This is a genomic window from Butyricicoccus sp. OF10-2, from assembly GCF_003481925.1.
Lineage (GTDB): Bacteria > Bacillota > Clostridia > Oscillospirales > Butyricicoccaceae > Agathobaculum > Agathobaculum butyriciproducens.
Genome location: NZ_QUMC01000027.1, coordinates 1 through 47837, shown reverse-complemented (window position 1 = coordinate 47837; position 47837 = coordinate 1). Strand labels below are relative to the sequence as shown.

The 47837-nt window shown below is 56.7% G+C and carries 43 protein-coding genes, 1 tRNA gene, 2 pseudogenes and 1 other annotated feature; of the genes and pseudogenes, 11 read left to right on the top strand and 35 right to left on the bottom strand.

Annotated elements, in window-relative coordinates; all coding sequences use genetic code 11:
* On the bottom strand, positions 1 to 251 hold a 251-nt coding region (locus tag DXB00_RS16785), incomplete at its 3' end, for a hypothetical protein (protein ID WP_207665893.1).
* 190 nt (positions 252 to 441) lie between these two features.
* Between DXB00_RS16785 and alaS the strand changes: the two genes are divergently transcribed.
* Together alaS and DXB00_RS12945 are read left to right on the top strand one after the other, a co-directional pair.
* Complete coding sequence (gene alaS, locus DXB00_RS12950; protein ID WP_118729593.1) at positions 442 to 3069, top strand: alanine--tRNA ligase; 2628 nt, start codon at positions 442 to 444, stop codon at positions 3067 to 3069.
* A 68-nt stretch (positions 3070 to 3137) separates the two neighbouring features.
* On the top strand, positions 3138 to 3476 hold the full coding sequence (locus tag DXB00_RS12945; protein WP_117490384.1) for a histidine triad nucleotide-binding protein: 339 nt from the start codon (positions 3138 to 3140) through the stop codon (positions 3474 to 3476).
* Between the two features lie 270 nt (positions 3477 to 3746).
* Here the strand turns inward: DXB00_RS12945 and DXB00_RS12940 are convergent, their stop codons facing one another.
* Genes DXB00_RS12940 through DXB00_RS12925 form a run of 4 tightly spaced genes read right to left on the bottom strand, consistent with a single transcriptional unit; the run spans position 3747 to position 6061 of the window.
* A complete protein-coding gene (locus DXB00_RS12940) occupies positions 3747 to 4157 on the bottom strand; it encodes a peptide deformylase (RefSeq protein WP_117490386.1) in 411 nt (136 codons plus the stop codon).
* A gap of 10 nt (positions 4158 to 4167) precedes the next feature.
* A complete protein-coding gene (locus DXB00_RS12935; RefSeq protein ID WP_117555136.1) occupies positions 4168 to 4614 on the bottom strand; it encodes an alpha/beta hydrolase in 447 nt (148 codons plus the stop codon).
* The gene (locus DXB00_RS12930) at positions 4614 to 4853 is read right to left on the bottom strand and encodes a hypothetical protein (RefSeq protein ID WP_117555135.1); all 240 of its coding nucleotides are present in this window, start codon (positions 4851 to 4853) and stop codon (positions 4614 to 4616) included. The genes DXB00_RS12935 and DXB00_RS12930 overlap by 1 nt, the downstream gene beginning before the upstream one ends.
* Complete coding sequence (locus DXB00_RS12925) at positions 4850 to 6061, bottom strand: M20 metallopeptidase family protein (RefSeq protein WP_117490390.1); 1212 nt, start codon at positions 6059 to 6061, stop codon at positions 4850 to 4852. Before DXB00_RS12925 ends, DXB00_RS12930 begins: the two co-directional genes overlap by 4 nt.
* Before the next feature lie 285 nt (positions 6062 to 6346).
* Here DXB00_RS12925 and DXB00_RS12920 point away from each other — a divergent pair, with 285 nt between their 5' ends.
* Positions 6347 to 7549, top strand: a complete 1203-nt coding sequence (locus DXB00_RS12920) for a dicarboxylate/amino acid:cation symporter (protein ID WP_118358504.1) — start codon at positions 6347 to 6349, stop codon at positions 7547 to 7549.
* 241 nt (positions 7550 to 7790) lie between these two features.
* Positions 7791 to 7866: transfer RNA gene (locus DXB00_RS12915), tRNA-Pro, on the top strand.
* Positions 7867 to 8048: 182 nt separating this feature from the next.
* On the opposite strand, the gene DXB00_RS12910 is transcribed toward DXB00_RS12915, so the two are convergent.
* From DXB00_RS12910 to DXB00_RS12895, 4 genes are read right to left on the bottom strand one after another with little or no spacing between them, the layout of a single operon-like run.
* Positions 8049 to 10349 carry an S-layer homology domain-containing protein gene (locus DXB00_RS12910; protein WP_119215023.1) on the bottom strand — a complete coding sequence of 767 codons (2301 nt, stop codon included), beginning with the start codon at positions 10347 to 10349 and terminating at the stop codon, positions 8049 to 8051.
* A gap of 21 nt (positions 10350 to 10370) precedes the next feature.
* Positions 10371 to 11627, bottom strand: coding sequence for an ABC transporter permease (locus DXB00_RS12905; RefSeq protein WP_119215022.1), 1257 nt, complete (start codon positions 11625 to 11627; stop codon positions 10371 to 10373).
* Positions 11624 to 12361 (bottom strand): ABC transporter ATP-binding protein, encoded by a 738-nt coding sequence (locus DXB00_RS12900; protein ID WP_119215021.1) that lies wholly within the window; start codon positions 12359 to 12361, stop codon positions 11624 to 11626. The genes DXB00_RS12905 and DXB00_RS12900 overlap by 4 nt, the downstream gene beginning before the upstream one ends.
* Before the next feature lie 13 nt (positions 12362 to 12374).
* Positions 12375 to 14306 carry an HlyD family efflux transporter periplasmic adaptor subunit gene (locus DXB00_RS12895; RefSeq protein WP_158581320.1) on the bottom strand — a complete coding sequence of 644 codons (1932 nt, stop codon included), beginning with the start codon at positions 14304 to 14306 and terminating at the stop codon, positions 12375 to 12377.
* 590 nt (positions 14307 to 14896) lie between these two features.
* Between DXB00_RS12895 and DXB00_RS12890 the strand changes: the two are divergent.
* Positions 14897 to 15111 (top strand): annotated as a pseudogene (locus DXB00_RS12890) (alpha/beta-type small acid-soluble spore protein).
* A gap of 312 nt (positions 15112 to 15423) precedes the next feature.
* Here DXB00_RS12890 and ptsP read toward each other — a convergent pair.
* Positions 15424 to 16563: a phosphoenolpyruvate--protein phosphotransferase gene (ptsP, locus tag DXB00_RS12880; RefSeq protein WP_199697295.1), complete on the bottom strand. Its 1140-nt coding sequence runs from the start codon at positions 16561 to 16563 to the stop codon at positions 15424 to 15426.
* Positions 16482 to 17138, bottom strand: coding sequence for a phosphoenolpyruvate-utilizing N-terminal domain-containing protein (locus tag DXB00_RS12875; protein WP_119215018.1), 657 nt, complete (start codon positions 17136 to 17138; stop codon positions 16482 to 16484). The genes ptsP and DXB00_RS12875 overlap by 82 nt, the downstream gene beginning before the upstream one ends.
* A gap of 209 nt (positions 17139 to 17347) precedes the next feature.
* Here DXB00_RS12875 and DXB00_RS17775 point away from each other — a divergent pair, with 209 nt between their 5' ends.
* Both DXB00_RS17775 and DXB00_RS17770 read left to right on the top strand, forming a co-directional pair.
* Positions 17348 to 18058 (top strand): DUF1015 domain-containing protein, encoded by a 711-nt coding sequence (locus DXB00_RS17775; protein WP_305143104.1) that lies wholly within the window; start codon positions 17348 to 17350, stop codon positions 18056 to 18058.
* A gap of 17 nt (positions 18059 to 18075) precedes the next feature.
* Positions 18076 to 18675, top strand: coding sequence for a DUF1015 family protein (locus DXB00_RS17770; RefSeq protein ID WP_305143103.1), 600 nt, complete (start codon positions 18076 to 18078; stop codon positions 18673 to 18675).
* A 147-nt stretch (positions 18676 to 18822) separates the two neighbouring features.
* Here DXB00_RS17770 and DXB00_RS12865 read toward each other — a convergent pair whose 3' ends face one another.
* From DXB00_RS12865 to DXB00_RS12840, 6 genes are all read right to left on the bottom strand, one after another.
* Positions 18823 to 19350 carry a hypothetical protein gene (locus DXB00_RS12865; protein WP_118647049.1) on the bottom strand — a complete coding sequence of 176 codons (528 nt, stop codon included), beginning with the start codon at positions 19348 to 19350 and terminating at the stop codon, positions 18823 to 18825.
* 490 nt (positions 19351 to 19840) lie between these two features.
* Positions 19841 to 20203 (bottom strand): type II toxin-antitoxin system PemK/MazF family toxin, encoded by a 363-nt coding sequence (locus DXB00_RS12860; protein ID WP_110437051.1) that lies wholly within the window; start codon positions 20201 to 20203, stop codon positions 19841 to 19843.
* A gap of 405 nt (positions 20204 to 20608) precedes the next feature.
* Positions 20609 to 21727 carry an alanine racemase gene (gene alr / locus DXB00_RS12855; protein WP_118760493.1) on the bottom strand — a complete coding sequence of 373 codons (1119 nt, stop codon included), beginning with the start codon at positions 21725 to 21727 and terminating at the stop codon, positions 20609 to 20611.
* A gap of 38 nt (positions 21728 to 21765) precedes the next feature.
* On the bottom strand, positions 21766 to 22311 hold the full coding sequence (locus tag DXB00_RS12850; protein ID WP_119215017.1) for a hypothetical protein: 546 nt from the start codon (positions 22309 to 22311) through the stop codon (positions 21766 to 21768).
* A gap of 45 nt (positions 22312 to 22356) precedes the next feature.
* Complete coding sequence (locus DXB00_RS12845) at positions 22357 to 23223, bottom strand: NAD(P)H-hydrate dehydratase (protein ID WP_119215016.1); 867 nt, start codon at positions 23221 to 23223, stop codon at positions 22357 to 22359.
* An 11-nt stretch (positions 23224 to 23234) separates the two neighbouring features.
* Positions 23235 to 23723 (bottom strand): LURP-one-related/scramblase family protein, encoded by a 489-nt coding sequence (locus tag DXB00_RS12840; protein ID WP_117487840.1) that lies wholly within the window; start codon positions 23721 to 23723, stop codon positions 23235 to 23237.
* 106 nt (positions 23724 to 23829) lie between these two features.
* Here DXB00_RS12840 and DXB00_RS12835 point away from each other — a divergent pair, with 106 nt between their 5' ends.
* Positions 23830 to 24402 (top strand): N-acetylmuramoyl-L-alanine amidase family protein, encoded by a 573-nt coding sequence (locus tag DXB00_RS12835; protein WP_119215015.1) that lies wholly within the window; start codon positions 23830 to 23832, stop codon positions 24400 to 24402.
* Between the two features lie 250 nt (positions 24403 to 24652).
* On the opposite strand, the gene DXB00_RS12830 is transcribed toward DXB00_RS12835, so the two are convergent.
* The 11 genes and pseudogenes from DXB00_RS12830 to DXB00_RS12785 all read right to left on the bottom strand — a co-directional run bounded on the left by DXB00_RS12830 (position 24653) and on the right by DXB00_RS12785 (position 37048).
* Positions 24653 to 25366: an SDR family NAD(P)-dependent oxidoreductase gene (locus DXB00_RS12830; protein ID WP_118729580.1), complete on the bottom strand. Its 714-nt coding sequence runs from the start codon at positions 25364 to 25366 to the stop codon at positions 24653 to 24655.
* A gap of 1 nt (position 25367) precedes the next feature.
* Positions 25368 to 26342: a 6-phosphofructokinase gene (pfkA, locus tag DXB00_RS12825; protein ID WP_117751128.1), complete on the bottom strand. Its 975-nt coding sequence runs from the start codon at positions 26340 to 26342 to the stop codon at positions 25368 to 25370.
* Between the two features lie 175 nt (positions 26343 to 26517).
* Positions 26518 to 27894 (bottom strand): helix-hairpin-helix domain-containing protein, encoded by a 1377-nt coding sequence (locus DXB00_RS17395; RefSeq protein ID WP_243107226.1) that lies wholly within the window; start codon positions 27892 to 27894, stop codon positions 26518 to 26520.
* Positions 27891 to 29986: pseudogene (gene dnaE, locus DXB00_RS17390) on the bottom strand (DNA polymerase III subunit alpha). The gene DXB00_RS17395 and the pseudogene dnaE overlap by 4 nt, the downstream one beginning before the upstream one ends.
* A gap of 1 nt (position 29987) precedes the next feature.
* Entirely contained in the window at positions 29988 to 30881 is an 894-nt protein-coding gene (whiA, locus tag DXB00_RS12815; protein WP_117487846.1) for a DNA-binding protein WhiA, read from the bottom strand.
* Positions 30882 to 30933: 52 nt separating this feature from the next.
* Positions 30934 to 31791: an RNase adapter RapZ gene (gene rapZ / locus DXB00_RS12810; protein WP_118479466.1), complete on the bottom strand. Its 858-nt coding sequence runs from the start codon at positions 31789 to 31791 to the stop codon at positions 30934 to 30936.
* 60 nt (positions 31792 to 31851) lie between these two features.
* Positions 31852 to 32766, bottom strand: coding sequence for a UDP-N-acetylmuramate dehydrogenase (gene murB, locus DXB00_RS12805; protein ID WP_110437063.1), 915 nt, complete (start codon positions 32764 to 32766; stop codon positions 31852 to 31854).
* A gap of 1206 nt (positions 32767 to 33972) precedes the next feature.
* A complete protein-coding gene (locus DXB00_RS12800; protein ID WP_118729576.1) occupies positions 33973 to 35325 on the bottom strand; it encodes an AI-2E family transporter in 1353 nt (450 codons plus the stop codon).
* Positions 35326 to 35379: 54 nt separating this feature from the next.
* A complete protein-coding gene (locus tag DXB00_RS12795; RefSeq protein ID WP_118729575.1) occupies positions 35380 to 35685 on the bottom strand; it encodes a hypothetical protein in 306 nt (101 codons plus the stop codon).
* Complete coding sequence (locus DXB00_RS12790) at positions 35682 to 36350, bottom strand: 3'-5' exonuclease (RefSeq protein ID WP_118285266.1); 669 nt, start codon at positions 36348 to 36350, stop codon at positions 35682 to 35684. The genes DXB00_RS12795 and DXB00_RS12790 overlap by 4 nt, the downstream gene beginning before the upstream one ends.
* Positions 36347 to 37048, bottom strand: coding sequence for a DUF2461 domain-containing protein (locus tag DXB00_RS12785; RefSeq protein ID WP_118729574.1), 702 nt, complete (start codon positions 37046 to 37048; stop codon positions 36347 to 36349). Before DXB00_RS12785 ends, DXB00_RS12790 begins: the two co-directional genes overlap by 4 nt.
* 251 nt (positions 37049 to 37299) lie before the next feature.
* On the opposite strand from DXB00_RS12785, the gene pyrE reads away from it, so the two are divergent.
* Entirely contained in the window at positions 37300 to 37962 is a 663-nt protein-coding gene (gene pyrE, locus DXB00_RS12780) for an orotate phosphoribosyltransferase (RefSeq protein WP_116705106.1), read from the top strand.
* Between the two features lie 109 nt (positions 37963 to 38071).
* On the opposite strand, the gene DXB00_RS12775 is transcribed toward pyrE, so the two are convergent.
* From DXB00_RS12775 to ilvB, 6 genes are all read right to left on the bottom strand, one after another.
* Complete coding sequence (locus DXB00_RS12775) at positions 38072 to 39253, bottom strand: pyridoxal phosphate-dependent aminotransferase (RefSeq protein WP_116705107.1); 1182 nt, start codon at positions 39251 to 39253, stop codon at positions 38072 to 38074.
* Positions 39247 to 39735 carry an Lrp/AsnC family transcriptional regulator gene (locus DXB00_RS12770; protein WP_118361494.1) on the bottom strand — a complete coding sequence of 163 codons (489 nt, stop codon included), beginning with the start codon at positions 39733 to 39735 and terminating at the stop codon, positions 39247 to 39249. The genes DXB00_RS12775 and DXB00_RS12770 overlap by 7 nt, the downstream gene beginning before the upstream one ends.
* 155 nt (positions 39736 to 39890) lie before the next feature.
* Complete coding sequence (ilvD, locus tag DXB00_RS12765) at positions 39891 to 41552, bottom strand: dihydroxy-acid dehydratase (RefSeq protein ID WP_270384433.1); 1662 nt, start codon at positions 41550 to 41552, stop codon at positions 39891 to 39893.
* A gap of 333 nt (positions 41553 to 41885) precedes the next feature.
* On the bottom strand, positions 41886 to 42881 hold the full coding sequence (ilvC, locus tag DXB00_RS12760; RefSeq protein ID WP_118361496.1) for a ketol-acid reductoisomerase: 996 nt from the start codon (positions 42879 to 42881) through the stop codon (positions 41886 to 41888).
* Positions 42882 to 43034: 153 nt separating this feature from the next.
* Complete coding sequence (ilvN, locus tag DXB00_RS12755; protein ID WP_118729573.1) at positions 43035 to 43511, bottom strand: acetolactate synthase small subunit; 477 nt, start codon at positions 43509 to 43511, stop codon at positions 43035 to 43037.
* Positions 43512 to 43524: 13 nt separating this feature from the next.
* Positions 43525 to 45189: a biosynthetic-type acetolactate synthase large subunit gene (gene ilvB / locus DXB00_RS12750; protein WP_118729572.1), complete on the bottom strand. Its 1665-nt coding sequence runs from the start codon at positions 45187 to 45189 to the stop codon at positions 43525 to 43527.
* A gap of 107 nt (positions 45190 to 45296) precedes the next feature.
* Positions 45297 to 45546, bottom strand: a binding site (T-box leader).
* Between the two features lie 185 nt (positions 45547 to 45731).
* On the opposite strand from ilvB, the gene DXB00_RS12745 reads away from it, so the two are divergent.
* On the top strand, positions 45732 to 46409 hold the full coding sequence (locus tag DXB00_RS12745) for a DUF421 domain-containing protein (RefSeq protein WP_158578321.1): 678 nt from the start codon (positions 45732 to 45734) through the stop codon (positions 46407 to 46409).
* The gene (locus DXB00_RS12740; protein ID WP_118729570.1) at positions 46406 to 46744 is read left to right on the top strand and encodes a DUF4363 family protein; all 339 of its coding nucleotides are present in this window, start codon (positions 46406 to 46408) and stop codon (positions 46742 to 46744) included. The genes DXB00_RS12745 and DXB00_RS12740 overlap by 4 nt, the downstream gene beginning before the upstream one ends.
* A gap of 195 nt (positions 46745 to 46939) precedes the next feature.
* Here DXB00_RS12740 and DXB00_RS12735 read toward each other — a convergent pair whose 3' ends face one another.
* A complete protein-coding gene (locus tag DXB00_RS12735) occupies positions 46940 to 47299 on the bottom strand; it encodes a VOC family protein (protein WP_116705112.1) in 360 nt (119 codons plus the stop codon).
* Positions 47300 to 47837 lie beyond the last annotated feature (538 nt).

The following is a 47837-nucleotide window of genomic DNA, read 5'->3' as shown; positions in this document are numbered from 1 at the left end:
TTCAAAGAGGAAGGGAAACCGCAGGTGTCCCTTCCTTTTTGCCCCGCGGCGGGCGCCGCATCACCCCAGCGGCGGGCGCCGCACACTCCGCAGAGCGCAACTTTCCGCGATTTCAGTTGACAACTGCCCGCAAAAGTGGCATAATAGATACGCAATACAGAAAATGCGATGAGGAAACGAGTTTTCCATCCGCCGTTCTTCAGAGAGAGGACATTCGCTGCAAGTCCTTGTCCGGTGCGGAAAACAGCCACTTCCGAGCAGTCTGCAACTGAAACAGACCGTCCGATCCCCGATACCGGATTACCGAGATGGATATGGCATACCCATATTCAAATCAAGGTGGTACCGTGGAAGCATGCTTTCGCCCTTGAAGTCCGGGCGGAGGCTTTTTTCATTTTCTGTTTTATTTCCGTAAATTCTTTTTTGGAGGAATCAATTTATATGCAGTACAGAGGACTCAACGAGCTGCGCGAGATGTACCTCAGTTTCTTTGAAACCAAGGGTCATCTCCGCCTGCCGAGCTTTTCGCTCATCCCGCAGAACGACCCGTCGCTTCTGCTCATCAACTCCGGCATGGCGCCGATGAAGCCGTTCTTCACCGGCGAGCAGGAGCCGCCGCGCCACCGCGTTACCACCTGCCAGAAGTGCATCCGCACCGGTGATATCGAGAACGTTGGCAAGACCGCCCGTCACGGCACCTTCTTCGAGATGCTGGGCAACTTCTCCTTCGGCGACTACTTCAAGCGCGAGGCCATTCACTGGAGCTGGGAATTCCTGACCAGTCCGGAGTGGGTCGGCATTGACCCGGATCGCCTGTATCCGTCCATCTACGTTGACGATGACGAGGCATTCGAGATCTGGAACAAGGAGGTCGGCATTGCACCGGAGCGTATCTTCCGCTTCGGCAAGGAGGACAACTTCTGGGAGCATGGCTCCGGTCCGTGCGGCCCGTGCTCTGAGATCTACTACGACCGCGGCCCCGAGTACGGCTGCGGCAAGCCCGGCTGCACCGTCGGCTGCGACTGTGACCGCTACATGGAGGTATGGAACAACGTATTCTCCCAGTTCGACAACGACGGCCACGGCAACTACTCTGAGCTGAAGCAGAAGAACATCGACACCGGCATGGGTCTGGAGCGTCTGGCGTGCGTGGTACAGGGCGTTGGCTCCCTGTTCGACGTTGACACTGTGCGCAACATCACCAACAAGGTTTCCGAGATCGCCGGCAAGCACTACGGCGATAGCGATAAGACCGATGTTTCCCTGCGCGTTATCACCGACCACATCCGCTCCACCGTTATGATGATCTGCGACGGCGTTATCCCGTCCAACGAGGGCCGCGGCTACGTTCTGCGCCGCCTGCTGCGCCGCGCCGTTCGTCACGGCAAGCTGCTCGGCATTGACAAGCCGTTTATGTCCGACGTTGCTTCCACCGTTATCAACGAGTCCGGCGGCGCATATCCGGAGCTGGTTGAGAAGCAGAAATATATCCACAAGGTTATCGAGAACGAGGAAGCCAGCTTCAACAAGACCATCGACAGCGGTCTGGCTATCCTGAATGACAAGATCGCCGCTTCCGACGGCAAGGAGCTGTCCGCTGCGGACGCATTCCAGCTGTATGACACCTACGGCTTCCCGATCGACCTGACCCTTGAGGTACTCGAGGAGCAGGGCATGACCACCAGCCGCGAGGAGTTCGATCGCCTGATGAACGAGCAGCGCGAGCGTGCCCGTGAGGACCGCAAGAAGATGGGCGACCTCGGCTGGCAGAGCGAGGATCTGGGTCTGGACAAGTCCATCAAGACCGCATTTGATGGCTACACCACCCTTGAGGAGTCCGCAAAGATTCTGGCTATCGTAAACGAGGGCGAGGTTTCCGGCGCAGCTGCCAAGGGTGAGAAGATCACCGTTGTACTCGACCGCACCCCGTTCTACGCGGAGATGGGCGGCCAGATCGGTGACCACGGCGTTATCACCGGCAAGAACGGCGCAATGACCGTTTCCGATGTTCAGAAGACCAAGGACGGCAAGTATATGCACATCGGCGTTGTCACCGAGGGCGAGCTGTCCGTTGAGGACGAGGTTACGGCTTCTGTTGATGCGGCTTACCGTCAGGCTATCTGCCGTGCACATACCTCCACCCACCTGCTCCAGAAGGCGCTCCGCAACGTGCTCGGCGACCATGTTGAGCAGGCAGGCTCCTACACTGCAAACGATCATATCCGCTTCGACTTCACCCACTTTGCAGCGCTGACCGCTGAGGAGCTGGCTAAGGTCGAGGATATGGTAAACGATGCAATTCTGGCAGGCAGCCCGGTTATCACCGAGGAAATGAGCATTGACGATGCCAAGAAGAAGGGCGCTATGGCGCTGTTCGGCGAGAAGTACGGTCAGACCGTCCGCGTGGTACAGGCCGGTGACTCCATCGAGCTTTGCGGCGGTACCCACCTCGACAACACCGCGAAGGCCGGTTCGCTCAAGATCATCGGCGAGGCCTCTGTTGCAGCAGGCGTGCGCCGTATCGAGGCCGTTACCGGCAAGGCTGTCCTCAAGCTGATGAACGACCGTCAGGCGGTTCTCAACGAGGCTGCTGCAGTACTCAAGACCAATCCGAACGAGCTGTCTGCCAAGATTGAGCAGCAGGTAAACGATATGCGTGCTCTCAACAAAAAGCTCGAAAAGATGGGCGCAAAGGTCGCTGCGATGCAGATGGTTGACCTGTTCAACGTATCCCGCAACATCAAGGGCGTAGACGTGGTTGCCACCAAGCTGGATGACGCATCTGCCGACATGCTCCGCACCATGGGCGATGACATCAAGAGCAAGAAGGAGAACATGGTTGCTGTTCTCTCCGCAGTCAACGGCGACAAGGTAAGCCTGCTTTGTGTCTGCGGCGCCGAAGCTGTCAAGAAGGGCGCACACGCCGGCAAGATCATCAAGGAAGTTGCCAAGATCGTTGGCGGCGGCGGCGGCGGCCGTCCGGACAGCGCAACCGCAGGCGGCAAGAATCCGGCAAAGCTGGAGGAAGCACTCGAGGCTGTCAACAACATCGTTGAAGCAATGCTGTAATAAACTTTAGAGGAAAGCCGCGGGAACGCTCTCGCGGCACTCCCCTTTCAGAAAGGAGCGATCATTCCATGGAAGATTGTCTGTTCTGTAAAATCATCGCGGGCGATATCCCGTCAAGCAAGGTGTACGAGGATGACCTCTGCTACGCCTTCAACGATATTGACCCGCAGGCTCCCACGCATTTTCTCGTGATCCCGAAGCAGCACATCCAGTCTGTGGCCGCCGTTGATGCATCCAACAGCGCGGTTGTGGCGCACTGCTTTGAGGTTATCGCGAAGATTGCGAAGGAGCGCGGCATGGACAGCTTCCGCGTGGTCTCCAACATCGGAGAGCAGGCGGGTCAGAGCGTGTTCCATCTGCATTTCCACGTCCTTTCCGGACGGGATATGACCTGGCCGCCGGGCTAAACCTTCTTCTAAGGGGGACGCTGTCCCCTTAGATACCCACAAAGTTCCGTAGAAACTTTGTGGGATATCCCCCTCTCGTCCGCACAACGGACGAGGCCGTGCCGCTGCGGCACGGGCAGTGGAGAAAAAGTCCGGCAGAGCCGGACTTTTTCAGGGAATTGAATCGGCGTACTGCGGTACGCCGCTGCCTGCGCTTGCGCGAACGGCAGAAAAAAGGCACACCGTTTGGTGTGCCTTTTTGTATGCGTTGGTTTACATTTTGCTTTTTCCTTAAATAATGATGCCGTTGCAATGGTCGATTTCGTGCTGGATAATCTGTGCGGTCCAGCCGGTGAAGGTTTTCAGTCTCGTCTGGAACTTTTCGTTCTGATACTGCACCTTGATGGATTGCCAGCGGCGCGTTTTGCGCGTGCCGGTCAGCGACAAACAGCCCTCCTCGGTCTCATAGCCGCCGGACTGCTTGACGATTTGCGGGTTGAACATCACCATATACGTTCCCTCGTTATCAAACGCGATAATGCGCTTGTTCACGCCGATCATGTTCGCCGCCATGCCGACACAGCCGTCCTTATGCGCTTCGAGCGTTTCCAGCAGGTCGGTTGCGGTTTGGATATCGTCCGGCGTGGCCTGCTCGGCCTTCTGCGCTAAAAATTTCTCGTCTTTGCAGATTTCCTGAATCATATTGTGCTCCTTATTTATGTTTGCGTTCCCAGTCGGCCATAACAGCCAGCTGCTCCGGTGTGCGGAACCAGTGCTCGCCTTGCGGCACGATGATCAGCTCCGCACCGGATTTTGCCGTGTAAGTGCGGATAGTCGCCAAGTCAGTCATGCTGTCATTTTCGCCGTAGAGAATGTACTGCGGGCAGTACCAGTCCTTTGCCGGATGCTCCCGCACCCAGCAAAGGTAGTCCCACGAGAGCATATCCCCTTCCCTTGCGGGATACATGCCGCGCTCGCGCAGGATTTGCTCGGTAATGCCTGCCGCGCATATTCTGTCACAGATCAAGCGCTCCATATCCACGATGGGCGACACGAACAGCGCTTTTTCCGGTGCGGCAAACGCCAGCCGCGCAAAATACGCCCCGATGCTGGTCGCGCGCACGTTTGTCGCGCGCCAGTGTGCTCTTGCGTAAGCCATCACGCGGGTGAGTTCGGGTGCGGCTGTCCATGGTGCAAATTCCTCATCCCGGTTTTGGCGTGTGCGTGATTCGGCAGGTCGATGGACAAAACCTGTGCATCCGGAGCCACTATTTCTGCAAACGGAAGGGCTTCTTCCTTGCGGCCGAATTGCCCGTGAACGAACAGCCACAGCGTGTCCGACGGCTCGCCGTACAGCACCGCCGGTGTGTTTTCGATAAAGAATTGTTCGGTTGTCACGCGTTATCCTCGTCTGCCAGCCAGTTCAGCGCACACCAGGTATGCAGCGCTGCACCGCGCGGCAGGATATCCTCGTTGAACACGACTCTTTCGTTGTGCATCGGCTCACCGAACGCAGGATTTTCCTGCTTGGTGCCTGCACCGATGAGCAGGTATGCGCACGGTAAATCGTAGGTGTAGGACGCAAAATCCTCCGAGCCCATGCCGCCCTCGTCCATCCGATAGATCAGCTTTTCACCGAACAGTGCACCGGCAAGGTCTGCCATACGATTGGTCAGCGCAACGTCATTCCTGAGCGGCGGCGCGGACGCGATCTCTTCCGTGACGGCTGTGCCGCGGAACGCCTGTGCGGTACACTGTGCGATTTCCCCGATGCGGGTGAAGATCTGCGCGGACAGGTCGCGGTCAAAGCTGCGGATGGTGCCCTCGAGCACCGCGGTCTGCGGGATGATATTGGGCGCCTCACCGCCGGTCATGCGGCCGATGGTCACGACAGCCGGCGTTTTTGCACCGATCTCGCGGCTGATGATCTCCTGCAGCGACAGGTAAATGTGGCTTGCGATATTGAGCGGGTCCACGCCCTTTTCCGGCATTGCGCCGTGGCATCCAACGCCGTTTACCGTGATGCGGAACAGCGTGCAGCCCGCCATAAACGTGCCGCGTCCGCACAGAACCAGTCCGGACGGTGTGCCCGAATTGACGTGCAGCGCAAAGCCTGCCTGCGGTGCCGGGTCTTTCAGCACGCCCGCCGAGAGCATGGCCTTTGCGCCGGTAAAGCCCTCCTCGTCCGGCTGAAACACCAGCTTGATCGTGCCTTGCAGCTGCGTCCGGTACTCCTGCAGCAGCTGTGCCGCACCGAGCAGCATCGCCGCGTGCATGTCGTGGCCGCAGGCGTGCATGCAGCCGTTCGCGGATGCGAAATCCAGTCCGGTCTGCTCGGTCACGCACAGCGCGTCCATGTCGGCGCGCAGGAGCAGACAGCGGCCGGTCTCGGTGCCGGTTATCTCTGCGACGACACCACCCGCCAGCTCGCGCGGCTGATAGCCCATCTCAAGCAGGCGTTTTTTGACGCAGGCTACAGTGTTCGGCAGGTCGGTGCCGACCTCGGGTGCAGCGTGCAGTGTCCGCCGGTCGCGGACAATATCCTCTCGGATGCGCTCTGCCGATGCAAGCACCTGCTCCGCCGTTATGGTTAAGGTTTGTGACATGGTTTTACCTCCCTTGTCGGTGTTGCCCTATATTACAGCAATACCGCATAATTGAACAGAAGCGATTGTGGTATGCCTTAAGTATACCATAAATTGCAGGAAAAAACCGCTCTGTTTTTATTTGGCGCAGCCATTTCCCGTATTTGCCTTGACGAAACGCGCTGTAAATTGTATCATATAGGTATATCATTGTGTCCACATGGCAACTTGGCGGCAGCGTGACAGGCTGAGGAGAAATCCGCCGATGTCATCCAGATGCAACGCAAACAAAGGGAGTATGTAGGTATGAAAAAAATTCTAAACAGCCTGCCGTTCAAGCTGCTGCTTGGCGTTGCGGTGGGCATCGTGCTCGGTCTGGTGGCGAACGAGGCCGTGATGAACGTGGTCGTGACAATCAAGCAGGTGCTCGGTCAGATCATCACGTTCTGTGTGCCGCTGATCGTTATCGGCTTTATTGCGCCGTCCATCACCAAACTGGGCCACAACGCATCCAGAATGCTGGGCATTGCGCTCATCATCGCGTATGTGTCGTCGGTCGGCGCGGCGCTGATGAGCACGGCAGCCGGTTACGCACTCATTCCACACCTGTCGATCGTATCGCAGGTTGACGGCCTGCGCGAACTGCCCGAGGTACTGTTCCAGCTGGAGATTCCGGCGGTCATGAACGTGATGAGCGCACTGGCGCTGTCGCTGATGGTCGGTCTGGCCATCACCTGGACCAAATCCAAGATGATGGAGTCCCTGCTTGACGAGGTGCAGAACATTGTCCTCGCCATCGTCACCAAGATCATCATCCCGATTCTGCCGTTCTTTATCGCGTCCACCTTCTGCGGTCTGGCATATGAGGGCACGATCACCAAGCAGTTTCCGGTGTTCATCAAGGTCATCATCATCGTTATGATCGGTCATTATATCTGGATGGCGCTGCTCTATGGAGTTGCGGGCGCATACTCGGGCAAGAACCCGATCGAAGTAGTGAAGCACTACGGTCCGGCGTATATCACCGCAGTCGGCACGATGTCCTCCGCGGCGACTTTGGCAGTTGCTCTGCGCTGCGCAAAGAAATCCACAGTGCTGCGCAAGGACATGGTTAATTTCGGTATTCCGCTGTTCGCCAATATCCATCTGTGCGGCTCGGTGCTGACCGAGGTTTTCTTCGTCATGACAATCTCGCAGATTCTGTACGGCAAGATTCCGTCTGTCGGAACCATGATCCTGTTCTGCGTGCTGCTCGGCATTTTCGCCATCGGCGCACCCGGCGTGCCGGGCGGTACGGTTATGGCTTCGCTCGGTCTGATCACCGGCATCCTGCTGTTTGACGGCACCGGCACCGCGCTTATGCTGACCATCTTTGCCCTGCAGGACAGCTTCGGCACCGCCTGCAACGTCACCGGCGACGGCGCGCTGACGCTTATTCTGACCGGCTACGCGAATAAGCATCATATCGCGGAGGAAAAGCGTGAGGTTGAGGCAGCAGAAGTTCAGTAATCAAATATGAGAAAAGGAGCCTGCTTTTGCGGGCTTCTTTTTTGTATCGAGAGAAAACAGGTGCTATGATGGGAAAAGCGCGGTGTATCGCATACGGTGCAGCGTATGCGATGGCTGTTTCGACTGCACCGGAAGCAAGCGCTGCAAAGCAAATTTGCTGCAAGAATTTTCACAAAACACTTGACTTTTCCCTCCGGATTTGGTATCCTATTTAGGCAAGGTTTGATAGACCGTTGCAAATCCGGGTGTAGCGCAGCTGGTAGCGTGCTTGACTGGGGGTCAAGAGGCCGCAGGTTCAAGTCCTGTCACTCGGACCATGTAAAACCGCTTATTCGTAATGAATAGGCGGTTTTTTGTTGCTTTTGTGACGTTTATGAATCTCGCAGACTGCATTAAAATCCAAGCCGAAACAAAACGGATGCCTCTCCAAGCACAGAGAAGCATCCGTTTTGCAATTTCAATTATTTAACGAAAAACTATGGCCGCAGCACACAGCAAATCACGAAGCGACAATCACACGGATTTTCCCGCCGTTTTCCGCCGTTTTATTGGCGTATACGCGGAAGCTCGTGTAGTTGGATTTCGCCGTCTGCAGCGAAATAAACCTGTTCTGCTCCGAGATATAAACGCCAATGTTCTCTGCCAGCTCGTAATAGCCGTCCTTGGTACGGACACCGGAGGAACCGTCAAATGCAGACGACTTTACCGTGTCGATCAATGTCAGCTTGAGCGTATCCAGCGAGGTATTGACGATGCTTTCATCGGTTGAGTACCCTCTGGGGACTGCAATCGGTACACCGCCCAGACCGCGCGGCAGCGTGAGTACACGGAATGTGCTTTCCTCCTGCTTTGCACCGTCCCAATGGCGAAGCACAACATATTCCGGAGAATTGCCATTTTCCTCATCCGTCTTATCTCGCTTGCCATAGCCAATACCATAAATCCAGCTTTCTCCGGTCACATCGCCCAGAACAATATTCGTAACCGTACCTGCATTATCCTGCACGGTATACTTAATCTGCGAAGCCGGAACCGAGGTCAGGTCAATATCACTGACGTTGATCGCGTTCAGCGGTGCGCCGGAGAGCACCTCCTCATACACGCGCACCTTGGAGGAAACGGCGTTACTGCCCAGTTTTCCCTCCGCAACAGACCAGTTTCCGGCGGTCTTTCCGGAGAGCGTGCGGCGAATCAGGTCTGCCCCCTCACCGGACTGGCTGACCGTAACCAGACGACCAAGTAAACTCGAAGTAATATCTTGACCAGAAATCGGATTTATTAACGGTGTAATCTTAATATCCCGCAGGGTCAGACCGTTTGTCAGCGTGACCGTGGCCTTTTCCCCGCCAATTTTGGTTACAATGCCCTGCATCTCCGCGCTGACATCCTTTTTCGGGTACGCAGCCGCAACATTGCCGTCCGCGTCAAACAGCAGCGTGATGTAATCGTTCAGCTTCATATCCTTAAACGTTGCCGCCGCCTCGGAGGAAACCTCAAAGTCCTTTCCCAGAATCTTCACCTGAGAGGGATGGCTGTACGTTGTCGAGTCGGTCTGATATTTTCCGCTCAGCTTGGTATCCGAAACAATCGCCTGACGGTTTGCGGCATCGAGCGTCACAACATCGTACTTTTTCAGCTTGCTCGCGTCGATCTTCGCACCGTTTTTGATGATCGTATACTCCGCCGGAATCCTGCGCGATGTCGCCAGACCGTAAACGAACGAGTGCGCGGCGCCTGCTGTCGTTTTCGGCAGGACTGCCATCAGCTGCAGCACGCCGTACTCGTTGTAGTACAGGGTCAGCGTGTCGCCGGACTGCAGGTTCGCCCATGCATTTTCGTACTCATTCATGACATGGTCGCGGCTGATATACAGCTTGGTCTTGCGGTCCGGACGCAGTGTTCCGTTCGTGGTAACGATACGATCTGCTGCCGCATTGACAACCTCATAGGCTTCGGTCTTGTTGCCGTTCGGAATCACACCGACCGCAACCTTGCTGCTGCCCTTGCCGACAACGATTGTGCCGTACACACCGATCATGCTGCTGTCCAGCGTACCGGCGGTCTTACGGGGAGATTTCGCATCCACAACACCGTCCTCATAGAACAATGCCTCATCTGCAGCAAGGGCGCTGTATGTCTTTCCGGTCTCGAGCAGAATGCAGTCCTTGACCGTCGAGGACGCGACCTTGTCGAGCAGTGTGCTGCCCTCTTCTCCCTTTTTATCCGTATTCAGAGCGTTCAGCAGAAGCACCGCCGCGTCTCCGCGCTTGACTGCGGCACGCGCATCCGCAATCGTGACACCGTCCGTCAGACCGATGGCCTGTGCCTGCGCGATATAGTCCGCAGGCCAGAACGGACCGACGTCCTCCTCTTTATAGCCCAGCATACGCAGCAGCATGGTGCAGACCTCACCGTAGCTGACAATCTTATCCGGGCCGAAGCTGCCGTCCGCATAGCCGCGGATAATGGCCTTTTCCTTCAGTTCCGGATGGCGTACTGCCGCGTTGATATACGGCGCTGCCCAGTGCGAATGCTTAACATCCGGAAAAATCGTGTAGCTGGCATACGGACTTACATCCGTCACACCCATAGCGGTAACCGCTAGCTTGCAGAACTGCGCCCGCGTCAGCGCCTTACCCGGCGCGAAGCTGCCGCCGCCTACGCCCTGCATGATACCCAGCGCATCCAGAACGGCGGCCGTCTGCGATACCCTGCTGTCTGAAATATCGGTAAACACCGCCGAAGCCGGTGCAACCATGATCAAGCCTGCCAGACACAGGCTGACAAATCTTTTTTTCATTTTCCTACCTGTCCTTTCCTTTTACTGCGTCCGCAGCGCATCTACCGGCTGCAGATTCGAGGCTTTATTGGCGGGATACAGTCCGAAGATGATACCCAGCAGCGCAGAAAACAGAAATGCGCCGATGACCAGTCCCGCAGAGGGCAGTACGGTGAACTGCTCCACGGTCGGCATGTAGCTGTTCTGCGTTTTCGCGAGCAGCAGATTGCCCAACACCGCCGAAAGAAAGCAGCCGAGCACAATGCCGATCACACCGCCGCAGCACGAGACCACCGAGGCCTCTACCAGAAACTGCCCGATAATATCCCGCTTGCGGGCGCCGATTGCCATACGGATACCGATCTCGCGGGTGCGCTCGGTAACAGACACCAGCATGATATTCATAATGCCGATACCGCCGACGAGCAGCGAGATTCCGGCGACACCGCCGCCGAGCAGCGCAAGCATGTTGTTGGAGGACTCGCTCTGCTCCTGCCACTGGCTGTCCGACGAAGCAGAAAAATATCCGTTTCCCGCCTCGCAGCGGCCCTGCATAAAGCCCGGCAGAAGCTCGTCTGTCAGCTCGGCAATCACGTCCTTGTCCGCCGCCTTCACGATATACTGGCGGTCTGCCATGCCGTATACACTCATCATCGTGCTCTGCAGCGTGTACGGCATCACAATCATCTGATCGTCTGTATTCAGCTTACCGTCATACTTGCCGGCATACACGCCGATAACCTCAAAGCCCTTGCCGCCGATCTGCAGCTTCTGCCCGATCGGGCTCATCGCCCCGAAGAAATACTTGCGCAATGTTTCTCCGATCACACAGACGCGGGCGCGCGTGCGGCAGTCCGTAGCGGAAATATCCCGTCCGGCGGAAATCGCATGACTTGTCACCTCGCCGTAATGCTCGTTGCCGAAGTACATATAGGTGTAGCCGCTGTTGCTGTCGTTGTTATCCAGCCTTTTGGCCCGGTACTGGATGCCGCTGTTCTGCCAGTCGTAATACTGGCTCTGCGGCGACCATGCAGCGATTTTGTCGGACAGATCATTCGTCATATAGTCCTCAAACTCCTGCCAGTCGCGGTTTTTGGCACCGTATCCGTAGATGTCGATGCGGTTGACGCCCATCGCCTCATACTGCAGGCGCTGCAGCTTGCTCGTGCCCTGAATCGACGCCACGATAGCGATAACCGATGCCACACCGATGATGATGCCCAGCATGGTCAGAATCGAGCGAACCTTGTTGTTCAGGATGGACTTGAACGCCATACGAACCGTCTGCATCCAATTCATACGGCCCCTCCTTTCGTGTCCGAAATGATCCTGCCGTCCTGTATCGTCACGATGCGTTTTGCCATCTGTGCAAGATGGTTGTCATGCGTGATGAGGATGATGGAGGTTCCCTGCTCATTGAGTGCAGTCAGCTTGCGCATAATATCCAGACCGGAGGCAGAATCCAGGTTGCCGGTCGGCTCGTCCGCCATGATGATCGGCGGCTTTGCCGCCACTGCCCGCGCGATCGCAACACGCTGCTGCTGTCCGCCGGATATCTCACCCGGACGGTGATCCATGCGCTTTTCCAGCCCGACCGAGACTAACGCCTCCTGTGCCAGACGGCGGCGCTCCTCCCGCGGCATACCGCGGTAGATGAGCGGCAGCTCGACGTTTTCGAGCGCCGTCAGCGCCGGAATCAGATTAAAGCCCTGAAAGATAAACCCGATCTCCCGGTTGCGGATACCGGACAGCACGGACGGCTTCATATCGCTGACCAGCTGCCCGTTTAGATGATAAGAGCCGTAGGTCGGAATATCCAGACAGCCGAGAATGTTCATCAGCGTGGACTTGCCCGAGCCGGACTGTCCGAGAATGCACAGGAACTCTCCCCAGGATACCTGCAGCGAGATATCATCCAGTGCACGCACTTCGTTTTCTCTTCCTTCGTTGTAAATCTTGCTCATGCGCTGAACGTCAATCAGCAATTCAGCGCGGCGCTCCGTGTCAGGAGTCTGCGCCTTTCTTTCCCACATAAGCGCGCCCTCCTCAACCGACTGACATACTGACTGACATGCCGTTATCCGACATATCGGCATACAGGTCGCTCGGTCCGGCGAGGAATACCTCTGTGCCTTCTTCCAGACCGCCGAGGATTTCCGTGTTGGTCGAATCGGCAATGCCGGTCTCGACCGGTACAAGCTGATAGTCTTCCGGAATGCCTTCGGTACCCTCGGGGATCGGCAGGGTTTCCTCAAACGGAATCTCGTTTCCGTTCTCGTCCGTCAGCGGCTTGGCGAATACAGCTGTGCCGCTGTCCGTGTTGACGATAGCCGACGACGGTACCATCAGGCAGCCGTAGGACGAGGCCGTCGTGATTTTATATTCGATAGACATGCCGCTGTAAATTTTCTGTCCCTCCAGCGGATCCACCGAAATGACCGCCTTGAAGGTCGGCATGCTGCCCTGCCCGTTACTGGAGTTCTGTGTCGGCTCCAGCGCAACCGACTGCACCTCGCCGGTCAGCGAAATCTCGGAGCCGTCCGACGCGTACATCGTCATAGTCGCCTGCTGTCCCTGCTGCACCGAGCCGATATCCATCGAGGAGACCTCGGCGTTGACGGCAATATCATTCAAATCAGCAACCACAACGAGCGTCTCCGAGCCGGTCGCCTCCTGTCCTTCAACGGCGTTCAGGCTGACAACAACGCCGTCTATCGGAGAGGTAACGGTCGAGTTCTGAATCTTCTGCTGCAGTTCGGCAATGTGTGCCCGCTTTTCGTCTGCAGCCGTCTTTGCGCTGGCAACCGTGCGGTTTGCCGCCGCAATACCATTCTGCGCGGCTGAAATCTCATCCTGAGAAGCGTCACTCGACAGGGACATGATAAGCGCACCGCCGTTGTAGGTGCTGTAGCTTGTGCCGTTCAGCTTGATGATCTCGCCGCTCATCTGTGCGGTGACGGCTTCCTCGCGGCTGTATTCCAGTGTGCCCGCGTTCGCCGGATAGATCGCACCGAGGCGCCCGGCATTGATCGTCGCGGTGGCTGTCATGCCCTTTGTCAGCGAACCGGGGTTATTCACCGTAATGCCGACGCGGATAACGCGCACACCCTCACTCGAAATCTGCTGTGCTGTCTCGACCGACGATACCGTACCGCTCACCTCGCTCATCGCAGAAGCGATGGATACCGTGGCCGTCTGTCCGGTGCGAATGCTGCGGGCATATTCGGCGCTGAACGCCAGCGTCAGCTTCATCTGGCGGTCATTTACCATGTAGCCGATGACCTGACCCTCGCTCACCTGCTCACCGACACGGAAGGACACATCCTTGTCGTCCGAATCCTTGGCCGGAATCAGTTTGCCGGTAAACGGCGCCGTGATGTGCAGACGGCTCAGTTTTCTCTGCGCCGCGCTCAAGTCGGACTGTGCCTTGGAGACCTCCAGCTGCGCGTCCGAGACACCGCGTTCCGCCTCGGTCAGCTCCTTTTGTGCATCCGCAAGCTCCTTGCGGGTTTCGGTCGGGTCGATTACCAGCAGCGGATCGCCGGTGTGCACCTCGTCGCCCTCGGCAACCAGCACCTGTGTTACCTTGCCCTTAACCTCCCGGCCAAGCTCCTCACGTTTTTTGGCAGCAGTAACACCGCTTCCCTCTATGTAGGTCTCCAGATCGCCGCAGCTGACCGCAGCCGTGGTTTGCGTCACATTCTCCGTGCCCGCATCGCGGGATTTCACCACAGCCCAGATGCCGCCGCCAAGCAGCAGCGCAATTGCCGCCGCCGTAATGCCGATACGCGCACCCTTGCTCAGTCTGCGCTTTTTGCGATTCATTTTGTCTGCGTATTTGTTGCGCTTGGGCGACGCCTCGGCTGCAGGCTCTGCCGCGATTTCATCCTGTACCGCAGGCACTGCCTGCGTCTGCTCTAAAGGCGGTTCTTCCTGTTTCTTGTGTCTGTCGAATAACCTCTTCTCGTTTTGACTCATACTATGATGTCCTTTCTGTTCTCTATCCATTATTGATAAAGCGGCATAGCCGCCTTATTCCCACGTAAATCTGTGCTTGCAAAAGGTTAAGCATCCTAATTTGAGTGAATATGACTTTTTCAGCGGCACCTCCACTGCCGCTTCCGATCGCTGTCAGACTTTCTCGGAATTCGTTCCCGTGTCCGCATATTGTACATTTGTGCATCGGACATATATCACCATCATATTAGCATATTGCACAAATCCTTGCAAGACATGTTTGCTTACAATTTAGTGAAAAACACATCCGGACGACTGGTGACGGGCGGAAACGATAAGTTAGAATAAGCTAACCCATCTGCAGTATATACCGTAACTAATAAGGCTGTATATGTCTGTGCTTTTCTTTATTATATGAGCAGAGCAGGTTTTATGCGCTGTCCAAAAGCAAATTTTCAACGCTTGTTTTCCTGCGCTGGCAAAACGCGTTTGCTTATCATATTTTCTGGCTTCCGTCACAGCATTTGCATCTCATATTTCGACCTTTGGTGCGCAACCTACTATCAGCAAAACCCAACACACCAAACCGAATCGAAAAGGAGCGAACAAACATGACTAACACGAAAAATGGTTCTAATCAGGGCATGGTACCGGAAGCGCGCGCGGCAATGGATCGCTTCAAAATGGAGGCAGCTGCGAGGTCGGCGTAAACCTCAAGCAGGGCTATAACGGCGATCTGACCAGCCGTCAGGCCGGCTCCGTAGGCGGTCAGATGGTGAAGAAGATGATCGAATCCTACGAGCAGAATATGGCAAACCAGGGCTAAACGCTTCTCTTTCCTGCGAAAAAAGGGACACAGAATCATTCCGTGTCCCTTTACTTATGCTTTCTCTGCCTGTCTGCGGAACAGCTCATCAAGTGTTCTGCCGCACTTGTCTTTCCATTTCATCCAGCCGTTCGCGCTTGCGCCCAAAACAAAACAGGCGTCGCACCGGGCGAGGAAAACGACATGGATTTGCTCAGATAATGCTTGTTATCCTGATAAGCGATATCCGTTTTCCGATACAAGTCAAGTTCTATCCATCCGAACAGTGCAAAGCCGCCGCTTCACAGGGAAACGGCGGCTTTTTACTCTTGCTCAGGACTCTCTCCAGTCCGTGAAAATACGCTCTGCGTCAGACGCGCTTGCGCACGCGAGCAGCTTGTCAGCCAGTTCCCTGCATTCGTCGTAGGAGTGCTTTGCAAGGTCTGCCTTTGCTGCCAGCATTGCGGATGCCGACATGGACAGATTGGTCACGCCGAGACCGCACAGCACCGGCGCCATGCCGGCCGTGCCTGCCATCTCGCCGCATACGCCGACTTCGATACCGTTCTCATTCGCTGCTTTGGCCGTCATGGCGATCAGGCGCAGCACGCCCGGATGCAGCGGACGGTACAGGTAGGAAATCTTCTCGTTGATGCGGTCCACCGCGCAGGAATACTGAATCAGGTCATTCGTGCCAATTGAGAAGAAGTCAACCTCCTTCGCCAGCACATCCGCGCAGACAGCCGCCACCGGAATCTCGACCATAATGCCGACCTTGACGTTCGAGTTGAAAGGTACGCCTTCCGCGGTCAGCATGTCCTTCGCCTGCTCGAGCACCTGCTTTGCATCACGCACCTCATCCACCGACGAAATCATCGGGAACATAATGCGCAGATCGCCGTACTGCGCGGCACGCAGCAGCGCGCGAAGCTGAATCAGAAACAGCTCCGGCTGATTCAAGCAAATGCGGATCGCGCGGTAGCCGAGGAACGGATTCTGTTCCTGCTCCAGCGCCAGTGCGGGCACTTCTTTGTCGCCGCCGATGTCCAGCGTGCGGATGATAACCGGCTTGCCCTGCATGATCTCACACGCCTTCTTGTAGGCGGCGAACTGCTCTTCCTCGCTCGGCAGGTCGGTACGATCCATGAACAGGAACTCCGAGCGGAACAGGCCGACGCCTTCACCGCCAAGCTCCGCTACGCGGACTGCGTCATCCGGCGTACCGATGTTGCCCTCGATAATGACACGGCGGCCGTCCGAGGTCGCGCCCTCCTTATCCTTGTACTGCGCGAGCATGGCACGATGCGCCGCATCTGCCTTCTGACGCTCGGCAAAGTCGGCAAGCGTCTGCTCATCCGGCTGCGCCACGACTTCGCCTGCCGCGCCGTCGATCAGCAGCAGGTCGCCGTCCGCGATCTCGTCCGCCTTCTCGCCGGCACCGACAATCGCCGGAATGCCCATCGAACGCGCCATGATCGCCGAATGGCTCGTGCGGCCGCCGATCTTCGTGATAAAACCGGCAACCGGCTTGCGCCGATCTTCGCCGTGTCGGACGGCGTAAGGTCGTTCGCCACAATAATGCACGGCTCAGTGATCGTGTCGATCGCGTTGTCCGCAATGCCCTTCAGATTCTTAATGACCCGCTGAGAAATATCACCGATGTCTGCTGCACGCGCCTGCATATATTCGTCGTCGAGCGCGCGGAACATCGCCTGAAAGTTCTCGCAGTTGACAAAGCACGCGTACTCCGCGCAAACCTTCTCATCCGTTACAATGTTTGTCATACCCTCGACAAAATCAGGGTCGTCGAGCATCATCAGATGCGCGTCAAAAATTTCCGCCTCAGCCGCACCGATATTCTTTTCCGCATCGTCACGCAGCACTTCGATCTGCTGCTTGGCTTTTTCCACTGCGTCGAGAACGCGCTTGCATTCGGCTTCCGCATCGGCAACGGTCTCCTTAACGACCGAAAGATCTTCTTCCTTGATAACGAGAGCCTTTGCCTTCGCCAGACCCTCCGAAACGCCGATAGCCTTGAATTTAACCATGGGGTTTTCCTCCGTTTTTACGATTGTATTTTTATACAAATTTCGCAACCAAACCTATATTATATTGTACAACATCCCTATACTTTCGTCAAGCAAATAAAGTTTTTTCTGCAAACCGACATTTATTTTTGGAAAACGAGTGCCGTACTTGAGATTTGTCTGCTATAATAGAGGCATTCCACACTACTTCTACTGGAGGAAGGATAATTATGGCTAATCGCTGCACTCGTATTCCCGAGATCATGTTTCCGCGTGAAGGCGTGGACCTGTCCAAGTGGGCAGTCATCGCCTGCGACCAGTACACTTCTCAGCCGGACTACTGGGCCGAGACTGATAAGACCGTCGGTGACGCACCCTCTACCCTGCGTCTGACCCTGCCGGAAGTTTATCTGGAGGACGCGGACGTTGCTGCCCGCACGGAGAAAATCCATCAGACCATGCAGCAGTATGTGCAGGACGGCACGCTGCGCACCCTGCCCGCCGGCGTCGTTCTGACCGAGCGCTGGTCCGGCGGCTCCTGCCCGCGCCGCGGCATCGTGCTGTCGGTCGATCTGGAAGCGTATGAATACACGCCCGGTTCCGCATCCCTCATCCGCCCGACCGAAAAGACGGTTGTCGAGCGTATTCCGCCCCGTCTCAAGGTTCGTCAGGGTGCGTGCCTGGAGCTGCCGCACATTATGATCCTGATCGACGATCCCGACCGTCAGATCATCGAGCCGCTGTTCGAGCAGACCGCCTCTTATGACAAACTGTACGATACCGACCTGATGCAGAACGGCGGCCATATCACCGGCTGGTTCCTGCCGAACGGTCCGGAGACCGAGGTCATCGAGGCCAAGCTCGAAGCACTCTGCGATCGCGAGACCTCAACAAGAAGTACGGCTGCACGGATGCACAGGCGCTGCTGCCGTATGCAGTAGGCGACGGCAACCACTCCATGGCCACCGCAAAGGCGTACTGGGAAGAGGTCAAGAAGGGCCTGACTGCCGAGGAGCAGGAGAACCATCCGGCACGTTTTGCACTCGTTGAGGTTGTCAACATCCATGACGAGAGCCTGATCATCGAGCCGATCCACCGTGCTCTGTTCGGCGTAGACGCAGATGAACTGCTCGGCGCACTGACCGACTTCTACAACGGCGAAGGCTGCAAGGCTTACGTTGCCGACGAGGCTCCCAAGAGCGAGACCGCGCACTTCTTCCCGTTCTGCTCAGCGAGCAAGTCGAGCGTGTTTGTTGTCGAGAACCCGAAGTGGGCCATTCCGGTCGCTACCATCCAGACCGGTCTGGACGCTTATCTTGAGACCCACACCTCTGCGAAGATCGACTACATCCACGGCACGGACGTTGTTGTTTCGCTGGCGGAAAAGCCGGGCAACCTCGTTCATCCTGCCGGACATCGCCAAGAACGACCTGTTCCGCGGCGTTGTTTTCGACGGCGTTCTGCCGCGCAAGACCTTCTCCATGGGCGAGGCGCACGAGAAGCGCTACTACATGGAGGCCAAGACCATCGTAAAGTAAAGGCAACACCGCACAATTAAAGCGGCGGTGCTTTGCGGAAATTTTGTGTCCTGACTTTGTTGCAGTTTCACGGTAATACATCAAGTATTACCGCAAAACTGTGCCTCATCAGTACGCAAAATTTACTCGCAAATCACTCTTGTTCAATTATGCGGTATTACCTAAAGTTACGCCTTTTCAGAGGACGCAGCCGCATCGGCTGCGTCCTTTTTCCATTCCAGAACTGCCGTGTTTCCTTCTGTGCGGCAAAGCACAAAGGCGGGTGCCAGTGCGAACGGCTTTTTCGGGTCGAACGGACATTGCAGACGCAGTCCGGTCTCGGTCGGCTGAATCTGCACGTTTTCGCTGGATAGAAGCGCGTCCAGGACCGTATCTCCGGTGACAAGCGGCTGCTCGGGCGGCGCATTGCTCTGCGGCAAAGGCTCCGGCGCAGACGCGAGATAGAACCGTTCGGGTTCGCCCTCACAGCCAGTCTCATGCAGCATTTGCCGCGAGAGATGCCGGCGCAGGCGCAGACGGCCATGCTCCGGTGCAGGCAGACCGACCCGCAGGATGTTTCCGTTCACGACCGTATAGCAGCGCAGCAGTTCGTCTCCGCAGACAGCGCAGTCGAGATTGACCTGCACGCCGCAGGCGTCCGGGGTCCAATCGATCGTACCGATCGGGTTGTCGTTACAGAATACGTCTGCGCGCATGGGCGGTTCTCCTTTCTGTGCAAATTTGAATTTTACTACTTGCTAAAGCATATAGAATGGGAGCCAACCTTTGGCTGGGAGGTCCAAAAGGATAGACACCAAGGTTTGCCCGTAGGCCACTAAACCTTGTTCCCGCGCCGTGCGCGGATTAAATGAGTACTATCCTCTTGGGACTCCAGTTTCCTTTGCTTGTTAGTCTGGCGCCAATTTCCTATATGTGACCGCTGCGAAAAGGGGAACGGCAGTCGGGTTACCACAGCGTTTCTTTCGCAAAATATGCGCAGTTCACAGACAGCGTACTGCTACACATATCGGAAAGCCTACGCAGAGGGCGGCACGGCTATGCCGCCCAAAGATTACGCCTGCGATTGCAGTGTGGCACGCGCTGTCTGGCGCAGAAAAGACGTCCGCAGATAGCAAATCCCAGTCTATACGCAAAAAGCGCATACCCTATAAAAAGGATATGCGCTTTCTCCCGCCGTTATACGGCTTACCCCTGCACCGAGCCGAGTCCGAAACTGACCGCCAGTGCTTCATCAACGTGCCGCATGGCTTTTTCGTCGAGCGATCCCATTTTCTCGCGCAGGCGGCGTTTGTCCAGCGTGCGGATCTGCTCGGTGAGGATGATAGAATCCTTGGTCAGTCCGTAGTTCGGCGCACCGACCGTGATATGCGTCGGCATTTTCGCCTTGTTGATCTGCGATGTAATAGCGGCGGCGATCACGGTCGGACTGTACCGATTGCCGACGTTGTTCTGCACGATCAGCACCGGACGGATGCCGCCCTGCTCACTGCCAACCACCGGACTGAGATCGGCATAGTAAATATCTCCGCGTTTGATGTTGCTATCCACTTTGGTTCACACTCCGATGAAATAGATTTACGGTGCTGCCTGATGGTTTTCCCGCAAACCTATTTTCCCCGTGTCACACAAAATTATAACTGTATAATGCAGAAAAGCGGAGAGAGAAAAATCTCCTCCGCTTCAAAGCTGTCGCGAAACTACAGTTTCGCCGACAAGCAGGAACGGACCGCAGGCCGTTCCAAAGTCGTCCGAAAGTTCCTGTTCAGAAACTTTCTCCCTCCAGAAGTAAGAAAACCGTGATACATGCTCCCGGTTTTCTTGCATTTGCAACGCAAATGCTGTTTTAATAGCGCTGCCGCGCGATACTATCAAACTAACAGGATACCGACTTTGAGAGACAAATGAAGCGAGGGAAAATCCCTCGCTTCATCTTATGCACGCAATGTCAGTAAATTACCGATAGAAACGCGGCACGCGACGGCTGATGGCGCACAGCACCTCGTACGAGATGGTGCCCGCCGCGTCTGCTGCGTCCTCTGCCGTCCAACCCTCCGGACCGAACACGGTCACCTCATCGCCGCGATGTACGTCCACGCCCTCCGGAATACGCACCATGCACATATCCATGCAGATACGGCCGAGCACGGGCGCTTTCACGCCGCCGAGCAGCACCTGCGCCTTGCCCGAGCCGGTACGCAGATAGCCGTCCGCGTATCCCATCGAGATAACCGCCATACGGGTCGGCTCTGCCGTCTCGAAGGTGCGGCCATAGCTGATGGTCGTATTCTCCGGAATATCGCGCACCTGCACCACACGCGCCTTGACGGTCATGGCGGGTCTCAGATCGAGCACCGGCGGCACGGAGGCATCCGGCCGATAGCCGTACAGGATAATGCCCGCGCGCGTCATCGTGCAGTGCATCTTCTCGTAGGTCTGGATAGCGCCGCTGTTCGCACAGTGGCGCAGCGGCAGGTCAAGACCGGCCGCTTGCAGACCCTCGCACACATCCGAGAAGCGCTTGTACTGCAATTCCGTGTACGCCTCGCCCGAGGGCACGTCGGCAACCGCAAAATGCGTGAAAATGCCTTCGCTGATCAGGCCCGGCAGCTTGGAGCACGCAAGGATATCCTGCACGGTCTGCTCACATTCCCACGACGGGAAGCCGAGCCGCGTCATGCCGGTATCCAGCTTGTAGTGTACGGTGACCGGCTTGCCGGTGCGCTCTGCTGCCGCGCTGATGAGTTCTGCGGTCTCGCGGTCGTACACCGGCACGGTGATGCCGTACTGTGCCGCCGTGTCCATATCCTTCTCGTCCACATAACCAAGGATGAGGATGGGCGTTTCGATGCCTGCTTCTCGCAGCTCCACACCCTCCGGAATGGTCGCTACCGCAAAATACGGTGCGTCCATCTTCTCCAGCCGCTTAGCCACCTGCACGGCACCGTGACCGTATGCGTCCGCCTTAACGACACACAGGACCGGCGCCTGCGCCTGCTCGCAGATCACGCGATAATTATGCTCGATCGCACCGAGGTCGATCTCCGCCCAAGTGCGGTGTTGATTTACTTCCATTGTTTTCGTCACTCCAACAGAACCGTTTGGCTCCTGATTTACTGACAGGATTCCACCTGTATGGTCAGCACGCGCGCACCGTCCGCATACAGCTCGGCATAGACCGGCTGCAGATTGCTCTGCCGCAGCCACACCTGCTTTTCCACGCTGTCGTCTGCATTTTCATAGCGCAGCACGAGCAGGCTCTCGCCGTTCGTGCGCTCGCTCCACACCTGCGCAGGCACAGCATACCGCAGATCGTTCAGCAGGCAGAACCACGCGTCTGCCGGTGTCAGTCCGGTATGCCGAGGAGCAATATCATCCAGCTGCAGCTCATTGTACTGCAGCGTGAACGCGCCGTTCTCCTCACCTGAGATGCGCCCGCCGATACCGGCGACCGACTCCGGTGCGGTCAGCGTGAAAGAATCGCTGTCCTCTCTATTATAGACATAGTCGCTTTCAAATTCCAGTACAGATTCGTCCAAATCCGAGATTATTTTCAAATGCGCCGTACAGCTGTCCAGCGATGCGAAATGCGCACGCACATCCTCGGCACTCATTTCCGCCGAGCGGCCGCAGCCGCAGAGCAGAACAAGCGCCGCCAAACCACACAGCAGCCTGTTCAGATTACCACTCCTTTGACCGGTTTATCACCATGTTTTCGAGTTATAGCGTTTCAGCAGAATCGGCAGCTGCGTCAGCATATCGCTCGGCGTCATGCCGTATTCGCTCAGCGCGTTCGCCGCCAAATCTCCGGCTCTGCCGTGCAGCCACGCCGCCGTACATGCCGCCCGAACCGCGTCAATGCCCTGTCCGCACAGCGAAACCAGCATGCCTGCCAGAACATCCCCGCTGCCGCCTTTCGCCATGCCGGGATTGCCCGAGGTATTGCGATAGCAGCCGCCGTCCGGCGTGAAAATGCGGGTGCGGTGTCCCTTGTAGAGCACAATGCACCGATAGTCCTGCGCGAACTGTGCCGCGTCCGCAGCGGTCGCATCCGGCTTGCCGCTGAGCCGTGCGAACTCGCCCGCGTGCGGCGTGAGCACGACCGGCTTTGCCGTTCGCCGCAATATATCCTTATGCCCGGCAATCGAATTTATGCCGTCCGCATCGAGTACAATCTGGCAGGCAGCTTTTTCAAGCAGGGTACGCACGATTTCGGTCAGCGTATCCGAACGGCCAAGTCCGCACCCGATGAGCAGCGCGTCCGCCTTTTCGGCAAGCGCAAGCAGCTTCGGCAGTGCGTCCATGGAAAACAACCCGTTTTCATCCTGCGGCATGGGCCGCACGACCGGCTCATTCAGCTTGACCGCCAGCACCGGCCACGCACCCTGCGGAACTGCCAGCGTCACAACGCCGCTTCCCATGCGGACCGCGCCCTGTGTCGAAAAATATGCCGCACCTGTATATCCTGCCGAGCCGCACACGCACAGAATGCGGCCGTAGTCGTTTTTATTTGTCTCCGGATTGCGCGAATGCAGTACGCCGTCCGCGAAGTCCTGGTTTATCTCAATCATATCGTTTCCTTTCAAGTCGAAGCCGCTGCCGCGTTCGCCTGCGCGTGCACTGCGTCGATTGCGAGGACGACCGCCAGCGCAAGTGTTTCGTCTGCGGAATCGGCAATGTCCAGCTGATAGCAGTCCCCCCAGGTGAACCACTCCTTGGAGATGGACACGATCTCGCGTCCGTTCTGCGTGATGCGGTACTCATGCGCCCAGAAATCACCCTCGATTGTCCAGTCGAGACCCTCGATCTCGTATTTTTCGTAGAAAAATGTAAGCCGCTTGACGATTTCCGCGCGTTCCACGCCGTCGATGTACACGAAGAACCGCGGCATCATACTGAACACCTTCTGCTGGATGAAGGCGGTCTCGTGTCCGGTCAAGTCGGTGACATACAGCTTCTTGCCCCACGAGAAAAACTCCCCCTCGACATGGTATTTGTCGGCGCCGGTTTCATCAAACACGGTAAACCGATCCACCCAGGAGAACACCTTTTGTTTGATATATAATTTCATATTGATCCCACCCCTCTTTTCTTACAGGATAACACGGCGTGTGCTGACCGTCAAGCACGGACGTTCTGCCGCGCTGCCGCATAGGCTGACACGAGGAGGTGATACTTTGGCGATCAAGATTTTTGTCGATCAGGGACACAATCCGTCCGGTCCGAACACCGGCGCGGAAGGCAGCGGTCTGCTCGAACAGGATGTGACCTACGCTGTCGGCGTGTATCTGGCTGATCTTCTGCGGGCAGACCCGCGGTTTGAGGTGCGGCTGAGCCGCACCTCACCCGAGGAAATCCTCGGCACAAGCAATGCCACCAGTCTGGCCGAGCGCGTGCGGCTGGCGAATGAGTGGCCTGCGGATTACTTCATCAGCATCCACTGCAACGCGAACGTAAATCCCGCCGTCAACGGCACTGAGGTGTATGTTTATCAGGAAAATACGCAGGCGTACTGGCTGGCGCAGCATGTGCTCGCCGGCATTGTTGCGCGTGTCGGCACACGCGATAACGGCGTGCGCATCCGTCCGAGCCTGTATGTCCTGCGGCGGACACAGATGCCTTCGATTCTGGTCGAGCTGGCGTATCTGACCAATGCTTCCGATGCGATGAAGCTGGAAAACGATCCGTTCGGGTTTGCACAGGGCATTTATAACGGTCTGCTCAATTATTTTGACTTTGAACCGTATTAAACAAAAAACGAGAGGTCTTTTGACCTCTCGTTCTATCTTTCTTAACGCACTTTACTAACGTCGCAGCTTTTCGCGCGTTAGCGCGCATTTAATAGAATTTGCAGTGCAAATTCCAAAAAAGCGGGAGCATGTATCTCGCTTTTTTGACTTCTGGAGGGAGAAAGTCTCCGTATGGGAACTTTCGGACGACTTTGGAACGGCCCACGGTCCGTTCCTCTTGTCGGCCAAACCGTGGTTTGGCGACAGCATCTTAAAATCCTCCGGTGACGCCTAAAACCTGTCCGGTAATGAAAGACGACTTATCCGAGCACAGATACAGAATGCTGTCCGCGACCTCGGCTGCCGCGCCGACTCTTCCGAGCGGTGTCTGATCGGCAAGCTCCTGCATGGTATCCGCACTGTGCATGGCGTTCATGTCGGTGTCGATCACGCCCGGCGCAATGCAGTTGACCCGGATATTGCTCGGGCCAAGCTCCTGCGCGAGCGACTTGCTCAGGCCGATAATCGCAGCCTTGCTCGCGGAATAATGGCTCTCGCAGGACGCGCCGCACTCCCCCCACATGGACGACACCGTGACGATGCTTCCCTTGTGGTTGTGCAGCATTTCGGGCAGCACGGCGCGAATCGTGCGCACCGTACCCATGAGATTGACATCCAGCATGCGCATCCAGTCCGCGTCGGTGATATTCTGGAACAGTTTCTGTTCGGCGATACCTGCATTGCAGACCACGGCATCGATCGTGCCGAACCGTGCCTTCCCTTCCGCGACCGCAAGTTCCACTGCCGCGGTATCCTGCTGATCGGCCAAAAGCGCCAGTGCGCCGGTCTCCCCAGCGAGCCTGTCCGCCGCTTCCCTGCTTTTGCTGTAAGTAAACGCGGTATTCCATCCGTTTTCGGCAAACGTGCGCACACAGGCGGCACCGATGCCGCGCGAGCCTCCGGTGATGAGAACAGTTTGCGCCATGTCAGATGGCAACCGTCTGCTGTGCCTCGAACAGACACTGGTTCAGATCCTTGCTCTGTGCTAGACCCTCCTCAATGTCGATATCGGTAACAATGTTGTTATCCGAAACAACAACGCGGTTGGTCTTGCCCTCCATCAGAGCGCGAACTGCAGCATAGCCCATGCGGGTCGCCATAACACGATCCATAGCAGACGGAGAGCCGCCGCGCTGGATATGGCCGAGGATGGTAACACGGGTATCGATGCCGGTAGCCTCGTGAATCTGGTCTGCAACGTCCTGTGCGGAGCCATAGCCCTCTGCTACGATGATGATATGGTGGTTGCGGCCCTTGATACGGCCGATGCGCATTCTCTCTACGATCTCGGTGTCGAAATCCAGCTGACGCTCGGGCAGGCAGATCGCGGTCGCGCCGACTGCACAGCCAACCTGCAGTGCCAGATGACCTGCACGGCGGCCCATGACCTCTACGACCGAGCAACGCTCGTGGGACTGCATGGTATCGCGCAGCTTATCGATGCACTCGATCGCAGTATTGCAGGCGGTGTCAAAACCGATGGTGTAATCCGAGCAGCCGATATCATTATCAATGGTACCCGGAACGCCGATGCACGGAACTCCCTTGCGGGAAAGCGCCTGTGCACCGCGGAATGTACCGTCACCGCCGCAGCAGATCAGGCCGTCAATACCGAGGTAACGGCAGGTGTCAGCCGCCTTCTGCAGACCTTCCTCGGTCAGCATTTCCTTGCAGCGTGCGGTGTACAGCATGGTGCCGCCCTTGCGGATAATGCCGTCTACACTGCGGGCACCCATCTCGATGATGTCACCGTTGATGAGACCGCTGTAGCCGCGGCGAATGCCAAGAACGGAAATATCGTGTGCGCTTGCGCTGCGGACTACCGAGCGAATAAGTGCGTTCATACCGGGTGCGTCGCCGCCGCTGGTAAGTACGCCGATTCTGCGAATTTGTTTATCCATGATAAAGCCTCCCTGTTGTCGGTTCTGTTTTCTTTCTTGGCGGCACAGTCGATGCCGCACTGACCTCTGTATTGCAGTTCTGTTTCCCTCTGCGGAAACCGTCTCTCTCCAAGGATAAGCACAGTCTCCTATTGTATTATAACATCTTCCTCGCGCAAGAGAAAGCGTAATTTTGTTAAAAATGCAATATCCGGTTTGCACCAGTACCGGCGGGCAGCGAGCGTCTTTTTCTTCGTGTCCATCGGGTAGAGATAGACCGGCGTATCGCCGGGCTGCGTGCGCAAAACCTCTTTAATCTGCGTCCATTCATCACCCTGCAGACTGGAAATACGCAGAAACAGCTTTTGCGGCGCCAGCTTCGCCGCCTGCGCATCGGTGTAGACCGATTTCTGCGTGCCCTTTTCGGCTGCTGCAGGCTCTCCACCGCACTCTCGGTGAGCGGCTGCGCCTCGTTCAGCAGCACCTTGGGCGCCTCGTCCTCTCGTGCGTCGATCTTACCGGTAAGCAGGACTGCGCTGTCCTCGGTGAGATATGCGCCGCACTGCTGCAGCGAACGCGGGAACACGACAAGTTCAATCGCCGCCGTGTCGTCCTCCGCGGTGACATATGCCATCATCGAGCCGTTCTTGGTCGATTTCAGACGCACCGCCGTGATAACACAGGCAAGCCGGACGGTCATGCCGTCCTTGTAGACCGGCTGGCTGCTCTCGCCCGTCAGGTCGTCGATGATCTGCTTGACAGAGGCAGCCTGCGCCTTCTGCGTCAGGCTGCGGTACTCGTCCATCGGGTGACCGGAGAGGTACAGACCGGTGGTCTCCTTCTCCATCGCCAGCAGTTCCCGCTTGGGTACTTCCGGAATGTTCGGCATCGCAATCTGCGTGTCGCGCACCTCGTCGTTGCCCATGCCGAACAGGTCCATCTGACCCTCGATGTTCTTCTTGCGGTTCTGTGCAATGGCATCTACTACGGGATTGACGATTTTCAAAAGCTGACTGCGGTAGTAATGCATGGAATCGAACGAACCCGCCTTGATGAGACTTTCGAGCGCTCTGCGGTTGAGTTCGCGGTCATACATGCGCTCGCAGAAATCCTGGAACGAGGTAAACAGGCCGTTCGCCTCTCGCTCCTCGACAAGCTGCTTCATAAACGAGCGTCCCACACCCTTGACCGCAGCAAGACCGAAACGGATATTCTCGCCCGCAACCGAAAACTCATCGTAAGACTCGTTTACGTCCGGCGGGAGCACCGCGATGCCCATATCACGCGCCGCCTGAATATACTCGGAGATCTTGTCCGAAACATCCAGAACGCTCGTCAGCAGCGCCGCCAGATATTCTCTCGGGTAGTGGCATTTGAGGTACGCCGTGCGGAACGACACGACCGCGTAGCAAACCGCGTGCGCCTTGTTGAACGCATAGTTTGCAAAATCCATGATCTCGTCAAACAGACTTGCCGCAACTGCTTCGGGCACGCCGCGCTTGATGGCGCCGTCAATGCCCAGCTCCTCGTTGCCGTAGATGAAGTTGACGCGCTCCTTTTCCAGCTCCTTCATCTTCTTTTACTCATGGCGCGGCGCACCATATCTGCCTTGCCGAGCGAATATCCCGCAAGGCTCTGGAACACCTGCATGACCTGTTCCTGATAGATCATACAGCCATAGGTGACGCTTAAAATCGGCTCGAGCAGCGGATGCTTGTACGTCACCTTTTCCGGATGGTGGCGGCACTCGATGTAGCGCGGAATGGACTGCATCGGGCCGGGTCGGTACAGCGCAACGACTGCGGTAATATCCTCGATGGACTGCGGGCGCAGACCGGTAACGACGTTGGTAATGCCCGCGCTTCCAGCTGGAATACGCCCATGGTCGAGCCCTTGCCAAGCATCTCGTAAGTCGCGGGGTCGCTCATATCCACGTTCTCGATGGAAAAATCCGGCGTGTGACGGCGAATCAGCTTTTCCGCGTCCGCGATAACGGTCAGGTTGCGCAGGCCGAGGAAGTCCATCTTGAGCAGACCGAGTTCCTCGATCGTCACCATCGTAAACTGCGTTACCATCTGGTCGCCGTTGCGCGACAGCGGAACGTAGGTGTCCACGGGGTCCTTGGTGATAACCACGCCTGCCGCATGCGTCGATGCGTTGCGCGGCATGCCCTCGAGCGCACGCGCCGTATCAATAAGCTCTTTGACCTGCGGCTGCTCGTCGTACATCTTTTTCAGCTCCGCGTTGATGGTCAGCGCCTTGTCGATCGTAATGTGCAGCTCATTCGGCACCTGCTTGGCGACAGCATCCACATCGTTGTACGGGATGTTGAGCGCACGGCCGACATCGCGGATGGCACCGCGGGCAGCCATCGTGCCGAACGTGACAATCTGCGCCACGCGGTCCTTGCCGTACTTGCGGGTAACGTACTCGATGACCTCCGGACGGCGAACATAGCAGAAGTCCACGTCGATATCCGGCATGGAGACACGCTCCGGATTCAAAAATCGCTCGAAGTACAGCGAATAGTGAATCGGGTCAAGGTCGGTGATAGCGAGGCAGTACGACACGATCGAGCCTGCTGCCGAGCCGCGTCCGGGTCCGACCGGAATGCCCTGACTTTTCGCGTAGCCGATAAAGTCGGACACGATGAGGAAGTAATCGACAAAGCCCATCTTGGCGATCATGTCGATCTCGTACTGCAGACGCTTGCGCACGGTGCCGTCGTCGTTCGGATAGCGTCTTGCGAAGCCTTCATCGCACAGCTTCTGCAGATATTCGAGCGAGGTGTAGCCGTCCGGCACATCGAATTCGGGCAGATGGTACTTTCCAAACTCGAACTCAACCTGACAGCGTTCTGCGATCTTTACCGTGTTGGCGAGTGCCTCCGGGTGCTCCGGAAACAGCGCCGCCATTTCGTCCGCATCCTTGATGTAGAACTCCTGCGTTTCAAACTTCATGCGGGTCGGGTCGTCCACGGTCTTGCCCATCTGAATGGACATCAGCACGTCCTGAATGCGCGCATCCGCCTTGGTGAGATAATGCGCGTCGTTCGTTGCCACCAGACCGATGTTCAGCTCCCTGGAAAGCTGGTACAGACCTTCATTGACTTTCTGCTGCAGCGGAATGCCGTGGTCCTGAATTTCAAGGTAGAAATGCTCCCGGTCAAAAATATCGAGGAACTGCTCGCAGAGGTCATACGCGCCGTCCATATCACCGTCCGCCAGCGCACGCGGAATCGCGCCCGCCAGACACGCAGACAGACAAATCAGACCTTCGCTGTGCGCGCGCAGCAGCTCCATGTCGATACGCGGCTTCATGTAAAAGCCCTCGGAGAAACCGCACGACACCATGTGGATGAGGTTGCGGTAGCCGGTCATGTTCTCGCACAGCAGGATGAGGTGCGTGTGCCACTCGCCGTTGATGTAGCTGCGGTCAAAGCGCGAATGCGGCGCCAGATACACCTCGCAGCCGATGACCGGATGGATCCCCTTCGCCTTGCAGGCGCGGTAAAAGTCGATCACGCCGTACATGACGCCATGGTCGGTCAGCGCGCAAGAGGTCTGCCCCAGCTCTGCCACACGGTCCACCAGCTTTTCGATACGGCAGGCGCCGTCCAGCAGGCTGTATTCGCTGTGGACATGCAGATGTGCAAATGGTACCAATTTAGTCCTCCTTTTCTGCAAGCTCAATGATCTTTTTCAGACGGTGGCTCAGTCCCGGTTTGGAGATAGGCGGGTCAAAGCGCTGCGCCAGCTCGGACAGGCTGTCCGTCGGGTATTCCAGACGCAGGCGCACAGTCTCCCACAGGTTGCCCGGAAATGCATCCTCCCCCTGCCGGTCGATCAGCGCCTGAATCGCCGCAATCTGCCGTGCCGATGCATCGGCAGCCTTCATCATGTTCGCGGTCTCACAGTTGACCTGCCGGTTGATCGTGTTGCGCAGATTCTTCTCTACCTTGGCCTGCATCAGCTCCATCGCCGCGTGCGGCGCACCGATGCGCGTGAGGAAATCCTCCGCGCTTGCACCATCCTTGAAGTACAGCAGATACGCGCTGCCGCGCCGTGCCTGCTTGGGCGATAAACCTAAATCGAGCATCAGACTTGTCTCCTCGCCCGACAGACTCTGGTGGGTGGTTTTCAGCTCGAGATGGCTTTTCTTGTCCGGTCCCGCGACCGTGCCGCCCATGAGGAAGGCGCCGCGCAGGAAGGACGCAATGCAGCAGTCCTCCTCGAGCAGATTGCGGTTGATGTGGTAGGTGATGTGGCTCTTGCAGTCGTAGCCGAGCGCGTCAAACACGCGTCCGATCTGCGCCGGTTCGGTGAGCACAAGCTGCTGCTTGCGGCCTGCCTTCTGCGGCTCGCACTCGACAAAAAACGCGCGCTGCAGCAGCGCCTGCAGGCGACGGACAACGGTCATGTTCTCTGCCGACAGCCGTATCTCCTTGTGCGAAAAAACCGAGGCATGGAGCAGTGCGCCGTAAATCTCGGCACGCGTGCAGCAGGTACGCTGCATGGATACCCGGCACAGCTCGTTTTTAACCTCGGTTGAAAAAGACATATATTCTCTCCGTTCTGTACAGCACGCTTCGCCTGTCCGGAACGAAGCGGGTTTATCTCTGGTAATCGCGGTGCATGGTTACTACACCGTATTCCTTCCTGCGCAGGTGTTCGCTCAGCGCCTCGGTGATAGCGACCGAGCGGTGCTTGCCGCCGGTGCAGCCGATGCTGATGATCAGATTCGCCTTGCCTTCCGCGATATAGCGCGGCAGCAGAAAGTCGATCATGCCCGTCAGGTAGCGCATCAGCACATCCGCCGTACCGCCGCGGAACACATAATCGCGCACCTCCGGATCGGTGCCGTTGCGCTCGCGCAGGCTCATTTCGTAATAGGGATTGGGCAGGAAACGCACATCAAACACAAGGTCGCTCTCGGGCGGAATGCCGTACTTGAAGCCGAACGACTGCACGATGACCTCGAACACCTCTCCGCTCTCGGTGCCGGAAAACAGCGTCAGCAGACGCTCGCGCAGACCGGCGGCAGACAGTCCGGTGGTGTCCACCACAAAGTCGGCACGGTCGCGCAGACCGGACAGCATTTCACGTTCCTTTTCGATGGCGGCTGTCATGGACATGCCCTTTTCCATCAGCGGATGCTTGCGGCGCGTTTCCTTGTAGCGGCGGATGAGCGTCGGCGTGTCCGTGTTGAGGAACAGGATGCGGTAATCGCAGCCCATGCTCTTGATCGAATCCAGCGAATCAAACAGCTGCTGAAAATCGCCGCCTGCACGCACATCGGTGACGAGCGCCACACGTTCATAGCGTTCGGTTGCCGCCAGACAGATCTCCGCGAAGCGCGGTATGAGGGAGATCGGCAGATTATCGACGCAGTAATAGCCTAAGTCCTCAAGCGTGGCGACCGCGCGGCTCTTGCCTGCGCCCGACATACCGGAAATGATCAAAAAATACATGTTACCTTTCCCCCTGCCCTGTGTTTCTGCTGTGATAACGCCGCCGAGCGGCGCTGCTGATTATTTTACGATGCGCACCTCGCACTCCAGCTCCACGCCGAACTGCTCGCGCACCCTGTTCTGCACCAGTTCGATCAGGCGCAGCATGTCATCGCATGTTGCACCGCCGCGGTTGATAAGAAATCCCGCGTGCTTTTCCGAAACCTGTGCCGCGCCGACGCTCGTGCCCTTGAGACCGGCCTGCTCGATAAGCTGGCCCGCAAAGTGTCCCACGGGACGCTTAAAGGTCGAGCCTGCCGACGGGAAATTGAGCGGCTGTTTGTCGCGTCTGCGCTGCGCGAAATCGTTCATCTTATCCAGAATCGCCGCCGAATCGCCGTTCTGCAGCTGCATGGTCGAACGGAGCACCGTCCAGTCCGGATGCTTGCGGAACACGCTCGTGCGGTAGTCGAAGCCGTGCTCATCGCCCTTGAGTGTACAAATGTTGCCTTCGCCGTCCACGAACTCGGTCTCCTGCACAATACCGGCCATCGTGCCGTCATACGCACCCGCATTCATGTAAACCGCGCCGCCCAGACTGCCCGGAATGCCGCCGGCGAACTCGGCTCCGGTCAGACCGGAACGCTGTGCGCGGCGGGCAATGCGGCTGAGCAGCGCGCCCGCCTCGGCAGAGACGGTGTTATCCTCATTTACGCGGACTTCATCCAGCTCGGATGTGCAAACAACCGCACCGCGGATGCCCGCATCGGCCACCAGCATGTTGGAGCCGTTGCCGAGCAGCAGGAACGGAATATTGCGCTCACGCAGTACGGCAAGTGCCGCGGTCAGTTCCCTGCGGGTCTTCGGCTGCACGAACAGGTCGGCCGGTCCGCCGATGGCGAACGTGGTATGGCGGCGCATGAGTTCGTTTTCTGCAATATCTATTTCAGGTGCGGCCTCTCGCAATGCCGCGATGCAATCCTTAATATGCTCCATAAGGCGTTTAATCCTCCAAAAATCTATATAAAAAGTTTAAGTGGTATACCCTCGGAATTCCTGCCGCGTCATGCGGCGGCGCATCGAAGGTCCGGCACCGGGAGCAGGCTCCGGTTTGTCCTGCCGTGCCGTTTTGGTTTTTGCTTTACTGTTTATTATAACAAATGTAGATGGGATGCGCAATCAGTCCGAGCGGGTTTCCGCAGATTTTTTCGGTTAAAAATCGGTTTTCTCTATGCGGCACCGGCTGACCGGGGTACATGAACCGCATAAGCGGTTCGCCCCTAACGGGCGGCTCCTGTTCTCTGCACCGACTGAGCGGGGCACTCGAACTGCCGCAGGCGTGTTCGCCCTGACGGGGCGGCTCCTTTCTCTGCACCGGTTGAGCGGGGTACTCGAACTGCGTTAGCGTGTTCGCTCCTAACGGGCGGGAGGTTTTTCGCTTGAAATCAAGCGAGGAGTTGCGCTCTGCGGAGCGCGGGGATTCGCCGCGCCCCGCGGCAGGGCAAGAGGGTAGACACCTGCGGTTTCTACCCTCTTAACTCCCGTTTCCCTTTATTTCTTAGTCTGGCGCAGATTGCCGACATGTGACCGCTTCGAAATGGGGGAACGGCAGTCGGGTTACTCTTGCGTTTGTTTCGCAAAATATTCGCAGTTCACAGACAGCGTACCGCTACACATACGGTTAAATCCACGCAAGCGCGACATACCCGTGTCGCGCAACTCGTAAGTCTGGAGATTATGGACGGCACCTACGAATCTATCTATTTAGCAGCATTTATCCTCGTAGGTGCTGTCTATCATAACGCGCTGACGAGTTGCGCGGCACTGTTATGTCGCGCCTGCTTAGATGAAATCACATGTGTAGCAGTAATTTATCTGACGCTACGAATATGTCTCGACATGGGAGCACACTGTGCTCCCCTACGGTAGAAAAAATCCTCTGCCGTTCCCTTATTTCGCAGCGGTCACATGTCGACAATCTGCGCCAGACCATCCAAGGGAAAGGGGTGATTCACAAGAGGGTGGAAACCGCAGGTGTCTACCCTCTTGTGCGCCCGCGCGGCGTCAGCGCAGGTTGTCTACCCTCTTGTGCCCCTGCCAGGCAGGCAAGATTCCGTTCGCTTCACAAGCGACACTCTGCCGTACTGCATCAGAACGCAAAAGAGGAACACTTCTAACTCGCAGTGTCCCTCTTTGCGCATATTACTGGTTTTTGTTTTCCTGATTTTTCCGCTGTGCAGCATTTGCCGCACGGCGGCGTTCTTTTGCACTCACCGGAGGCGTTGTCTCCTGCGCTTCAACGAACGCGTGTGTCTCCGGGTCGATGCGCTTATGCCCGCGATAGTCGTTCGTATCCACGGACAGACCGCGCTTTTTCAGCAGATGATTGATCTTCTCGGTCAACACGCTGTACAGCACGGCAAACAGCGGCACGCCGATCACCATGCCCGCGAAGCCCATCACGCCGCCGAACAGCAGAATGGCGAACATGACCCAGAAGCTCGACAGTCCGGTGGCGTTGCCGAGGATTTTCGGTCCGAGGATATTGCCGTCAAACTGCTGCAGCAGCAGCACAAAAATGACGAAATACAGCGCCTGCACCGGACTGATGACCATGATCAGAATGGTGCTCGGAATCGCACCGATGAACGGCCCGAAAAACGGGATGATATTGGTCACGCCGATGATAACCGCAATCAGGAGCGCGTACGATGTCGGCATGGTCATCCAGCCGAACGAGATCATAAGACGCATACCGATAAAGCACAGCACGCCGATGATCGACGAGTCCATCAGCTTGCCGGTAATGAAGCCGCCGAACACGCGGTGGATATGCGCCACACGAGCCATGATGGCATTCGCCTTTTCAACCGTGAACAAGCTATACGTCATCTTTTTCGCCTGTGCGCAGAAGGTGTCCTTGCTGTTGAGAATGTACAGTGCGATAATGACACCGATCAGCAGGTTCATCAGCACATTTACGGTCGTAACAACGCCGCTCATCATGCTGCCGAGCTGCGGCAGCAGGTCATTTTGCGCCCAGTTCATCATCTGTGCGGAGAACTGATCGTACAGGCGCATGAAGCTGTGCTCAAGTTCCGGGTTGTTGTGCAGCAGCGACGCTACCCAGCCGGATATCTCGTTCATATACAGGTCCATCGAGTCTACCAGCGAGGTGATACTCGTGACCAGCTGCGGCAGCACCATCCACAGCAGCACGCCTACAACCGCCAGACCGAAGGCCAGCGTCAGCGCACTGCACAAACCCTTGGCAAGCCGTGTGCCGTTTTTAAATTTATGCGACATCGGCGGCTGCAGATTGCGGTACAGCATGTTGAACACCGGCATGAGCAGGTACGCCATCACAAAGCCGTAGATAAACGGGCTGAGGATGCTGAAAAATTTCTTGATTACGCCCCAGATTATTGTCATGCGGAACAGCACGAACACGACCAGTACGCAGGCTACAATGACACCTAACGCAGTCAGCCCCCACTCAATATAGTGCGGCTGCAGGTCAAGCCGGGACTTTTTTTCCTGATTGGGATCTTCCAACAATAAACTCCTTCCTGTCAGCTGTCAGAGGATGAAAACGAAGATTGAATACGCTTAGTCCTCATCCTCATCAAAGAACACGCGCCACAGCAGGTACAGCCACGTTGCGGCAAACGCTGCAAAGATGATCGCGCGGAACTTCTTGAAAAATTTAGAGAAGCAGGTGCCCAGCCACAGACCGAACGACAGCAGGCAGGTCTCGTAGATGAAGAACTCGATGAGCGAGAAGCCGCGGATCTTTTCGGTCGCGGTATTCATAAAGCGTCCTGCCTGATCACAGGCGTCGCCTGCGGTGTGCAGCATCTGCTCGGCACGGCTGCGCAGTGCATCGCGGTCGATACTGTCCAGATAGTTTTTCATAGCTTGTTCTCTCCTTTTCGTTTCACCGTATTGCGCGGACGTGCTGTCCGTCTGTGCTCCCTGGGTTTTGGGTCCCCGGCGATGCTGCACGGCGTTTTCCCCATCGAGGAAATCCGGCCGAGCCGCATGCCGATTTTTTCTGCCAGTGCGTCGGCGTCCGCGCTGCTCGTCCTGCGCAGAGCCGCCTGCAGGATCAGTCCCGCAGCCCGCGCATCCGATCCAGCCTCGTGGTGGTTCAGGTCGATGTGCAGCGCGGCGGATACCGTATCCAGTTTATGATTTTCCAGCTCAGGCCATACCCGCTTGGACACCTTTACCGTGCATAAGTACCGGCATTCGGGCATTTTCAGTCCGTAATGCGCCAGACAGCTGCAAAGCACATTCGTATCGAACATAGCGTTGTGACACACGATGACGCTGCCCTCCGCGATGTCGGCGAGCGGCTCCCACACCTCGGCGAACGACGGTGCGTCCGCGACCATCTTCTCCTTGATGTGGTTGACGCGAACATTGCCCCAGTGGAACTTGCCCACGCATTCCGGCGGACGGATGAGCGAGATTTTCTCATCCACCAGCTGATTATCCTCAAACACGCTTGCGCCGAGTGCGCACGCGCTCAGCGGCGAGGCGTTTCCGGTCTCGAAATCCAGTGCAAGATATCTCATTGCAGCGCCTCCCGTCCTGCCGCGTCTGCGCGTTCCTTCGCCGCGAGCAGCAGTCTGTACAGCGGCGCAAGCTGCCGCATAGTCTTCATCATGAACGGAACAAACGTGCCGTCCAGCACCGGAGCAAAGTCCTCACTGTTTGTGTAATCCACGCCGATCTCCTTGCGGTTCAGCCAGTCCTGATATTCCGGCTTTGCGTCCGGGAATTTCGGGCGCTTGTACATCTCGCCCGCGAGGTGCACCTGCGGACAGCTGTTCACCGCACGAAAGGCGTCAAGGAACAGCCTGTCTTCTGCGAGGATCATTTCGCGCAGCGCTTCCATTTCGCCTCTGCCCCACGCGCCCCAGCAGCCGAAGGCCCAGTATTCGGGATGCAGTTCAAAGTAGTATGCGGGAACGGATTCGCGTTCCCGTCGTGCTCTGCGGAAGAACAGCCACATGTTCGCCCGGTAGAGCGTCTTATCCTTGGTATATCGGGTATCGCGCCGCACGCGGGATACCATGCGGGACGGCACGGTGACGAACTGCGGGTCGATCTTGACCATCTCCGGCGTCATTTCTGCGATCAGTTCGTGAAAGGGCCGGATGGATAACCGCTTGATCTCGTCCTTGTGTGCATCGTAAAATTCTTTGCTGTTTTGCAGGCGATTCAGTTGCAGAAGATCCACGCCTTCTGCGGAAAAACCGTGAAATGCCATTTGTGTTGTTAGCCACCTTTTTGTTTTTGACGATTGTAAATCGTCGTTCAGGCATAGAAATACCTAAGTATATTTTACCGCGTTTTTTCATTTTCTGCAACAGGAGTTTGACAGTTTTCCGTTCATAACACGTTAATCTCCCTGTGTATTTGTGCAATTTGTTGACCGCCGCTTGACAGAAAGGGTTGTTCCCTGCCGAAAATTCTGGTATACTGAGGATAAGTATATTGATAGAAAAAGGTGGAACGATCATGCTTACTGCTGCTAAAAAGGAATTTATCGAATTTATGATGAGTGCCGACGTACTGCGCTTCGGCGATTTTACAACCAAATCCGGCCGAAAGACCCCGTATTTCGTCAACACCGGCAACTACAAGACCGGTCTGCAGAACTCCCGTCTGGGTGAGTTTTACGCAGCTCTGGTCAAGGAGACCGTCGGCGATCAGTTCGACGCAATGTTCGGTCCGGCGTACAAGGGCATCCCGCTTGCTACCTCGGTTTCCGGTGCGCTGGCCCGCAATTACGGCATCGACAAGCCGTTCTTCTTCAACCGCAAGGAGGCGAAGGACCACGGCGAAGGCGGCAATATCGTCGGCTACAAGCCGCAGGACGGCGACCGCGTGATCATCATCGAGGATGTAATCACCGCAGGCACCGCTATCCGCGAGACCATGCCGGTGCTGCAGGCCTGCGCAGATGTGAAGGTTACCGATATGTTCATTTCGGTAAACCGCTGTGAGGTCGGCCAGAACCCAGGCAAGACCGCTGTTATGGAGGTCGGCGAGGAGTTCGGCATCAAGGTGCACGCACTTGTCACCGTGCAGGATATCCGCGAGTATCTTGCGGATAAGGAGGAGTATGCTCATCTGCTGCCGCTGATGGATGCTTATATGAAGCAGTATTGCGTATTTTAACTATCGCGGCACAATCGCATAAGAAAAAAGAACGCTCGATGGAGCGTTCTTTTTGTTTGCCTTTTTTCCACTAAGCACCGCCCATTTCGGGCGGTGCTTTCATTTTATCTCACTTTTCCGCCTGCAAAGTCTGCAAAAACTTACGCATCCTGCGGCAAGCCTCGCGCAGATGGTTCATCGAGTACGAATACGAAATACGCACATGACCCTCGCCGCTCTCGCCGAAGGCGCTGCCCGGAATGACCGCGACCTCCTGCTCGTGCAGCAGTCTCTCGCAGAATTCGTCACTCGACAGACCGGTGGACTCGATCGACGGGAACATATAGAACGCGCCCTGCGGCTCAAAGCACTCAAGGCCCATGGAACGCAGCTCGCCGAGCAGGTAGCGGCGGCGCAGGTCATACTGCTCGCGCATGCGCTCGATGTCGTCCTCACCGGTGCGGATAGCCTCAATGCCCGCGAACTGCGCGGTCGTCGGCGCGGACATAATACCGAACTGATGAATCTTGCAGATGTGGCGCATCAGCTCCTTCGGACCCATTGCCCAGCCGAGACGCCAACCGGTCATCGCATAGGACTTGGAGAAACCGTCCACAACAATGGTGCGCTCCTTCATGCCGTCCAGCTCCGCAAAGCAGACGTGGCGATCCGGGCCGTAGGTCAGGCTGTTGTAAATCTCATCCGACAGCACGATGATATTCGTGTCCTTGATAACCGTCGCAATCGCCTGCAGCTCATCGCGCGTCATGATCGCGCCGGTCGGGTTGTTCGGGTACGGCAGGATGAGCAGCTTGGTGCGCGGCGTAATAGCGGCGCGCAGACTGTCCGCCGTCAGCTTGAACTGGTCCTCCGCGCGGGTCGGCAGCGGCACCGGAACACCGCCTGCCATCTGCGTCAGCGGCTTGTAGCATACAAAACTCGGCTCCGGAATGAGCACCTCGTCACCCACGTTGACAATCGCACGGATGGTGTTGTCGATCGCCTCAGAGCCGCCGACCGTCACAAGGATCTCCTTGTCCGCATCGTAGCACAGGCGGTACTTGCGGCGCACGAGCGCGGCAATCTGATTGCGCAGCTCGGCAAGACCCCAGTTGGAGGTATAGAAGGTCTGTCCTTTTTCCAGAGACTGAATGCCGGCGCGGCGAATCTGCCACGGCGTTTCAAAATCCGGCTCGCCCACACCGAGCGAGATCGCGTGCGGCATTTTAGCCGCCAGTTCAAAAAAGCGGCGAATGCCGGAAGGCTGTACCTCTTTTACACGCGCAGAGAGAATCTGCTCGTAGTTCACCATGCCATGACCTCTCTCTTATCGCTGTCTGCCGGGTCAAATTCCACACTGTTGTCCTTGTATTTTTTGAGGATGAAATGCGTACCGGTGGACAGCACGTTCTCCATCGGCGCCAGCTGCTCGGAGACAAAGCGGGCAACCTCGCGCATGGTGCGTCCCTTGATGATAACGGTCAGATCGAAGCCGCCGCTCATCAGATACACGCTCTCCACCTGATGGTGCGAATAGATCTGACGGGCGATCTCATCAAAGCCCATACCCTTCTGCGGGGTGATCTTGACCTCGATGAGTGCGGTTACGCTCTCCTTGGATGTTTTATCCCAATCGACCACGGTCTTGTAGCCGAGGATCGTCGAATTCTTCTCATACGCGTTGATCGCAGCAGCCACGTCCTCCTCGGTCTCACCGAGCATCGCGGCCAGCTGTGCCGGAGTCAGACGCGCGTCCTGCGCCAGCAGATCAAGCAGCTTTTCAGGGTTTTTCATAATAAATGACCTCCCTTTTTCGTTTTTCAAGAATTACTTTATTATAGCACTGCGGTGCAGTTCTGTCTACGCTTGGAGCAGAAATTTTGCGATTGCGGAATAGAGAATTAAAAGAAGTCCGAAAAATTTTCGGACTTCTTTTCATGACGCAAAAATCAACGAACCACAGCGCCCTGATCTGCAGAGGTGACCAGACGCGAATAGCGGTACAGCCAGCCGGACTTGACATTCGGCTCACGCGGAACGTACTTGGCACGGCGTGCCTCCAGCTCCTCGTCGGAAACATTGACATTTACCTTGCTGTTCGGAATATCGATGGAGATGATATCGCCTTCCTGCACCAGACCGATCTCGCCGCCGGAAGCAGCCTCCGGCGAAACGTGACCGATGGATGCGCCGCGGGACGCACCGGAGAAACGGCCGTCGGTGATGAGCGCAACCGTAGTATCCAGCTTCATGCCGGCCAGCGCAGAGGTCGGGTTGAGCATCTCGCGCATGCCCGGACCGCCCTTCGGGCCTTCGTAGCGGATGACAACAACGTCACCCGGCACGATCTTGCCGTTGTAGATGGCGGAAATTGCGTCCTCCTCGCAGTCGAACACGCGTGCCGGACCTTCGTGCACCATCATTTCCGGCGCAACTGCCGAACGCTTGACAACGCAGCCGTTCTTTGCGATGTTGCCCCACAGAACAGCGATGCCGCCGGTCTGCGAATACGGATTCTCGAGCGGACGAACGACCTCCGGATTCTTGTTGACAACGCCCTCAAGGTTCTCGCCGACCGTCTTGCCGGTGCAGGTGATGAGCGACAGGTCGAGGAAATCACGCTTGGTCAGCTCCTTCATGATGGCCGGAACACCGCCCGCCATGTAAAGCTGCTCAATGTGGTGCGGGCCTGCCGGAGCCAGATGGCAGATGTTCGGCACCTTGCCGGACAGTTCGTTCAGGGTCTCAAGCTGCAGCGGAACGCCTGCTTCGTTTGCGATTGCCAGCAGGTGCAGAACCGAGTTGGTCGAGCAGCCGATCGCCATCTCACAGGTCAGCGCGTTGCGGAATGCTGCCGGCGTGAGGATGTCGCGCGGCTTGATGTCCTTCTCGATCAGCTCCATGATCTTCATGCCGGCGTGCTTTGCCAGATGAATACGGGCAGCCGAAACCGCCGGGGTCGTGCCGTTGCCCGGCAGCGCCATGCCGATGGCTTCAGACAGGCAGTTCATCGAGTTTGCGGTGTACATGCCTGCGCATGAGCCGCAGCCCGGGCAGGAATTGCACTCGGCTTCGTAGAAAGTCTCCTCGTCCATCATGCCGGCCTTGTAGGCGCCGACCGCCTCGAAGGTCTTGGACAGGGATACCTCCTCACCGCCGAAATGGCCTGCCAGCATCGGGCCGCCGGAAACCAGAATGGACGGAATATTCAAACGGGCAGCCGCCATCAGCATACCGGGAACGATCTTGTCGCAGTTCGGGATGAGCACCAGACCGTCCAGCTGGTGCGCCTGTGCCAGCGTCTCTACGCTGTCCGCGATCAGTTCACGGCTTGCCAGCGAGTACTTCATGCCGATGTGACCCATGGCAATGCCGTCGCATACGCCGATGGCCGGAACGAGCACCGGCGTACCGCCAGCCATGCGAACGCCCGCCTTAACCGCATCCGCGATCTTATCGAGGTTGATGTGGCCCGGAATGATCTCGGAATACGCCGAAACCACGCCGATGATCGGCTGCCTGATCTCCTCATCGGTCATACCGCAGGCACGCAGCAGCGAACGGTTCGGCATGCGCTCGGGTCCTGCGGTGATGTTATCACTTCTTCTCACAGGGAATTCCTCCTTTGAAAGCAGTCCAGCAGACTGCCTGATAGAAAAAACGGGCGGACGGGAAAATCCGTCCGCCCGTTCGGGGTAGCTATAAACTTCACACTTTTGCACTTATGATGCCTTCCGGCAACCGCAACTGGACAGTTGCGGCATAAAATCGGTGCACGAAGTGTGCCGTAAAAAGTCAGGGCGTGTACCTGACTTTTTACACCCCGACTCAGCGCCCGTGGGGCGCGTCATTGGGGTATCAACCCATGGTTTCTACGGAACCATGGGTTGTATATAGGGAGTTTTGAACTCCCCTATAGAAATAATGAGAAGCTGCGCTTCGAATTATTTCTTCAGCCAGCTCATCATGCCGCGCAGCTTCTTGCCGGTCTCCTCAAGCTCGGTGTCTGCTTCCAGAGCACGGGTAGCGAGGAACTTGGCACGACCGCCTGCACGGTTCTCCTGAATCCACTCGGATGCGAAGGTACCGTCCTGGATCTCGCGCAGGATCTTCTTCATCTCCTTGCGGGTCTCCTCGGTGATGATGCGCTTGCCGGTGCGGTAATCACCGTACTCAGCGGTATCGGAGATGGAGTAACGCATCTTAGCGAAGCCGCCCTCGTTGATCAGGTCAACGATCAGCTTCATCTCGTGAACGCACTCAAAGTAAGCGTTCTCCGGAGCGTAGCCAGCCTCAACCAGAGTCTCAAAGCCAGCCTTCATCAGCTCGCAAACGCCGCCGCAGAGGACAGCCTGCTCACCGAACAGGTCGGTCTCGGTCTCGGTCTTGAAGGTGGACTCGAGGATGCCGGCACGGCCGCCGCCGATACCGCAGGCGTATGCCAGAGCGATGTCCATAGCCTTGCCGGAAGCGTCCTGATATACGCAAGCCAGATCCGGAACACCCTGACCCTCTTCGTATGCACGACGAACGATGTGACCCGGGCCCTTCGGAGCAACCATGATAACGTCAACGTCAGCCGGCGGAACGATCTGCTTGAAGTGGATGTTGAAGCCGTGAGCGAAAGCCAGTACGTTGCCCGGCTTCAGGTTCGGAGCGATAACGTCCTTATAGATGTCAGCCTGCTTCTCATCCGGAGTCAGCATCATGATGATATCGCCTGCTGCTGCTGCCTCAGCCGGAGTCATAACCTCCAGACCGTAGTCCTTCGCCTTCTTCTCATGCTTGGAGCCTGGGCGCAGACCAACTACAACATGTACACCGGAATCCTTCAGGTTCATTGCGTGAGCATGACCCTGGGAACCAAAGCCGATGATTGCAACGGTCTTGCCGTCGAGCAGAGACAGGTTGCAGTCTGCGTCATAAAACATCTTTACCATTTTTATTTCCTCCTAAAAATTTATAAAGAGTCAATTATATGAATCAGCAGTCAGTAATCAGTGATTGCAAGGGGCTTCCTCCCCGGTTATGAAACATTTCTCCGGCGCGGCAGCGCTTTTCATTCCCAATTTCTAACTCCTAATTAACCAAGATTATTTTTCGATTGCCGTAACGCCCGAACGGCTCATCTCGAGAATCTTAAAGTTCGAGATGACGTCGAGAAAGGCATCGATGCGGCTCGGCACTTCGGACAGCTCGATGATGATCTCGCTCTCCTGTGTTTCTACGACCCGTGCGCCGTACAGGTCGCACAGCTGGCGGATATCATTTCGGACGCTCACGTCCGGCGTATGCAGCTTGACGAATACCAACTCGCTGCAGCAGGAGCTGTCCTCCTCAAGATGTACAACACGCATGACCTCCTCGAGCTTCGCAAGCTGTTTCATGATCTGCTCAAGCACCATATGGTCGCCCTGCACGATGATAGACATGCAGGAAACCTTCGGATCAGTCGTGGCCGAAACAGTCAGCGAGTCGATGTTGTAGCCGCGGCGGCCAAACAGGCTGGATACGCGTGCCAGAACACCGGCGTTGTTCTGTACGGTGACAGAAAGGATATACTTTTCCATGATTTCTCCTTCCTTATTCCGTTACAAGATCGTCAACCGTGCCGCCTGCCGGAATCATCGGCAGGACGCGCTCGTCCTTGTCGATCTGTGCGTCGATCAGCACAGGACCGGTTCGCTTCACCGCTTCCCGCAGCGCGTCGCGCAGCTCGGCGATATTGGTAACACGGACGCCGCGTGCGCCGAAGGCATCGGCCAGTTTGACGTAATCTGTCTTGCGGTGCGGATCGGTCTGCGAGTAACGGCTGCCATAGAACATGGTCTGCCACTGACGCACGTTGCCGAGCACGCGGTTATTCATAATGATCGTGATCACCGGCAGGTTATAGGAAACCGCGGTGCAGATTTCGTTAAGATTCATGTGGAACGAGCCGTCGCCCGTGATGTGGACAACCGTTCTGTCCGGGAAGGCCACCTGCGCACCGAGTGCCGCGCCGTAGCCGAAGCCCATCGTACCCAGACCGCCGGACGTCAGGAACTGACGAACGTGCTTGCGGCCGTTGTACTGTGCACTCCAAAGCTGGTGCTGACCAACGTCGGTTGCGATGATGGTGTCCTCCGGGGTCTCCTCCGCAACCGTGCGGAGCAGCTGGTGCGGATGGATAACGCTCTCATCGTCCTTCGGCACATAGTCGAGCTTTGTCTGCCACTCGGCAATCTGCGCGCGCCATGCGTCGTGCTTTGCCTCCTTGATATACGGCATAACCTTTTCGAGGAAGGTCTCCGCATCGGAAACAATGGCATAGTCAACGCCGATGTTCTTATTGATCTCCGCGTTGTCAATGTCAACGTGGATAACCTTCGCCGACGGTGCAAAACGCTTGGTGTTGGTCGCAACGCGGTCGGAGAAGCGGGCGCCGATGCAGACCAGCAGGTCACAGCGCTCAACCGCCCATGCGGCGGAAACCGTGCCGTGCATGCCGATCATGCCGAGGCTGAGCGGCTCGGTATCCGGGATACAGCCGATGGCCATCATGGTGTGCGCCGACGGAATATCCGCCTTGCGCTGCAGCTGCAGCAGCATGTCGCCTGCGTCAGAGGTTTCAACACCGCCGCCGTAATAGATCATCGGACGCTCGGAGGCGGCGATCATATCCGCTACGGTCTGCAGCTCTTCGTCCGAAATCTCGTAGGTCTCGTTGATCTCAACCTTGCCCTTCGGGATAAACTCACACTTAGCGGCGGTAATATCCTTCGGGATGTCGATCAGCACCGGACCCGGACGTCCGGAAGCGGCAATGCGGAACGCATCGCGCACGGTGTCCGCCAGATCCTCCACATCGCGCACAACGAAATTGTGCTTGGTGATCGGCATGGTGATGCCGGCAATGTAAACCTCCTGAAAGGAATCACGGCCGATGAGGCTGGTGCCGACGTTGCCGGTGATGGCAACCATCGGGATGGAATCCATATACGCGGTAGCAATACCGGTTACAAGGTTGGTCGCACCCGGTCCGCTCGTTGCCAGGCAGACGCCTACCTTGCCGGTCGCACGGGCGTAGCCGTCCGCTGCGTGTGCCGCGCCCTGTTCGTGCGCGGTCAGGATATGTCGAATGCGGTCGCTGTTTTTGTAAAGTGCGTCATAGATGTTCAAAACCGCACCGCCGGGATAACCAAAAATGGTATCAACTCCCTGCTCTACAAGTGCGTCGATCAGAATCTCTGCGCCGTTCTTTACCATTGCGAATCCGCCTCCTTTCTCTCATTTCAACATAGCATACATACTTATGCAGCAGCCGGATAACGATTGCCGCAAGATACCGTATAAACAAAAAAGCCCTTGTCTCACAAAGAGACAAAGACCAAAAACTCTGCGGTACCACTCTTTTTGCCACACTGCCCTGTACGGCGGCATGACCACTCACCTGATCGTTTAACGCAGATCATGCGGGATAACTTACACTGAACCCTGTTTCATTTCATTTCAGCAATCCGGCTCCCGGAGGACTTTCGCACTTTCCGTTTCCCACTGTCTTACACCAGCCGACAGCTCTCTATCATGGGTCCGGGACGCTACTTTTCCGTTCGCAGCCTGTATCTTTTTGAATGTTGTTTATATTATAAAGGCGTTTCCTCAGAATGTCAACGTCTTTCCGACTGCAAATATGCGAAAACTGTCGTGCATATTTCTTTGTTTTTTCGCCATACTACACAATGCCAAACATATACAGTTTTCACTCTGGTAAACTGTGCGATTTTCACAAGCGAAGGAGGTGCGGGCGTATGGCAGTGCCGCTGCTGCGCACGCTGATTTTATACTGCGCGGTCATCTGCGCCGTGCGGCTGATGGGTAAACGGCAGATCGGCGAACTGGACCCGTCCGAGCTGGTCGTTACCATTCTGGTATCCGATCTGGCGGCTGTGCCCATGCAGGATTTAGGGATTCCGCTGCTCTCCGGTCTGGTGCCGATCGCCACGCTCGTGGTGCTCGAGATTTTCCTCAGCTTCGCCGCACTCAAAAGCCGCAGATTCCGGCGGCTGCTGAACGGTCAGCCGGCCATCATCATTCGCAGGGGACAGCTCGATATTGGCAAGCTGCGGCAAATGCGGCTGACGACCGACGAGGTGATAGAGACACTCCGCAAACAGAACGTTGCAGCCGTGTCCGATGTGAAATACGGCGTCATCGAGCCGGACGGCACGCTGACGGTTATCCTCAAGCAGCCGCAGCAGCCGGTCACGGCGGAAATGCTCGGCATTACGCCCAAGGATACCGGTCTGCCGCTTGTAGTCGTGTCGGACGGCAAGGTGGTTCCGCGCTCGCTCGAGCTGCTGCACCTCTCCCCTGCAGATATCGAGCGGCGGCTGAAAAACCAGAGTATCGCGGTCGAGGACGTGTTCCTGATGACGCTCGACGACTGCGGCAACACGTTCCTGCAGAAAAAGGAGGGCCGCGCATGAAGCGATTGCTGACGGCTGCCGTGCTGTGTACCGTGCTCATCCTCGGCAGTGTATGGAGCGTAAAAGCCGTGGATAACACGGCACAGGCGGTCGCCCTCGACGTAGAGAACGACCGCCTGAATAAAGCGCGGGAGACATGGGACGCAGCACAGACTCTGCTCGGCGCTCTGCTGCTGCACAGCGAGATTGATCAGGCTGACCGGCTGTTTGACCGTATGCTTGCCGCGCAGCAAAACGGCTTGACGGACGAATTTTCGCTTGACCGCGCAGAGCTGCTCGCTCAGCTGAGGCATTTGCCGGAGGTGCAGCGTCCGACGCTTAAAAATCTGTTTTAAGGCAACACCGCACAATTAAAGCTGCGGCGCTTTGCGGAAATTTTGTGTCCTGACTTTGGCTTCGGTTCCTTGCGCGAGTTCCGTCCGCGCTGCCGAAGTTTCACGGTAATACATCAAGTATTACCGCAAAACTGCGCCTCGTCAGTACGCAAAATTTGCTCGCAAATCGCTCTTGTTCAATTATGCGGTATTGCCTTAACGGTATTCACGCACCTGCACGGACAGACCGTCCGGATCGTAAACGTAGAAATAGCGTGCGTCCGGCTCCGGCTGACGGATATCGGACGGATTCATGCCGTGCAGGACGGCACGCTCATGTGCACTGGCGATATCCTCCGTACCGAAGCAGAGGAACATACCGGACGCCTTGACGGTCTCGCCCTCCGGCATGCCGATCAGCTCCAGCTGGGTTTCGCCGTTGGCGTTCTGCAGATAAGCAATGCTGCCGCCGTTCGCGGAGAACTGCGTGTGAATCTTGAGCTCGGTGAGCGTCTGGTAAAAATGCAGCGACTTCTCGAAATCGCGCACACGGAGCGCTAAATGGTGGATGTGCATAGCAGGCACCTCGTTTCGTTGTTTTGTTTTATTGTACAAAGCAGAGTCAGCCTGTGTCAATAGGGAAATTCCGGAGATTAGCGCTACACATACGGGCTACTCTGCGCAGGCGCGGCACAAGGTGAATTGCCCGTAGGGCAAGAGAAGGTCCCCTGGGGGATAACAGTGTCGCGCGATTTTTTCCCGTTATACCGGAAGGCACCTGCGAATTTAGGCGTTTGGTGCAATTTATCCTCGTAGGTGCTGTCTATAATAACGCGCTCACGAGTTGCGCAACACGGGTATGTTGCGCCTGCTTAGATGAAATCGCATGTGTAGCAGTAATGTATCTGACCCTGCGAACAGTTTGCGAAAGACACGGAAGAAAAAATCCTCTGCCGTTCCCTTTTTCGAAGCGGTCACATGTAGGCAATCTGCGCCAGACTATCCAAGGGAAAGGTAGGAGTTCAAAGAGGAAGGAAAACCGCAGGTTGTCCTTCCTTTTTGCCCCCGCCGCGGGGCGCGGCACGCTCCTGCCGCAGCGGCGGCGAATCTCCCG

Bases quoted from the DNA above. Each gene is read 5' to 3' on its own strand.
- DXB00_RS12840 (WP_117487840.1), bottom strand. From the start codon at position 23,723: ATGAAATTATATATCAAACAAAAGGTGTTCTCCTGGGTGGATCGGTTT.
- DXB00_RS12865 (WP_118647049.1), bottom strand. From the start codon at position 19,350: ATGCGCGCAGACGTATTCTGTAACGACAACCCGATCGGTACGATCGAT.
- ilvN (WP_118729573.1), bottom strand. From the start codon at position 43,511: ATGGAAAAGTATATCCTTTCTGTCACCGTACAGAACAACGCCGGTGTT.
- DXB00_RS12745 (WP_158578321.1), top strand. From the start codon at position 45,732: ATGGCAGTGCCGCTGCTGCGCACGCTGATTTTATACTGCGCGGTCATC.
- DXB00_RS12740 (WP_118729570.1), top strand. From the start codon at position 46,406: ATGAAGCGATTGCTGACGGCTGCCGTGCTGTGTACCGTGCTCATCCTC.
- DXB00_RS12945 (WP_117490384.1), top strand. From the start codon at position 3,138: ATGGAAGATTGTCTGTTCTGTAAAATCATCGCGGGCGATATCCCGTCA.
- DXB00_RS12845 (WP_119215016.1), bottom strand. From the start codon at position 23,223: ATGATTGAGATAAACCAGGACTTCGCGGACGGCGTACTGCATTCGCGC.
- ilvB (WP_118729572.1), bottom strand. From the start codon at position 45,189: ATGGTAAAGAACGGCGCAGAGATTCTGATCGACGCACTTGTAGAGCAG.
- DXB00_RS12770 (WP_118361494.1), bottom strand. From the start codon at position 39,735: ATGAAAAACCCTGAAAAGCTGCTTGATCTGCTGGCGCAGGACGCGCGT.
- DXB00_RS12905 (WP_119215022.1), bottom strand. From the start codon at position 11,627: ATGAATTGGATGCAGACGGTTCGTATGGCGTTCAAGTCCATCCTGAAC.
- DXB00_RS17395 (WP_243107226.1), bottom strand. From the start codon at position 27,894: ATGAAGGAGCTGGAAAAGGAGCGCGTCAACTTCATCTACGGCAACGAG.
- DXB00_RS12895 (WP_158581320.1), bottom strand. From the start codon at position 14,306: ATGAGTCAAAACGAGAAGAGGTTATTCGACAGACACAAGAAACAGGAA.
- DXB00_RS12795 (WP_118729575.1), bottom strand. From the start codon at position 35,685: ATGAAAAACTATCTGGACAGTATCGACCGCGATGCACTGCGCAGCCGT.
- pyrE (WP_116705106.1), top strand. From the start codon at position 37,300: ATGCTTACTGCTGCTAAAAAGGAATTTATCGAATTTATGATGAGTGCC.
- ptsP (WP_199697295.1), bottom strand. From the start codon at position 16,563: ATGGCGCGTTCGATGGGCATTCCGGCGATTGTCGGTGCCGGCGAGAAG.
- murB (WP_110437063.1), bottom strand. From the start codon at position 32,766: ATGGAGCATATTAAGGATTGCATCGCGGCATTGCGAGAGGCCGCACCT.
- DXB00_RS12790 (WP_118285266.1), bottom strand. From the start codon at position 36,350: ATGAGATATCTTGCACTGGATTTCGAGACCGGAAACGCCTCGCCGCTG.
- DXB00_RS12875 (WP_119215018.1), bottom strand. From the start codon at position 17,138: ATGGTTAAATTCAAGGCTATCGGCGTTTCGGAGGGTCTGGCGAAGGCA.
- pfkA (WP_117751128.1), bottom strand. From the start codon at position 26,342: ATGGATAAACAAATTCGCAGAATCGGCGTACTTACCAGCGGCGGCGAC.
- DXB00_RS12925 (WP_117490390.1), bottom strand. From the start codon at position 6,061: ATGTCACAAACCTTAACCATAACGGCGGAGCAGGTGCTTGCATCGGCA.
- DXB00_RS12775 (WP_116705107.1), bottom strand. From the start codon at position 39,253: ATGGTGAACTACGAGCAGATTCTCTCTGCGCGTGTAAAAGAGGTACAG.
- DXB00_RS12900 (WP_119215021.1), bottom strand. From the start codon at position 12,361: ATGTGGGAAAGAAAGGCGCAGACTCCTGACACGGAGCGCCGCGCTGAA.
- DXB00_RS12785 (WP_118729574.1), bottom strand. From the start codon at position 37,048: ATGGCATTTCACGGTTTTTCCGCAGAAGGCGTGGATCTTCTGCAACTG.
- DXB00_RS12735 (WP_116705112.1), bottom strand. From the start codon at position 47,299: ATGCACATCCACCATTTAGCGCTCCGTGTGCGCGATTTCGAGAAGTCG.
- DXB00_RS12920 (WP_118358504.1), top strand. From the start codon at position 6,347: ATGAAAAAAATTCTAAACAGCCTGCCGTTCAAGCTGCTGCTTGGCGTT.
- ilvC (WP_118361496.1), bottom strand. From the start codon at position 42,881: ATGGTAAAGATGTTTTATGACGCAGACTGCAACCTGTCTCTGCTCGAC.
- alaS (WP_118729593.1), top strand. From the start codon at position 442: ATGCAGTACAGAGGACTCAACGAGCTGCGCGAGATGTACCTCAGTTTC.
- rapZ (WP_118479466.1), bottom strand. From the start codon at position 31,791: ATGTATTTTTTGATCATTTCCGGTATGTCGGGCGCAGGCAAGAGCCGC.
- DXB00_RS12910 (WP_119215023.1), bottom strand. From the start codon at position 10,349: ATGAAAAAAAGATTTGTCAGCCTGTGTCTGGCAGGCTTGATCATGGTT.
- whiA (WP_117487846.1), bottom strand. From the start codon at position 30,881: ATGTCTTTTTCAACCGAGGTTAAAAACGAGCTGTGCCGGGTATCCATG.
- DXB00_RS17775 (WP_305143104.1), top strand. From the start codon at position 17,348: ATGGCTAATCGCTGCACTCGTATTCCCGAGATCATGTTTCCGCGTGAA.
- DXB00_RS12935 (WP_117555136.1), bottom strand. From the start codon at position 4,614: ATGGCTTACGCAAGAGCACACTGGCGCGCGACAAACGTGCGCGCGACC.
- DXB00_RS17770 (WP_305143103.1), top strand. From the start codon at position 18,076: ATGGCCACCGCAAAGGCGTACTGGGAAGAGGTCAAGAAGGGCCTGACT.
- DXB00_RS12830 (WP_118729580.1), bottom strand. From the start codon at position 25,366: ATGGCGCAAACTGTTCTCATCACCGGAGGCTCGCGCGGCATCGGTGCC.
- alr (WP_118760493.1), bottom strand. From the start codon at position 21,727: ATGGAAGTAAATCAACACCGCACTTGGGCGGAGATCGACCTCGGTGCG.
- DXB00_RS12940 (WP_117490386.1), bottom strand. From the start codon at position 4,157: ATGATTCAGGAAATCTGCAAAGACGAGAAATTTTTAGCGCAGAAGGCC.